Source organism: Nostoc sp. NMS7, from assembly GCF_017115085.1.
In the GTDB taxonomy this organism is placed as follows: domain Bacteria; phylum Cyanobacteriota; class Cyanobacteriia; order Cyanobacteriales; family Nostocaceae; genus Nostoc.
Genome location: NZ_JABXKJ010000184.1, coordinates 1 through 47,126 on the forward strand (window position 1 = coordinate 1; position 47,126 = coordinate 47,126).

Sequence of the window (47,126 nt, forward strand, 5' to 3'; positions counted from 1 at the left end):
AACATCTGCTTCAATGCTCCTAGATTACATCTTTTAACTTAAGTTGACACCAATGAGCATTGCTGTGCCCCTACCAACGTATTTGTATCATTTATGAAGAAAGCACTCAAGTAAAACACTGTTGATCATCAATAGAAATACAATTAAATTTATAATAAACAGTATTTCGATGGTATAAAATACTTTACTAGAATCTAATTAATGTGAGATGCTAAAAACATCCAATAAAAAAAAATTAAATTACTTAAATAGGATTTTGGCTAATATTATTACACAGTAAACTAAACAGGCGATCGCAGATATTGAAAATATCTCAAAGTCTGCCAATAGTCAGCTACTAAATTCTATATTTACACTACTTGAAAACTAAAGCTAAAACTTGCCCAATTATTCACATCTAAGATATATGAGTCGGCTGCTGTGCCATTCATCCCTGTTTTGAGGGTGCTGGCGTTATGTAAGTCTTGTAGCAAGGTTTGGGCAACGTCTAAGGAATTCAACAATGGGCTAATCGGACTTTGTTCGGCTGTGGAATACTTTTCAGTGTTCAAAGCGGCGAGAGTTTCGCTAAAAGGGGCAGTACTAAGAATCAGTTGTTGTTCGTAAAATAAAGCTAGCCCTGAAATCACCCATTCGGAAGCAGTATTAGTTTGAGGTAGGGTGAGGGTTTCGCCTGGAGGGATGACGACTTGTTTGAGGAGGGGCTTAGTGTCCGCAGTGTTTGGTTCTTGAGGGGTTTCCCAAGAGTAGAAGGCAATTGCTGTATGATTATTGTTTAATCCTAGCAAGATTAAATATACTGGGCGATCGCTCTGGTTTTCTACTCGATATTGCATTCGACTACCCATAGGCACAATCGCAGTGGAGAGTGATTTTTTAATCGAAGTTTCAGTTTTGAAAGTTCGCACTGTTTCGCGCTGCATGACGACACTCGGCAATCTTTCAGTAATTATTTCTAAGGTTACCTTGAGAGGCAAGCGGGAAGAACCTTGATTTTCTGTAAGTCGCCATAACTTGGCCGCTAGCAAGCTTGATAATTTCGGCGCTAACCTCTGCACTGTTAATTTTACTGCTTCTCCTACTTCTCCGGTGCTATTGGGAATTAGCTCGCCACCAAGAGAAAATAGACCATAACGACTAGGCGTTTGCTGTAGCTTGGCAAATAGATAATCAGCTGGTTTTTCCCCTACTACTACGGTGGACACATGCGAAAATGCAGCAAAGGCACTGATAGCGTCTACCCGCTCAATTCTTTCTAATCCAGTATCCAAAGCAATTGTTAAATTAATATTCCGGGGTAAAACTCGGACTGCTTCTTGGACAAGTTCACCGACTTGCAGAGGAGTTGTACGATCAATTTTGGAAATTTGCGCTTTTGCTGTTAACCCAGTGCGCGATCGCAATATTAACTCTTCTCCTGTTGCTAAGGTCAATCGAGAATTCACTCCGTAGTATAGCAGCACTTGTGGAGGTAATCCTGCCAACCACAGATGGACTGTTTTGCCGTCGTCTTCAATAGCATTCACCGCGCCTTCTGTACCAATGAGATTGTCTGGCACTAGAGACGTTATATGTTGATTTTTCTGATTACTTAATAAGGCTGGTTGCTGTTTACTACCCAATTTGGATAGAGAATTTTCCACCTGAGAGAGGGCGACTTGAATTGTGGTGGCTGGAGTAAATTCCCACAAATACTGCGTTAAGGCGTAGGTAAATAACCCGGCACTAAAACCAGAAAAGAGTCCTTCTCTCGCCGACTGCTTTGGATTTGAGGTAGCTGTTAAGACAACAGGAGTGCTGGGTAAGTTTTGAGTTTTAAGTTGTTTGAGCAAGTCGAGTTCATCTACTGCTAGCTTTGCTTCTACTAACTCTTCAAGGGCGCGAGTTTTTAATCCTAAGACTGTACTAGGAGCATAATAGCTAGTATCCAATACTGCTGTTACCTGGTGTGTGGGGAGCGATCGCAATAATAGCAGTAGAGTTTCTTCTAATATATAGTTGACTATTTTCTCATCTTGTGGTTTTTTTCTTACATTAGCTGGCACCAGAGCATTTGGCATTGTATCTGGCGATGTTTCCAATTTTACACGACTGCCATAGCCGCTAAAGTGGAAGACAACTAGATCACCGGGTTTAGCTTGCTTACTCAAATGATCCGAAAAAGCCGCCTCAATGAATTCCCTGCTAGCTTCTTCCTCAGTTAAGGTTAGGATATCTGACCCTTGGAAGCCAAAGCGATGAATCAAAAGTTCTCTTTGCAGTTCCACATCGGTGAGACAACCACTGAGGGCTGGAATTTTTGGGTATTGGTTAATACCTATTAGCAATGCCAACTTGCGCGGATTGGGTTGTGCTAAAGCTTGATAATAGTGATTTCCCAAAGTCAACCACTCAGCTTCAGTTACCCCCAATACCGCGAGTATTGAGCCAATTCTCTGTAAAAACGTGCGCCGTTTCATAATTAGCTATCAGCTCTCAGCTATCAGTTAGAAGCTTACAGGGCTGAACTCTGTAATGTAAAGTTACAGATGGTGTTTGCTTGATCAAAGTGTGGGGAGTGGGGAGTAGGGAGTAGGGACAAGGAAAATTAGAGACTGATTCATCCACCTTGGAACTGGATTCATCCACCTCGGAACTTCAATGCCCAATGCCCAATACTTCTCTACGAGAGGCTGCACCAACCACTTCTCTACGAGACGCTGTTCGCGTTCGCTCAGTACAAGTGCCCAATGCCCTAGACAGGTACTTGTATCCGCATTGCCCGCGCCAATTCTGCCGCCACCTCTGGACGGGAAAATTCTGGTGGAGGTAATTCACCGCGTCGCAGCATTTCTCTAACTTTTGTCCCCGATAGGTGAATGCGTTCTTCTGGCCTGCTGGGACTAGTTTTAGATGTTGCCATTTGCTTAGTACGCATGCAGTAAAAAGCGTGTTCAAATTTCATCGGCACAATGCCCAATTCACTTGGCGCAAACTCTTCAAAGATATACTGAGCATCATAAGTACCGTAATAGTCACCGACGCCAGCATGATCCCGTCCGACGATAAAGTGAGTACAGCCGTAGTTTTTGCGAACTAAAGCATGGAATATTGCCTCACGAGGGCCAGCATAACGCATTGCGGCTGGATTTATTGCCAAAGTCACCCTGTCTAAAGGGTAGTAGTGTTCCAGCAAAATTTCATAGCAGCGCATCCGCACGTCGGCGGCAATATCATCTTCTTTTGTCGCCCCGACTAATGGGTGCAAAAATAGACCATCAACGATTTCTAAAGCGCACTTTTGAATATATTCATGGGCGCGGTGGATGGGGTTGCGAGTTTGAAAGCCGACGATAGTTTTCCAACCCTTGTCTCTAAACAACTCTCGTGAGGCAGCTGGATCTATTTGATAAGTGGGAAACTGGGGATGAGGTTGGCGTTGTAACAGCCAAATATCACCCGCCAGATGTACATTACCTTGGTTATAGAGTACCTGCACGCCGGGATGATTGACATCATCAGTGCGGTAAACCTTTATTGCTTCGCGGGTTTTGTCGTAGTGATATTTTTGCGTCAGTTGCAAAACTCCGATAAATTCACCTTTGGAGTTATCCAAACGGATTAAGCTGCCTGACTGCAAGGGGGAAGCTACTTCTTCGCTGACCGATAGTGTAATCGGAATTGACCACACAAGACCGTTAGCTAGTCGCATTTCTGTAACAGTGCGATCGTAGTCTTCCTGGTTCATAAAACCCGTGAGTGGACTAAAAGCACCGATCGCAATCATTTCTACATCAGAAACGGCGCGATCGTCAAGTTGCACTCGCGGCAAAAAGTCAGCTTTTGAGAGAAACTCTGCTCTTTGTTCTGGTGTGGCGATCCGGTTAACCAACTGTCCACCGTGGGGGGCTATGGCATCTGGATTGTGACTCAATGTAATCCCCTCTTTGTATTAACTGCTATTGTTTCAGATTATGTACTAACTTATCAAATGCTGGTACGTAGATAAAAAGAGTTTCGGAATATGGGGGCTTGAAATTGGGGCTGGGACTTAAGTATTCTAAAAATTTACTCTATTTTTTAGGTTAGGCTAAAGTTAATCTACGCTTTGGTGATTGAAGAGTTCTATTATTTGGAATTGCTTATGACTGCTGTATCACCTGTTTTTAAACCTGTTAGCCAGATGCAGCTAGAACCTGGTAGTACAGTGTCTATTCAACATGTCAGCTGGGAAGAATTTGAGTCTATCTTGCAGTAACTGGGAGAAAAGCGATCGCTACGAGTTGCTTATAGTAAGTCTACGTTAGAAATTAAGGATTTAAAAAGTATCTTGTTTTTTATCTTCCTTCGGAGTTGGCTGACTTCCAGCTTGAAAAATCTGTTCAGCAGTTAAATTTAACTCTAGGAAATTTATCGAGTTTGTTTTCTCTATTATATGCAGCTTCATATTAAATTGGTATTACAACTCAATACAGTTCAGTTAAGCATTTTTTTCTTCTCTTCCTTTGCGTTCTTCTCTACGAGACGCTACGCGAATGCGTCCTTGGCGGTAGCCTGCGGCAAGCCGCTCCGCGTCTACGTAAAAAAAATTAACTTTGACAAAGAGTTAAGCCCAAGCGTATTGGGTTACAAATGACAAATGACAAACAACAAATGACTACTCAACAGCTTGATACAACTTCATCACCTGGGTAAGCGCTAACCTCGACTCAACGCCGAGTGTCATGGGGGATGTATGACCACAAGATAGATGTTCAGAGGCGGCACAGCCGATCATGGCGGCGTTATCAGTACAGAATTTCAGAGGGGGGAATAGGACGCGTAGGTTATGTTCAATGGCGGCAGCTTGGAGGTTTTTTCTCAACCCGCTATTAGCTGCTACACCGCCACCAATAGCAATTGTGTCTAGACCATAGTCTAAGGCACAGGCGATCGCTCTTTTGGTCAGCGATCGCGCTACGGTTTCCTGAAAGCTAGCTGCTACATCTGCCACTGGTACTTGTCCACCATCTTTCTCTAACTGCTGCACTAAACGTAATACAGCCGTTTTTAACCCACTAAAACTCGTATCATAACGATGAAACCCCCCGCCCGGTAGAGAAACTTTTCCTTCTGGTAGAGCAAAGGCTTGAGGATTGCCCACTTGTGCCAACTTGTCAATCATTGGGCCACCCGGATAACCCAGCTTTAATAATCGCGCCACTTTATCAAAGGCTTCACCTGCAGCATCATCACGAGTTTGTCCCAGAGTTTCGTAATTACCACAATCTTTGACATAAATCAAGCTTGTATGTCCGCCTGAAACTAGTAAGCTAAGGAAAGGGGGATTTAAAGTTGATTCGCTCAGGTAAGTTGCGTAAATGTGACCTTCGAGGTGATGAACTCCCAAAAATGGCTTGTTATGTACCATTGCCAGAGTTTTGGCAGCAGTTAACCCCACCAACAGCGCTCCTACGAGTCCAGGGGCGCAAGTTGCGGCAATTGCGTCAATTTTTCCCCAGTCTAGTTGGGCTTGCTCTAAGGCTTGAGCGATCGCATGATTGATCGTTTCCAAATGCTGGCGAGAGGCTACTTCTGGTACTACCCCACCATACTGCTGATGGACTGGAATTTGCGAGGCGACGATACTGCTGTAAACTTTACGATTGTTAACAATTGCGACGGCAGTTTCATCACAGCTTGTTTCTATTGCTAAAACGGTTGCCATTGGGAATAATTAGTGCTGAGTCTCGAGTCCTGAATAGTAAAGAGAAAATCTTACTTCTTTACTACCCTACTACAACAATTCTGATATTCGGCACGGGCTAAACGCCCCGCTAACAGGACTCAGCGCTTTATTTTGGTTGAGAAACTTTAACTTTTATTTACTTAAACTTTACTCTGTTCCCAGCCAAGAGTATGATGACTTCCTAGTTATGCAAATAAACGAACTGTACAAGCCGCTTCGTTTTGTACAAAGAACTTTTTGTTTTGTAATAAAAGGAAACAACTCTATGCGACGATTGTTTGCTTTGATTTTAGCGATTTGTCTTTGGTTCAATTTTGCCTCCCCAGCAAAAGCTTTAGGGGCTAATTTGACACCGTGCAAGGACAATCCCGCTTTTCAAGAGCTAGCAGCTAATGCCCGTAATACCACTGGTGACCCCGAATCAGGGAGAAAGCGGTTTGAGCGTTATTCTCAGGCGCTGTGTGGTCCTGAGGGTTATCCCCACTTGATTGTTGATAGTCGTCTAGATCATGCTGGTGACTTTCTGATCCCTAGCATTCTGTTTTTATATATTGCTGGTTGGATTGGTTGGGTAGGTCGTGCCTATCTGCAAGCGATCAAAAAGGAATCTGACACTGAACTAAAAGAAATCCAAATCGATCTAGGTTTGGCACTACCGATCATGCTGTCAGGTTTTACTTGGCCAGTAGCAGCAGTCCAAGAACTTCTCTCTGGAAAATTAACAGCCAAGGATTCAGAAATTCCCATTTCCCCCCGCTAAATTAGCTCAACTAATTCATTTGTTTTGGAGACTAAATTCATGGCAGACAAAGGCGATCAATCAGCCTATTTGATTAAATTCCTTTCCACAGCGCCTGTGGCAGCTACCATCTGGCTGTCGATCACAGCATTTATTTTGATTGAATTCAACCTCTTTTTCCCCGACCTACTTTTCCACCCACTGCCATAAGTGCCAACCAATTTTGGATTTTAGATCTGCAATTTTGGATTGACATTGCCCACTAGGGATCGGACATGAACCGAAATAATTATTTTAATCCAAAATCCAAGTTGCGCTAAAAGCGCACCAAAGATGCGACCCAAAATCTAAAATTGCTGTTGAATGTCTTGCTTTTTGCCTAATATTGTGTAATTGATCTATTCAGCTTAATTAGGCAGAATTATCACCAAAATAGGCGGCAAAAATAGTTTTTTGAAACTCGTGATTCTGTTTACAGATCGCGAGTTTCAGAGCTTGAAAACTAGCTAAATTAATTTTTCTAAACTTCCTAGACAAAAGACATCTTTATCCTCAATTATTATTAATATAAAAATGCCACCATTTTAAATTTAGAGGCAAACATAAAATATGGCACAAGCAGTAGATGCATCAAAGAATCTTCCTAGCGATCCTAGAAATCGGGAAGTTGTTTTTCCCGCATTCCGCGATCCACAAATAGGAAACCTAGAAACCCCGATTAATGCTTCTCCCTTGAGCAAGTGGTACATTAATAACTTACCTGCCTATCGCCCAGGTCTTTCTCCTGCTAGACGTGCGCTAGAAATAGGCATGGCTCACGGTTACTGGATATTTGGCCCCTTTGCCAAATTAGGCCCACTGCGGGACACAGCTAATGCTAACTTAGCTGGATTACTGGCAGCTATAGGCTTGGTTGTTTTTCTCACTGCTGGTTTATCTCTGTATGCGAGTAGCAATCCTCCCAAAGCACTTCCTAGTGTTACCGTACCCAATCTTCCGGCAGATGCTTTTAACTCTAAAGAAAGCTGGAACAATTTCGCCAGTTCTTTTTTGATTGGTGGTATTGGTGGTGCAGTAGTCGCTTACTTTTTGACTAGCAATTTGGCATCAATTCAAGGTCTATTTGGTTAATTACTAGGAGTTAGAAGTTAAGAGTTGAAATTCATATAGCGCTTTTCGTTTATATGCAACATACTCTGACCTCACTTCCATTCCTCTCTCCTTTTAGGAGAGAGGCTTTGAATCTGACTCCCCAACGCTAGTACGGAAGGGGCTGTTATTGTTAGGTCTGTACTAGACTCAATTGAAAAGCGCTATAACTCTTAACTCTTAACTCCTAACTTATTTAAACAAAACCGCTTCAATATCATTTAAGGCAGTTTCAAAATCGTCATTAACGATTTGAATATCAAATTCATCGGCGGCTTGAATTTCTTCTTGGGCGCGGAGTAGACGACGGGCGATCGCTTCTTCAGAGTCTTGGCCGCGATCGCATATCCGTTTTTCCAATTCATCAAAGGAAGGCGGTAAAATAAAAATGCTGAGGACACTGGGGAAGGAAGCACGAATTTGTCTTGCCCCTTCTAGTTCAATTTCCAGCACTACCAACTTACCGGAATTAATTTGGTTAAGCACAGCTTCACGGGGAGTGCCGTAATAATTACCAGCAAATTCTGCCCATTCTAAAAATTCCCCTTCTGCAAGTAATTGTTCAAACTTGCTGCGGCTAATAAAGTAATAATTTTTCCCATCGATTTCCCCTGGACGAGGAGAACGAGTTGTCACGGATACGGAATAATATAGTTCTGGATGACGTTGTAGGAGCGATCGCATTAGAGTGCCTTTACCAACCCCACTGGGGCCAGTTAAAACAATTAACCTGCCTAAATGTAAGCATTCTTCGGTAGTAGCACCACTCTGGATAGGTAAAACTGGCATTATCCCTTCAACCTGTGAATCAATCAATAAATATTATTCATTAGTCTTGTGTTCCTGGCCTAGTCCACTAATGGCTAAAGAATTTGTAGCAAGGGTGACAGAAAACTCCTTTAATTCACATAGTACTGCCGATAGGGTGCAAATAGAAGTGGAATTGTTAATCGACTGTTAGTCAATTATCTACAGTTTGATGATCGCGGGAAATCACAAAGCGATTCGCTACTGTTTCTGGCTGAATCGCCGACAGAATTACGTGGCTGGAATCGGTGATAATTACAGCTCTAGTCCGACGACCGTAAGTTGCATCAATCAGTTGACCTCTGTCCCGTGCATCGGTAATAATCCGCTTAATCGGGGCAGACTCTGGACTGACAATGGCAACTACTCGGTTGGCAGACACGATGTTACCAAAGCCGATGTTGATTAACTGAATGTCCATAAAAAAACTGACGCTAAACGCGGTTTAAGAAGCTTGAAATAAACTTATCCTCATGTTATCGCCAAAAAACGGGAGTTACAACGCTTAAATTAAAGCCAGCCTTCGTTTTTAAATAATCTCTACTTTTTTTAGCTGTTTATCAGCTATATTTCTTGAAAATCTTCCCAAAGACATAGGCTAAATCATACTGATACAGCCATACGCTTGGCTTTGTGAAAAATAGTAGGTTGGGTTGAGCAATAGCGAAACCCAACAAATGGTTGATAATGTTGGTTTACCGTGGGGATCTTGCTACCTTCCTAAACCCAACCTACACCAGTTTTAGTTTTTAGCCTTAACTGATTTTAATTATGAATTATGAATTAATAATTATGAATTAGGTTGAGATTATTCATCAAAACTTTTCTTAGTTATGGACTTTAAGCTGTTGCGTATTTATATTTGTATATGCGATGCGGGCAAGATGCCCACACTACAATAATTTTACGTTTTCGTATTATACAATTTAGCTGCACATCAGCTGATCAATAAATAAATGGTGGTAAATAATCCACATCTAAAATTTTCTCAATGTTATCAGGACAAGTTTGCGGAAAACAATTTAATCCACTTTTCTTTTTTGCTTATCGTAGCGCATCAATGTAAACTTCTTCAAGCACTGTGAGCAGATAGTTGTAGAGGTTTTTAGATTTGGTTAATTTCCTGAGTTCCACCCGGGAATTATCAATTTCCACTTCCCCATGATTTTTACATTCAGGAAGACTCCAATGTTGATACAACAGCAGATGTTTGAGAAGTTGCAGGAGATAACTTTCGAGCTTGTGTTTCTGTTCGTTACCTAATCTTTCAATCTCCTCAATCAAATGATCCCAATCAATATGCTCTAAATCTCTTTCTTGCAATTGTTTCAACGTAGTTTCTAACCACAAGTGATAATCTTGTTTGTAGATAATTTGAGTGAGTATTTTAGACATAATTTAATATTCTCCTAATTTACGAAGATTTGGAATTAGGTTTTTTTGACGTACGCTTCCTGCTTGACAATCGCGTAACCAAGTTTTAACCCCTTGGGCAACGGTACCGTTACTACTATCGCGTGGCGGGGATAGTGGCTGGGGTGTTGAATGGGAACCAACTTGAGAAAACATCATCACTAGTTGCCAACCACTTTTAGTTTTAGTCAACAACAGCCAGTGGAATTCCTGCAATTCTACGGCTTTTTTTCCGATGTACTGCCGTTCCAAGGTAGTAAAGAAAACTTGCTCAATTGCCGATGCAGCACTTTTAGACGCATCTGCACTATATTCTTCAAGATTAAGGGGCAGAGGAGTAAACTCAGGTCTTCCTGCCACTAGTATATAACTGTAAACATCACTGCTTCTACTGAGGCGGCGGGCGCGTTGACTGACGCGATTGGTATAACTAGGTAAATCTTGCAGTAGCTGTATAGTTAATATTTCTAAATTTTGCTCCGAACACAAAGACCTCGCCCCACCGTTGACATTTTCCTTTTCTGCGATCGCCGAAAGTTTAGCGGTGAAGTTTGTCGAGAACGCTGGGTAAGCAAGGCTATTTGATACTAAAACCCAGAAGCCACAAGCTAAAAGCCAACTATAATTTTTCTTCCTAAGCGAAGAGATAAAATTGTTCTCCCCTACACCCTGTCCCCTATCCCCGTGCTTGTGACTAACTCCTGCTTTCATGCCACCGTGCTTAACTCCTCAGAAATCCTCTTCCAGGCTAACTCAGGCTCAGTAGCAGTAGTAATGGGACGCCCAATCACTAGATAATCTGCACCAGCAATAATTGCTTGGGCTGGGGTCAGCGATCGCTTTTGATCACCTTTTTCTGCCCAACTTGGTCTAACCCCCGGACAAACAAGTAAAAAGTCATCTCCACAAGTTTGCCGTAGTTGTGCCACTTCTTGAGGCGAACAAACTGCCCCATCTAATCCCGCTTCTTGAGCCAGCAATGCCATTTTTAGAGCGTATTCTGGTAACTCTAGGGGAATCTTTAAATCAAACGCCAACTGCCTAGCAGAAATGCTGGTTAACAAAGTAATCGCAATTAATTTAGGCGGTTTTACACCCGCTTGGGCAGCGCCTTGCTGTGCCGCCTCTGTTGCAGCTTTCAGAGCCCCATTACCAGATGCAGCGTGAATTGTCAATAAATCCACCCCGTAACTAGCTGCACTACGACAAGCACCAGCGACTGTGTTCGGGATGTCGTGAAACTTTAAATCTAGGAAAATGCGCTTTTGCCGAGACTTTAACACTTCTAGAATTTTCGGGCCAATGCTGGTAAACAACTCTAAGCCGACTTTCCACCAAACCACTTGCGGAAGTTGATCTAAAAGAGCGATCGCACTTTGTTCATCCGGCACATCCAAAGGCACAATAATTCGTTGTTCTGCGTTCATTTGCGATTCCCCATTTCCCATTTAAGGCACTAAACGCACAAACTTATTTTTCCCAACTTGTAAAACCTTACCTTGTAACTCACAAAGATCAGTAAAAGTCGTATCAACATCGGTAATGCGATCGCCATCTAAGCGCACTCCACCCTCTTGAATTTTCCGCTTTCCTTCCCCCGTACTTTTGCACAAGCCAGTGGCATTGAGAATATAGGCTAACTTAGTCGGAAACTGCTGCACGCCAGAAGAAAGAGAAAATTCTGGAACTGCACCTTCCTTGCCGCCGCTTCGGGCTGCTTCTTTGGCTTCTTGGGCTGCGGTTTCGCCGTGGTACTGTTTGACAACTTCCGATGCTAGGAGTGTTTGGCGATCGCGGGGATTTTCTGGTAGTTTATCCAAAGGTAAATCCGTCAACAGTTCAAAATACTGTGACAGCAGATGATCGGGAACTCCTTGTAACTTCTGGTACTTTTGTCCTGGGTGTTCCGACAACCCAATATAATTATCTAAAGACTTAGACATTTTTTGCACCCCATCTGTGCCAATCAAAATCGGCAGTAGCATTCCAAATTGGGGCTTTTGACCAAAATGGCGCTGCAAATCTCTGCCCACAGCAATGTTAAATTTCTGATCAGTCCCTCCTAATTCCACATCTGCCTCAACAGCAACCGAATCAAAACCTTGCATTAACGGATAGAGGAACTCATGGATAAAAATCGGATTCTCTTTTTTATAGCGATCGGCAAATCCTTCCTTCGCCAACATCTGCCCCACCGTCATCGTCGAGAGTAACTCCAAAATTTTCTCTAAGTTTAGCCCAGATAGCCATTCGGAGTTATAGCGCACCTCTAACCTTCCTGGTGTGTCAAAATCCAAGATAGGACGTACTTGATCAAGATAAGTCTGAGCATTTTGAGCGACATCTGCTTCTGTAAGCTGACGACGCACTTCAGATTTACCAGTCGGATCGCCAATACGTGCGGTAAAATCTCCAATAATTAGAACTGCTATATGACCTGCATCTTGAAACGATCGCAGTTTCCGTACTGGTATGCTATGACCGAGATGAATATCAGTACCCGTTGGGTCAATCCCTAATTTGATCCTCAAAGGTTGGTTTGTAGTTAGCAAACGCTTTTCTAGACTTTCACTGTTAGCATCAAGTGGTTGTGGGAAAACTTCTACTACACCACGACGCAGCCAAGCAAAATCTGGGGTCATACTAGAAAATTCACTGTTAGCGATGTTTTGCACACTAGAAGTTAAGTTGGTTATATTCACTGGCAATTTATCCACTTTCTCATCTGCCAAACTACTATAATTGCAAAAAATTAACCGCCTTGCTTCGCCGAATCAATTACAGTTAAATTTACAAGTGAGGAAGTGTAATAGCCGTGTCGTCGTCTAGGACTTTTGAAGATAAGCAGCCACAACGTCGGGCTTCATCAGGTTTTGAGTTTATAAAAGGAGTCGGTCAGGTAACTGGCGGTACTCTGCTTTCAATCACCATGCTGGCAAGTTCCATTGTAGCCGGAGGACTGGTTGGTTTAGCAATTAGTTTCCGTAATTTGCCAGATGTGAGACAGCTACGTAACTTCTTTCCCTCGGAAACAACTTATATCTATGACGTAAAGGGTAAACTTTTAACGAGTATCCACGGAGAAGCCAACCGCGAAGTCGTACCGCTAGATAGAATTTCCCCGAATCTGAAACGGGCGGTATTGGCAAGTGAAGATAACCACTTTTACGATCACCACGGTATTAACCCCGTCGGCGTTGGGCGGGCTATAGTAGTTAACGCGACAGCACATGGAGTGCGAGAGGGTGGCTCTACTGTCACCATGCAATTGGTAAAAAACCTGTTTTTATCTCGCAAGCGTGTTTTTACCCGCAAGTTAGCAGAGGCAGTGCTGGCAATCCGCTTAGAACAAATTCTCAATAAAGACCAAATTTTAGAAATGTACCTCAATCAAGTTTATTGGGGTCATAACAATTATGGTGTACAAACGGCGGCACGCAGTTACTTTAATAAGTCAGCAGAATATTTAACCTTGGGTGAGTCAGCAATGATGGCGGGTTTGATTCAAGCACCAGAAGAATTCAGCCCCTTTGTGAGCATGAAGCTGGCAAAACAGAAAGAAAAAGAAGTGCTGGGACGGATGCTGGAATTAAACTGGATTACCCAGTTAGAGTATGACAATGCCCTCAAGCAAGAAATCAAACTTGGTAGAATCAAATCCTTTCAAGGTAGTGCCCTACCCTATGTAACCAATACTGTAGCGCAGGAGTTAGCTAAGAAGTTTGGGCGTGAGACACTACTCAAAGGTGGGATGCGAGTTCAAACTACAGTTGATGCCGATTTCCAAGTCATGGCAGAAGAAACTGTCAGTAAGTGGCATAAATCACTACTAGAGCAGGGATTATCTAAGAATCAAATGGCTTTGGTGGCAATTGATCCGCGCACACATTTTATCAAAGCACTGGTGGGTGGTATAGATCCTAAGACCAGTGAATTCAATCGTGCAACTCAATCTCAACGCCAGCCCGGATCTTCTTTTAAACCGTTTGTATATTATACTGCTTTTGCTACTGGTAAATATACTGCCGACTCAACGGTATTAGATGCCCCAGTTAGCTATCGAGATGGTAACGGTTGGTACTCTCCCAGAAATTATGATGCGACTTTTAGGGGAGAGATGTCAATCCGCACAGCTATATCCCAATCACGCAACATTCCCGTGATCAAGATTGGTAAGGCTGTGGGGATGAATAGAGTCATAGAAACCTGCCGTACCTTGGGGATTATGAGTCCGATGGAGCCTGTGTCTTCTTTGCCACTTGGGGCAATTGGTGTTACCCCTCTGGAAATGGCTAGTGCGTATGCTACCTTTGCAAATTATGGCTGGCAATCTCCACCAACTGTAATTGCCCGTGTCACCGATAGTAGTGGTAACGTGTTGCTAGATAACACCCCGAAACCCCAGCTAGTTCTCGATCCTTGGGCTTCGGCAGCAATTATCGATGTGATGCGATCGGTAATTTCTGATGGTACAGGTAAAGGTGCTGCGATCGGTCGTCCAGCCGCAGGGAAGACGGGAACAACATCATCAGAAAAAGATATTTGGTTTGTTGGCACTGTGCCACAGTTAACAACTGCTGTCTGGGTAGGGAGAGACGACAACAGACAATTAGCTGATCATGCCACAGGTGGTGTTTTGGTTGCTCCCATTTGGAAAGATTTTATGCAGAAGGCACTTAAGAACGTACCAGTAGAAAACTTCAAGCCCCCTTCGCAGTTTTCTCGCCCCAAGTCACAATAATTTTAGATTTTAGATTTTGGATTAATTGCCAATCCAAAATCCCAAATCCAAAATCCAAAATTGGTTGACTAGGGCTGTTTTTCTAGCTCGGCTTTCATCCGTTCTAAAGTGAGGTGCATTTGATCAAACATTTGTTGCGGGGTGACACCGAACTGACCTAATTGTGTTTTAAGTTGTTCTACTGTCATTTGTGCCATGAAATCTTCTGATAGCTCGAAGCGCTTCATAAAGATGCGATACCGATCCATCATGGCTTCCATTTGCTCGATAAACAGCTTTTTGCCATCGCGGTCAAATTTGCCGTAGCCGTTGCCAAGCTTAATCAGCGCTTGATAATCCTCAAACAGCTGTTTTGCTTCTTGCTGAATTATTTCAGAATCGAAGAATCCCATATTGCTTATATTAAACTGAGCGCCCAGACTCAGTAGCTTAATAGTTTTACTTCTATTTTTATTTTAGTCTAGGGGAGTAATCTAGTCACGAAGCTTCGGTTTTGGTACGGTTTGTTACCGAAATTTCAACACTTGACTTGAAAACGCTTCCTCTCGCTAGACCGACTCAATATAGGTCTGTGAAACTTACTGTATTTGCTTTACACCTAAAGCGTTTAGGGTTTGTTTGGGCTTGAACTTTAGTTATAGAGAGGATAAGCACCGATCCAGGCGTAGCTTTGGTTGGCAAAGGTGTACCACCAATAGTGGTAATCCGTGTAATAACCATTCACATCCGTCCAGCCGCCAGCACGAAGAATTTGAGAGGCAAGACTAAAATGAATTTATATGGACACTAGTAATTAAAAATTCCGCAATATAGCCAGGATGTTTACTACAATTACTTTTCTTCTCTAGGAGAGGCTACGCGAACATTTGAAATTTTGAATGAGTGAGTTTTGAATTGTTTCTGTGGCTTTTGGCTGTCTTATTGTAGAAACTGTAGTATTGGTATATCTGTTAGAAATATGTTGACTAAGCGTAAAAGCCGAAGTGTTGCCGCTGTTTTAGCTTTTTCTGGCACACTGACAATTTCTGGATTACATAAATTCTATCTGGGACAGCCGTTGTGGGGTGTTTTGTATCTGTTGCTTTTCTGGACGCCTATCCCGAAGATAGCTAGTGCCATTGAGGGAGTTTGGTATTTAACCCAAGACGAAGAAGCTTTCGATCGCAATTTTAATCTAGGGAAGTCAGGGCCAAGAAACTCACTCAGGGTGAGTAATCAGGTAGGAGCGATCGCTGAGGCAATGCGAGAATTAGATGCTCTGCGCCAGGATGGACTAATCTCAGAGTATGAATTTGAGCAAAAGCGCCGCCAATTGCTAGACCAGATTTCGTAAGCAACAATCATGAATAACTGGCTACCTTTGAACCCCAGGCTGCAAAAACTCCGCGCCAAGCTCCTCAACGATCCCTACTATCGCCTCCAATCTGGGGAAGAAATTCAGATAGCCGCCAAATTAGGTATTCGGATTGATGCTAATCAAGCGACTGTGGATGATTGGTTACGCCTACCGGGTTTGTCAATTCATCAAGCGCGATCGCTTGTGGAACTTTCGCGATCGGGTGTTAAATTTTACTGTATTGAAGATATCGCTGCGGCTTTGAGTATGCCAGCACCGCGACTAGAGCCATTAAAGCCTCTACTGAATTTTATTTACTATGACCACGAATCTCTAGAAAATCCTACCAATTTAGTCAACCCGAACACAGCAACAGTTGAAAAGTTAGCACAAATTCCATTTATAGATTTGTCCTTAGCGCAAGCAGTGGTTCAAAATCGGCAATCAGCCGGAACTTACCGTAATCTGGCTGATTTCCAACGGCGGTTAGAGTTAACTGGTGATGCGATCGCTCAGATGATGTATTATTTAAGGTTTTAAATTAGTATGTATGGCTTCTCGTTTGTGTGCAATACACTTTGACCTCACTTCCATTCCTCTCTCCTAAAAGGAGAGAGGAATGGAATCTTACTCCCCAACGCTAGTAGGGAAGGGGTTGGGGGTTAGGTCTCTATAACTCCTGTACAGACGCGATTAATCGCGTCTCTGCTGCAAACTATTTAAATAAACCCGATGCGATCAAGAGGCCAAAAGCGAAACGTTGCCCGACCGATAATATTTTTTCTGGGTAAAAAGCCCCAATAGCGAGAGTCATTACTATCGTTGCGGTTATCGCCCATGACAAAAAATTTGTCTTCTGGAACTTTCACTGGTGGATATGGCTGATTTGGGGGTTCAGCAATGTAGTCTTCTGCCAAGGGCTGACCGTTGAGGTAGACTTTGCCATGAGCAACACTAATTACCTCACCAGGCTTGCCAATAACCCGCTTGATGAAGGCTTGGTCTTTGGGATATCCTCGACGTTGTAGTTCTGCCGATGGCTGAAACACAATAATATCTCCAGTTATGGGAGGGTGAAAATGGTAAGAGATTTTTTCAATTACCAAGCGATCGCCTGTATGTAAGGTGGGTAACATTGAGTCAGAAGGTATATAGCGGGGTTCGGCGATAAAAGTTCGAATCAGGAATGCTAAACATAAGGCGATCGCAATTAAAATCAGATTTTCTTGCCAACTACGCCATACTTTTAAGGACGCACGGTCTTCTTTTGCATCACTTTCGTGAGGAATCATAAAAGTTTCTAGCCAGTTTCAGAAGTGGGACAAATACCTTGATTATTTTGACTCAAAAGGTATACTGATAGGCAAGCTGGTTTCTGTACGAATTCATACAGATATTAAATAATACAGTTATTCCATTTACTAAACATAAGCAAAAGTACTGTAAATAAACAATCACTTGTCTAAAGCAATATCAGCTAATGAGAGGATTCCTAGATAGATAATTAAAAATTTTAATTCTAATTGCTGCAATTATAAGGCCAGTTATGAGATAATCTTCAATTTTGCTTTTTTAGCAGAAAATTGGTCGTTGAGTGGCAAAACAGTTTACCCAATGTCTTACAATATCTGCTTGACTTTACCGAAATAAGGCAGAGGCCAGTCTTGCTAGAGGCTCAGTTGGAATAAAATACATTTTTATATATATTATTAAGTGATATTACAGAAAATTCTTCTCAATTTTAAGGTAATTTTAAATACATAACTCTTGCTTAATTTAGTGTAAGTAGTAAAAAATATGACATTGAAATGTAGAATTTAGTGCTTTAATAGATACCATACTATTGCTGCGATTTTCACCACTTGCCTATATATATGCGATTATCTTCCGTAATTACACGGTGACAACGCATATTAAATTGTACTATTAATATGATATAAATCTCCTTAATTATTGAGAAAAACATTAACAGACAGAAAGCTACTAGCAATTTAGGCTAAAGTATCAGCATCAAAAATAGAACTAAACTGCCGAGAAAATTATTTTACTAAATGGCTCAAAAGTATCTGGATTAACGAATAAGTGTCCCTTGGCAATGAGAAACTATATTGAATAAATTTTCGTCTTTCTATTTCAGAGAAAGTATAAGGCAACATTATCTTAGTTGGCAATTTAACTTTTTCTTAAAAAGAAAGTAATGGCAGCACGTAGTAAAATATATCTTATCAAGAATAAAACTAATAGTTTATTAGACTCCTTCTTGAAAGATACTCTGCCCCTTGTAACTAGTTTTGTATGTTAATCAAATAATTCACTAAGCTGTAAATTATACAACTTTCCTGTCAGAAAGTCTTGTTATAAAAACTCCAGTCCACGAAAAATGTCAATTGTAGGTTCGACAGTTTAGCTTATCTTATTTGCAAAGCTATAAAACTTGAAAGGATAATGCTGTCTTAGCGGTGAAGTGAAAGACAGTAACTAATTTAAAACTGCTATTAAGAGGATTTTGGGGTGTGGTTAATTATCTGATTGTGTTCCTTCTTAGAGCTAGCGGTAAGAATCTGGAAGCGTAGACCTGGCCTTTTATGAGTGGGTTGACATTAAACACTACCAAGTATTGTCTAAGCATTCGTCGAAATCTAGAGCATCTAGATTTCAGGTAAAGCCGTATAGTTTGTCTTGTCGATTGTGAGTTTCTATTCCAATTTTCAGGATTATCAGAAAGCAACTGGATCTAAATATCTAAAAAAATGTGCTATAACGTACCGTCATAACCGTGATTGATGGTTCGATCTTTGAAGGAGCTATCAGGTGGAAAACAATAAGTCGTTTCTGTGGCCAGAAGGAATATTAATTGCGCTACTTGCCTTAGGTGGTGTTTTTAGCCTTGCTTTCATGACGCTTCTAAGGCCAAATACTTCGGAGGCTCAGAATAGACAAAGTATAAATATCAAGGATGTCGCTGCAAACGTAGGAACTCAGCAACGCATTCAGATATTAAAAGCGGCGATGCTTACAATTTGGCAGCAAGAAGCACAAGTAAAGGGACTATCCTACCCTATACCATCAAGCTCTCAAGGGGTAATAATTAATGCTGCAAAACTTACTCAAGGTAAGAAAGTAATTGCTCTCACCTTTGATGATGGTCCTTGGCCTCAGACCACAGAGCAAGTACTAGATATTCTCAGAGCAAATAATATCAAAGGGACGTTTTTTGTCATCGGACAGAACCTGAAAAATTATCCAGAGTTAGGAAGGCAGATTGTCGTTCAAGGTCACGTCATTGCCAACCATACTTGGCATCACTGGTATCACTTTTTTAATCAACAAGCCGCTGCTTTTGAAATAGATCGCACAGCAGACCTAATTTATCAAGTTACAGGTGTTAAAACAAATCTCTTTCGACCGCCTGGTGGTATACTGCACAATGGATTAGTTGCTTATGCTAAAGGCCAAAAATATGCTGTGGTGATCTGGTCAGCTGACTCCACAGACTACAAGCTGCCAGCTGTACCAAAGTTGATTAATAACGTGATTAAAGATTCCAAACCTGGTGGGATTGTGCTAATGCATGATGGTGGGGGGAACCGTTCTAGAACTATACAAGCTTTACCAGAAATTATTAGCAACTTTAAAAAGCAAGGCTATCGCTTTGTGACTATTCCAGAACTTTTAGAAATGCAAGATGCAGACCAAAAGTTACTCGGTCAAAAAAAGTAATAATTATTAATTATGGGTAATTGGTCAATAGTATTTGCTAAAAACTAAAATTATATTTTTTGGTTAAAACGCATTATTTCTAAATCAGTTAGTTAAGATGCCCCCTTTTAGAGATTTTTAACAAATAAATTATCCAATCTTGTGGGGTGGACGTCCGCCCGTAGCCAAAGGCGGGCGCCCACCCCACAAGAAGTAGTTGAGTATTTTTTATTTGTCAGTCCCTAATGACTAGTCACTAAACTAAACTCAGTTGTTTTTTTAGGATCAGCTTCTGGACTATCAGCTTCAGAAGGCGGAACTAACTGCCAGAATTTCGGCAAGAATTCTTGCCAGTTTTGCAGAATTTTCTTCGCCTTTGGTGAACCAGTGCGTTCTGCATGAGTTTGGATTAACTCTTGCAACTGCTTTGCACCTACTTCTGTAATCACTCGCTGCATTTTGACAATTTCTGGGTTGACTAACTCACCAAATAAGTCATCTTCATCCAAGAAGTATGCTAGTCCACCAGTCATTCCGGCTGCTACGTTACGGCCTACTTTGCCGAGGACGACAATTACACCACCAGTCATATATTCGCAACAGTGATCCCCAGCACCTTCAATCACTGCTATGCCTTTGGAGTTTCTCACAGCAAAGCGTTCTCCTGCTAGTCCGTTGGCAAATAACACGCCACCAGTCGCACCATAGAGGCACGTATTGCCAACTATCACGTTTTGTGATGCGTTATAAGTAGCATCAGTTGGAGGTTTGATAATGATTTCACCACCATGCATCCCTTTACCTACGTAGTCGTTTGCCTCTCCTTCCAGGGTCAAAATGATACCAGGAAGGTTGAACGCACCAAAGCTTTGCCCAACACTGCCTGTAAAGTTGAGATTAATTTGTCCTTCAAAGCCGCTATCACCATATTGAGAAGCGATCGCCCCTGCTAATCTTGTACCTACTGTTCTGTCAGTATTGACAACAGAATAAGTCTTGGTGACACTAGATTGGTTGCGAATCGCAGCTTGAATATCGGGATCGGCAAGCAATTTGTCATCCAAAACCACGCCGTTGCTGTGGACTTCTTCATGCACCAACCAGCTACGATTTTCTCTGGTATCTGGTAGCTGAAGTAAACAGTCCAGGTTTAATGATTGCGTTTTGGTAAGTTTTACCTCTGGGCGCAGTTTCAACAAATCTGCACGTCCAATGATTTCTGATAAAGAACGGTAGCCAAGTCGGGCTAATAAACTCCGCACTTCTTCGGCGATAAAGTAGAAGAAGTTGACAACTTGTTCCGGCATTCCTGTAAACCGCTTGCGGAGTTCTTCTTTCTGAGTAGCAACACCTACAGGGCAGGTGTTCATGTGGCAAACTCGCGCCATAATACAGCCTTCAGCAATCATGGCGATGGAACCGAAACCGAATTCTTCACCGCCCATCAATGCACCTATTACCACATCCCAGCCACTCTTCAGACCGCCATCTACGCGTAAAACCACGCGATCGCGCAGGCTATTTTCCATCAAGACGCGATGCACTTCACTTAAACCCAATTCCCAGGGGGAACCAGCGTGTTTAATCGAACTTAGTGGCGATGCACCTGTACCACCATCATGACCAGAAATCTGGATGATATCAGCGTTTGCCTTCGCTACACCAGCCGCGATCGTCCCAATGCCAACTTCGGCAACGAGTTTCACCGATACCTTTGCTTTGGGGTTAATTTGGTGGAGATCAAAAATCAGTTGTGCTAGGTCTTCAATAGAATAAATATCGTGGTGCGGTGGTGGCGAAATCAGGGTGACACCTGGCTTTGAGCGCCTTAACATCGCAATGTATTCGCTCACCTTCGGTCCTGGTAGTTGTCCACCTTCCCCAGGCTTGGCACCTTGGGCAATTTTGATTTCAATTTGTTTGGCGTTGACTAGATACTCTGGCGTGACCCCAAAGCGTCCCGATGCAACTTGCTTGATGGCACTATAAGCTTGATCACCATTTCGCAATCCTTTTAAATGAGGTAGGGTTGGCGAGTGACCAGACTCGTCTACATCATCTAGAAGTACATAGCGCACTGGGTCTTCGCCACCTTCTCCAGAATTTGATTTACCGCCAATCCGGTTCATGGCGATCGCTAAAGTTTCATGGGCTTCTCTTGACAAAGCGCCTAAAGACATGCCACCGGTGCAAAAGCGTTTGACAATCTCAGATACAGATTCCACTTCTTCTAGAGGAATTGGGCCAGAATCGCCTTGGAAGTCTAGCAAATCCCGTAAAGCAGTTACTGGTCTACCTTGAAGGTGCTTTTTGTAAACTTCATAGTGGTCGTAGTTCTTACCATCTAGAGCCTTATGCAGCGCCTTGACCATTTCGGGGCTATTCATGTGGTACTCGCCGCCGGGACGGTATTGCACAAAGCCCAGGTTTTCTAACTTATTGGTCGTCAGTTCTGGGAAAGCCTTGCTGTGGAAGGAAAGTACTTCATCAGCGAGTTCAGTAACACTCAAACCCCCGATGCGGGAAGTCGTACCACGGAATCCTAGTTCGATTAAATCTCCACCGATGCCAATAGCTTCAAAGATTTGGGCTGCTTGATAGCTGGAGAGCAGAGAAATTCCCATCTTGGAGAGAATTTTTAGTAAACCTGACTCTACTGCTTTGCGATAGTTTCCTAAAGCTTCTTCTAAGGTGAGGGCTGGAATTTTTTTCACACCCATTAACTTTTGAGTTTTGGGATCAGACCACCAATCGCGCACCGTATCTAAAGCCATATACGGGCAAACTGCACCAGCACCGTAGCCAATCAGACAAGCAAAGTGATGAGTACTCCAGCATTGGGCAGTATTGACGATCAGGGATGTTTTCATTCGCAACCCTTCACGAATCAGGTGGTGATGCACAGCACCAACTGCTAACAGGGGAGGAATGTAGGTGTATTCTGTACTGATACTGTCATTGACCCCATGATCGCTTAATATTAAAATCTTTGCACCTGCGCGTACAGATTCAGCTGCTTGTGCTTGTAAAGACTCGACTGCGGCTTTCAATCCTTCTGGGCCAGTGGCGATCGCAAATAGGGTTGACAATTCGGCTGTGGCAAATCCTGACAGCTTAATTGCCTCCAACTCTACCTCTGTCAACAGTGGCGACTCAAGTTTTAATCTCCGCGCATATTCTGGTTTGGGTTCTAATAAGTTACCCCGTTCACCCAGTTCGACTTTCAGAGACATCACAAGCTTTTCCCGCAGGGGATCGATCGCTGGGTTTGTCACTTGAGCAAAGCGCTGTTTGAAATAGTCATAAAGCAGATGCGGCTTTTGTGACAGAACTGCTAAAGGAATATCATCCCCCATGCAGAAAGTCGGCTCTGAACCTGCGATCGCCATTGGATGAATCACCATTTCTACATCTTCTGTGGTGTAGCCAAAGGCAGTTTGCAGTTCAAGCAAGGTTTGTTTATCAATTTTCTCAGTTGTACTATGCCCGTTACCATTTTCAGCAGCCAGATGTCCATTTCCATTAACATCTGAGGGCTGACTACTGATAATTTGTTTGAGTTCTTGACGGTACTGTTGCAGCCATTCACCATAAGGGTGCTGCTTGGCAATGCGTTGCTTAATTTCCCAATTCTTTAGCACTTCATGATTTTCTAAATCCACGGCAATCATTTGCCCTGGTCCAAGTCTACCTTTCTCGACAATATTGGCTTCTGGAAAGTCTACTACACCAGCTTCCGAAGCTACGACAATGTAATCATCCTTGGTGATCAGGTAACGAGCTGGTCTTAAACCATTACGATCTAGTGTTGCACCAACTTTTTTGCCATCGCTGAATACTAAAAGTGCAGGACCGTCCCACGCTTCTTGCAAACCACTGTAATATTCGTAGAAATCAACAATTTCTGGGAAATCACGTAAAGAAGGCTGATTTTGATAAGCCTCTGGAACCATAATCATTAAAGCTTCCAAGGGGCTGCGTCCAGAACACACCAGCAATTCCAGTACGTTGTCTAGGGTAGCTGAGTCGCTGTTATCAATATGAACTAACGGCTTGAGTTCGTTGACGCGATCGCCCCACACAGGATGATTCAGGCTAGCTTCTCGTGCCATCATCCAGTTGATGTTACCCAATAAAGTATTGATTTCGCCGTTGTGGCCTAAAAACCGCATTGGTTGAGCTAGAGGCCACTTGGGCATCGTGTTGGTACTAAAGCGACGGTGATAGACAGCAAAGGCGCTTTTGTAAGCTGGATTTTTTAAATCGTGATAAAAGTTGCCCAAGACGGCAGAACGCACCATGCCTTTATAGACAATTGTACGATTTGACAAGGAGCAGATATAAAATTCTTCTGAGATTTTGGTTGCAACTTTACTCATTCGGCGGCGGGTAATGTACAACTGTCGTTCCAATTCATCACCGCTTTTGTCAACAGAAGCTAACAAAACTTGTTCAATCTGCGGTTGATTTTCTTTTGCTTGTACCCCCAGTAAATCAGGTTGCACTGGCACTACTCGCCAACCCAGTACAATCAATTTTTCTTCGGCAGCTATTTGCTCAACTATCATCCTCGCTTTTTGTGCTGCTTCCTGGTCTTGTGGTAGAAAGATCATCCCCACAGCTATCTTATTGGTGGATGGAAATTCCTTCCCCCTTTCGGCAAAGTCTTGTTGGAACAATTCCCAAGGGATAGCTGTCAATACTCCAGCACCATCACCAGAGTCTTGATCAGCGCTACAACCTCCTCGGTGTTCTAAGCAGGTTAAAGCAGCTAAGGCTTTTTCGACAATTTCGTGGCTGGTATGATTCTGGCGATGAGCAATAAAACCGACACCACAGGCATCTCGTTCCTCTACTAACCACTTTTGCCCCTGATAGGTATCTCTTGAGTTGATCTTGGCTGTGATATTCTGGTCTTGATTCATCGGTTTATTATTCATACCCTGTTCCTGAAGTATTGAGTTACCAATTTTGCCACTACTTATCGGAAAAAATTTCTACATTTAGCGATGGATAAATGTATAAGCACCGAAATTTAGGGAAAAAAATTTTAACTTTGGTTTTACTTTATTAGTTTACCCATGTTAAAATACTTACTTATTTCTTCAGTATTTATGCCGTGTTAGAAAAATTAAATCAGCCAAGACATTATTTTTGCCCTGACACTATCCTTTTTATATTGTGAAGCTAAGTATTTTCTCAATCCCCTTTTTCCAGATGCACGCTAGCTACTCATAGAGCCTATTTCGGCTCACCTGAAACCAAATTAAAACTGAACGCTCCACTATGTTTCAAAGCCAATATCATCCTGATCCGGCAATAAAATCAGCGTATTACAATATATACCCATTTGACAATTCCCAAATATTTTTGTTGTTGTCTAAAATTTTGCTGCTTATCAGTTGCCACCTGTCTTACTATTAACCAGACCTGACTGAAGTAGCAACAATCGGAACCGATTGAGTCAGGATTGAATATCTTAATCCAGTTTTGATAATCAAGACTACCGTATATAGTGTGCTGAGAATAAGTGCCAGTTCAAACACTTGGTTGCAGTGGAGTTAGCACCTAAATGGTTATTTATGTTTAAAAGACACAAGAATCCAATATATATAATATCATGTTTTTTCCAAAAGAAAGTCATGTTTTTTTGACATTTCCAAATAATTAGTTAGTTTATATTTTGGGCGATAGTTTTCAAAAGTACCTAATAAATTATGGTAAAAATGCCGAATTGTTGCCAATCCCTTATTGGGGTTGGCGAATTTTTCCGGGCTAGTGTGTCACCAATACTTTTGACAGCACTGTGCTTAACTACTACTTGTGCTACCAATGCCCAGGAGTCCCCGAAAACTACTAAATCAACCCCAAGGTTAACCTCACAGTTACTTGCACCTCCTTTAACAAGTGTGCCATCCTCTGGTAATCAAATTTCCCTCAATGGACGTACCTTACCAGGAACTTGGTTGCAGCGACCCAGAAAAGCTGGTCAGATTACAACTGATCTCAGTGACGGGGCATTCAGGCAATTAATTGGAGTAAATTTCTTAAACAGTAGTGATTCGGCGAGGCAACCAATACAGTGGTTTTCATCGCTGACAAAGCCAGTAGTTTTAACCACCAAGCTACTAGGAGCATATCGCTATCTGGATATTACTAATTTTGCTCAAACATCTGGATGGCAAATTCAAGCCAATGGCAACACCTTGGTAATTGTTACCCCAAAAGCACAAGTCACAAATATTATTCAGAGCCAGCAACCTTCAGATGCGAGTGTTACTCCTTTGCAACAGGCTCGGATTCTTGTCGATTTAGATCGTCCAACTCCCTGGCAAGTTACACAAGGGTCAACTGTTAAAAAAATTCCAACTCCATCTTCTGATCCAGACACACTAACCCCAAAATCCACTGTACCGCCAAATCGAGAGTGGACAATTACCTTGGATGGAATAGCCGATCCTGTTTTGATCGAACGCTATACCCCGCAGCTACCAGCAGCACCACCAACATTGCTGCCAAACCTGCTTAAACAATTATCACCAGCTACACCAACACAACCAATACCACCAGCACCGGCCTCTGAATCACTGATTCAACAAGTGGAGGTGGTGAAAAACCAAACGATTATTAGTCTGAGCGTTCCCTTTGGTCTATCGCCTCAAGTTAGTACAGTTGCTAACCCCAATCGCCTGATTATCGATATTCGACCAGATGCTTTAGAAGAGCGGGATATTACTTGGTCTCCAGGATTGCGCTGGCGACAGCATTATGTCAACTTAGGCACAGACCGCTTTCCGGTGGTCTGGTTAGAAGTTAATCCCCGTAAATTTGGGCTAACGTTGAAACCTATATGGGCTAGTCCTGATGGGGTTGCGGGTACTGCTCCTTTAATTCAAACAGCACAACGTTACTTAGCAGTAGCTGGGATTAACGGTGGTTATTTTAACCGCAATAACAGATTGCCATTGGGTGCGATTCGTCGGGATAGTCAGTGGTTATCAGGCCCGATTCTCAACCGGGGTGCGATCGCTTGGAATGATTCTGGCCAATTTTACTTTGGTCGTCTCACCTTGGGAGAAACTTTAATTACGGTAAATGACCAGCGTCTACCAATTCTATTTCTTAATAGTGGTTACATTCAGAGCGGGATTGCTCGTTACACTCCAGCTTGGGGAGCAACTTACACACCCCTGACAGATAACGAAATTATCCTAGTGGTACAAAGAGACCAAATTACTGAACAATTACCAGGCGGCAAAGTTGGTGGAACGGCAGTTCCCATTCCCCAGGATGGCTACCTATTAACCTTACGCGCCAACGCTGCTAGTGCTGCATCACAGTTACCTATTGGAAGTACAGTACACATTTCCAGCACCACTGCTCCCACTGATTTTAGTCGTTATCCCCACATAATCGGAGCAGGTCCGCTATTAGTCCAAAATCGTCAAATTGTCCTTGATGCCAAAGGCGAAAAATTCAGCAATGCCTTTATTGCCGAAAAGGCTATTCGTAGCGGTATTTGCACAACAGCAACAGGCACACTAATGATTACTGCCATACATAATCGTGTCGGTGGTTATGGTCCTACTTTGGCAGAACATGCCCAATTGATGCAACTGATGGGCTGTGTGGATGCCCTAAATTTAGACGGTGGTAGTTCTACCAGCCTTTACTTAGGAGGACAATTACTCAACCGATCGCCTAGTACAGCTGCTCGTGTTCATAACGGAATTGGTATTTTCCTAAAACCACGATAATCAGGGAATAGGGAAGTCTCTTAATCACCAATACTTCTCTACGAGAGGCTGCACTTCGGCAAGGCTCAGTGACCACGCCAACGGCTTCTCTACGAGACGCTGTTCGCGTTCGCTCAGTACAAGTGCCCAATGCCCAATCTCTCCTTTTTTAAAGTTTAGAACAAGCTGCCCTTGTGCTTGATGAAGAGTTAGTGTAGACCTCAGAGTTTTAGTAGTGATGGTTTACACCATAAGGTCTAATTTTGCTATGTTTATCAAGGTGCGACAAAATGGCTAATTTTTAATGTTGCAAGATAGCACCAGAATTTTTATCAATAGTTAAGAGTACCAACGGTTTGTTATGTCTCAAAATGAGGTAACTATGGCTCGATATCAAGAAACTACACAGACTGAAACTCTACACCTCGCTCCAGCCATCACTTCCAGAGGCGTTGCTGCAACAGAGTTGCGTCCTTGGGGTGCTTTTACAGTTTTGGAAGAAGGGCGCGGATATAAAATCAAGCGCATCGAAGTTAAGCCCGGACACCGCCTCAGTCTACAAATGCACCACCACCGCAGCGAACACTGGATTGTCGTCTCTGGTACAGCTAGGGTAACTTGTGGTGAGCTAGAAGTACTACTGAGCAATAATGAGTCAACTTATGTACCCCAATGTACATCTCATCGTTTAGAGAATCCTGGCGTGATTCCCTTGGTCTTGATTGAAGTCCAAAATGGCGAATACTTGGGAGAAGATGATATTATTCGCTACCAAGATGACTATGCCCGTACCAAGGATTAAAACTAAAATAACGCTATTAAAGCCTTTAGAGCTTTAATCTAAAAACTGAATATATTTTTGTGCAAATCCTCATTGGGAACCACTGCACACCAGAAGTCCCTACCTAGTTAAGGTGGGGACTCAAGTATGTTAGTGCTATAAATGTACTAATAGCGATCGCGCTGATGGGTTCGGTGATTTGGCACAGGGAGATCGCGATGGTCAACCCATCTGTAAAATGAAGATGGGGTACTCAATTGCAAAAAACGATTTCCATGATTCATCTGAGTCAAGCAGCCGTGAGTGAGATTGGGCGAATAAAGTCCAAGCAGCAAGCAAATGTCTTGTTTAGATTGGCAGTAAAACCAGGTGGTTGTTCTGGGTTATTTTATGATATGTCCTTCGATAAAGTAATAAAAGTTGGCGACCAGGTTTTCGACTTGGACGAGATTCAAGTCGTCATCGATGCCGCGAGCTTAAATTACCTCAACGGTACGAGGGTGGATTATTCAGAAGACTTAATGGGTGGTGGTTTTCGCTTCCACAACCCCCAGGCGATCGCTACCTGTGGCTGTGGCAATTCCTTCTCCTTGAGTGATTAGTCATTTGCCAAAAAAACAAATGGCCAATCACCAAGGAAAAATAACAATTGACATAAACCCGTAAAAAACGATATAATCAGAATTTGTTAAAACTTAGACCATAAGCAGCTTTATGCGCTGTAACTCATGCCAACAATACAGCAGCTAATACGTAATGAACGCGAACTATCGCGTCAGAAAACCAAGTCCCCGGCTCTGAAAGAATGTCCCCAACGTCGGGGCGTTTGTACCAGAGTCTACACGACCACACCGAAAAAGCCTAACTCAGCTCTACGCAAAGTAGCAAGAGTAAGACTTACCTCTGGATTTGAAGTCACCGCTTACATTCCAGGCATTGGTCACAACTTACAAGAACACTCAGTTGTGATGATTCGTGGTGGTCGGGTTAAGGATCTACCAGGCGTGAGATACCACATTATCCGTGGCACCCTAGATACAGCCGGAGTCAAAGACCGCAAGCAAGGTCGTTCCAAGTATGGAACCAAGCGTCCCAAAGAAGCGAAAAAATAGGATTAGGCGATTAATCGCATCCAACACGATTAATCGTCTACCTTAGAAGCGCCCAAGGACAAAAAACTATTTATCGCCTGTGTTCTAACGGTAGTCATCAAGGCTGCTAAAGTCTATTTCCAAAAATCGAACAAGCTACACCTTACACTAAGCGAGCAAGTGTATAGGATCTGAGGATAACGCTGTAACCGACAGCATAATTCTCATCTGGACATTCAGGTTTACAATCTTGTCGCCTTGAGTATTTAGTTGCAGGTAGCAAGTGAAGCAATTTTAGATTGACGATAGCGTAGCGTTAGCGAGTTATCAAGCATCTTTTGGATTGGTCGAACCCACAAGGGATAAGGCTTAGAGATTTTTGATTTTTTTCGCCCCGTCCGGGCGTGAACATATACCGAAAACTTTTAATCCAAAATCCCAAATCCAAAATTGGCAGTCAATAAGTCAGCCTCGCTGCAACCGTCGAAAAATTTCAGGAAGTCTGAGAGTTGGGTTCCACCGCTTTTAGTTTCCGGTGTCTGATAGCATATAATTTCGTTGCCAATTCCGAATTAAAGGTGAAGTATGTCTCGTCGTGGTGTTATTCAAAGGCGCCCAGTTCCGTCTGATTCCGTATATAACAGTCGCCTTGTGAGCATGATTATCAGGCGGATCATGCGTCACGGCAAGAAATCACTTGCCGCACGGATTGTTTATGAAGCATTGAAAACTATTGAGGAACGCACTGGTAACGCTGCCTTAGAAACCTTTGAAAGAGCAGTGCGAAATGCCACGCCTTTAGTAGAAGTAAAAGCTCGGCGAGTTGGTGGAGCAACCTACCAAGTACCAATGGAAGTGCGAACAGAACGCGGCACTACCCTAGCACTGCGTTGGTTAGTGCAATATTCCCGCTCTAGACCAGGCCGGACAATGGCAAGCAAACTGGCAAATGAATTAATGGATGCTGCCAACGAAACTGGAAATGCTATTCGCAAACGGGAAGAAACGCACCGGATGGCAGAAGCTAACAAAGCATTTGCACATTATCGTTACTAAGTAAAAAAGCGATATATCGCCCTGCCGAAGCGCTATATCGTAGATTTACAAAAAGGCGGTTTTCCCTAAAAGTATAGAATCTTAACAAAGAGTAATATACAAGATATCATGAGGCAAAAACTATAGGAGGTAGCTGTGGCACGTAAGATCCCGCTAGAGAAAGTACGCAACATTGGTATTGCGGCGCATATAGATGCGGGCAAAACAACAACAACAGAGAGAATATTGTTTTACTCTGGGATAATTCATAAAATTGGCGAAGTTCATGAAGGAACTGCCGTCACAGACTGGATGGAGCAGGAGCGGGAGCGGGGAATTACGATTACTGCTGCTGCGATCACTACCAGCTGGAAAGATCATCAAATTAACATTATCGATACTCCGGGTCACGTAGACTTCACAATTGAAGTTGAGCGTTCCATGCGCGTTTTGGATGGTGTAATCGCAGTATTTTGTTCTGTGGGCGGCGTGCAACCGCAGTCTGAGACAGTGTGGCGACAAGCAGACCGCTACAAAGTCCCTCGGATAGCCTTTATTAACAAGATGGATCGCACCGGCGCGAACTTTTATAAAGTTCACGAGCAGATGCGCGATCGCCTGCGGGCAAATGCGATCGCCATTCAATTACCCATTGGTAGTGAAACCGAATTCCAAGGCATTGTTGACTTGGTACGGCAGCGTGCGTATATTTACGCAAATGACCAAGGAACTGATATCCAGGAAACTGATATACCCGCAGAATTGCAAGCGCAGGCAGACGAATACCGCGTCAAGCTAGTGGAAGCAGTGGCAGAAACTGATGACACTTTGATGGCTAAGTACTTCGAGGGTGAAGAACTGACAAATGACGAAATCGCTCTGGGACTGCGTAAAGGCACAGTAGCTGGCACAATCGTACCAGTACTTTGTGGCTCGGCATTCAAAAACAAAGGCGTGCAATTAATGCTGGATGCCGTTGTCGATTACCTGCCAGCGCCAAGTGAAGTACCGCCAATTCAAGGCTTACTGCCGAATGGCGACACTGTTGAACGGCGGGCTGATGACAACGAACCCCTAGCGGCTCTGGCATTTAAGATTATGGCTGACCCTTACGGTCGCCTGACATTTGTCCGTGTTTATTCTGGTGTGTTGAAAAAGGGTAGCTATGTCCTCAACGCTAGTAAGAATAAAAAAGAACGGATTTCCCGCTTAGTTCTGATGAAGGCAGATGACCGACAAGATGTCGATGAACTGCGAGCGGGTGATTTGGGAGCAGCTCTGGGATTAAAAGACACCTTGACAGGTGACACGATCTGTGATGAAGGATCGCCAGTAATTCTGGAATCTCTATTCATTCCTGAGCCTGTAATCTCGGTAGCGGTTGAACCCAAAACCAAGAACGACATGGATAAACTATCCAAGGCTCTGCAATCTCTTTCGGAAGAAGATCCCACCTTCCGTGTCCGCGTCGATCCCGAAACAAACCAAACCGTGATCGCGGGGATGGGAGAGCTACACCTAGAAATTCTAGTAGACCGGATGTTACGAGAATTTAAGGTGGAAGCAAATGTTGGTGCGCCGCAAGTAGCTTACCGGGAAACGATTCGGAAAGCTGTGAACAAAGTTGAGGGCAAATTCATCCGCCAAAGTGGTGGTAAAGGTCAATACGGTCACGTTGTGATCAATTTGGAGCCTGGAGAACCCGGTAGTGGTTTTGAATTCGTCTCCAAAATTGTCGGTGGTACAGTACCTAAAGAGTACATCAACCCAGCCGAACAAGGAATGAAAGAAAGCTGCGAATCCGGTGTTGTAGCTGGATATCCGCTGATTGACGTCAAAGCGACGCTAATTGATGGCTCATATCACGATGTAGACTCTTCAGAAATGGCTTTCAAAATCGCTGGCTCAATGGCGATGAAAGAGGCTGTGCTGAAAGCTTCACCCGTGCTGTTAGAGCCGATGATGAAAGTTGAGGTTGAAGTTCCCGAAGACTATATCGGGAATGTGATTGGCGACCTGATTGCCCGACGAGGGCAGATTGAAAGCCAAAGCACTGACCAAGGACTCGCTAAGGTGACATCGAAAGTCCCACTGGCGACCATGTTTGGCTATGCTACTGATATCCGGTCGAAGACCCAAGGTCGGGGCATCTTCTCAATGGAGTTTAGCCGCTACGAAGAAGTACCTCGCAACGTGGCTGAGGCAATCATTGCTAAAGGCAAAGGGAACGCTTAATTAAAATAAGGAAATGAGGATTAATGGCACGCGCAAAGTTTGAAAGGAATAAACCCCACATCAATATCGGTACGATTGGCCACGTTGACCACGGTAAAACTACGTTAACAGCAGCTATCACTATGACCTTGGCAGCTATGGGTCAGGCGATCGCTAAGGGCTACGACCAAATCGATAACGCGCCAGAAGAAAAGGCACGGGGCATTACGATCAATACGTCTCACGTTGAGTATGAAACCGCAAATCGGCACTATGCTCACGTAGACTGTCCAGGACACGCTGACTATGTGAAGAACATGATCACCGGTGCGGCTCAGATGGATGGTGGCATCTTAGTAGTAGCTGCTACCGATGGACCGATGCCCCAAACCCGCGAACACATCCTCTTGGCAAAACAGGTGGGTGTTCCCAGTCTGGTTGTCTTCTTGAATAAGGAAGACTTGATGGATGACCCAGAACTCTTGGAACTAGTAGAACTAGAACTGAGAGAATTACTTTCCAGTTATGATTTCCCTGGTGATGATATCCCGATTATCAAAGGATCTGGTTTGCAAGCTCTGGAAGTAATGGTTAAGAATCCCAAGACCCAACGGGGTGATAATCCTTGGGTAGACAAAATCTACGAATTGATGGACGCTGTAGATTCTTTCATCCCCACCCCTGAGCGGGATGTTGATAAGCCCTTCCTGATGGCTGTAGAAGACGTATTCTCAATTACAGGTCGTGGTACTGTCGCCACCGGTCGGATTGAGCGGGGTATTGTCAAAGTTGGCGATAACGTTGAACTAGTGGGTATCAGAGATACTCGCGCCACTACCGTAACTGGTATTGAAATGTTCAAGAAGAGTCTTGACCAAGGTATGGCGGGGGACAACGCTGGCGTACTCCTGCGGGGTATCCAGAAGGCTGATATTGAACGCGGTATGGTAATCGCCAAACCAGGTTCAATTAAACCTCATATTCAATTTGAAGGTGAAGTTTACGTTTTAACAGAAAAAGAAGGTGGTCGTAAGACTCCATTTTTCTCCGGCTATCGCCCCCAGTTCTACGTGCGGACAACTGATGTAACTGGTACTATTAGAGCCTTTACCTCCGATGATGGTAGTGAAGCCGAAATGGTAATGCCAGGCGATCGCATCAAGATGACAGTAGAATTGATCAACGCGATCGCTATTGAACAAGGAATGCGCTTCGCTATCCGCGAAGGTGGTCGCACCATCGGTGCTGGTGTCGTATCCAAAATTTTGAAGTAGCACCTTTTTACTCACAAAGAAGGAGCAGAGATGGTATTTATTCTACCTCTCTGCTCCTTTCTCTTCCTTTTTAATTAAAGGGAATAGGGAATAGGAAGAAGCCAAGCAATTTTGTCTCTCTTAACCCCCACTCCCATTGGGCTACGCTCACGGCAAGCCCACTCCCTAGTAACCTAATTACGCAGAACCTGGAAAATTAAAGATGGCAACTTTACAGCAGCAGAAAATTAGAATTCGTTTACAGGCTTTTGACCGCCGCCTATTAGATACATCTTGCGAGAAGATTGTAGACACCGCTAACCGCACCAACGCTACAGCCATAGGCCCAATTCCTTTACCAACAAAACGTCGAATCTATTGTGTGCTGCGATCGCCTCACGTAGATAAAGATTCACGGGAACACTTTGAAACCCGTACTCATCGCCGGATTATTGACATTTACCAACCTTCTTCTAAAACTATTGATGCCCTAATGAAATTGGATCTACCATCGGGTGTAGATATCGAAGTCAAACTTTAATTGGTTATTAGTCATTAGTCATTGGTCATTAGCAAAGAACAAATGAATAATGACATTAGTATGAATATTTACATAGCCCTGAAGAAATATATCTCAGGGCTTTTATTTAGCTAGAAAACAAATGATACAATGTAGAGAAAGTACGGGAAAAGCAGAGAAGAATTATTTTTTAAGATTAAGTTTATACCAAGGTAACAATGACATCATCTTCTAAAATTGCAGTTCGTGAACTACCTCTGTTCCCGTTACCCGAAGTAGTTCTGTTTCCTACTAGGCCATTACCCCTGCACATCTTTGAATTTCGCTACCGAATCATGATGAACACGATTTTGGAGAGCGATCGCAGGTTCGGTGTTTTAATGTTCGATCCTGTGAAAGGCACAATTGCAAATACTGGTTGTTGTGCGGAAATCGTTCATCACCAGCGTCTGCCAGATGATCGGATCAAGATGTTGACTTTAGGGCAGCAAAGATTTCGTGTATTAGAGTATGTTCGTGAAAAACCATACCGCGTTGGCTTGGTGGAGTGGATTGAAGACCAAGCGCCAACTAAAGATTTGCGACCTTTGTCTTCTGAGGTAGAACAACTACTACGAGATGTTGTGCGTCTGTCAGCCAAATTAACCGAACAAAATATCGAGTTGCCAGAAGATTTGCCTGACCTACCAACAGAGTTATCTTATTGGGTAGCCAGTAATCTTTATGGTGTCGCCGCAGAGCAGCAGTTATTGCTAGAAATGCAAGATACTTCAACTCGTCTAGAGCGGGAAGCAGAAATTTTAACTTCCACTCGGAATCACTTGGCAGCTCGCGCTGTTCTGAAAGATACATTTAATCAAAAGTAAGGAGTTGGGAATTGGGAGTTAGAAGTTAGGAGTGAGGAGTGAGGAGTTAAGAAAAAATAACAAAAATAAAAAATTGAGAACTTATAATTTATATTCCCTAACTGATAACTCCTAAATCTTGACTGATAATTCTTAACTCTTAACCCTTCTCTACGAGACGCTCCGCGTAGCTTGCTTCCACGAAGTGGTACGGCAAGTTCAGGGCATCGCGCTGCGCGTAGCTTGCTTCCACGAAGTGGTACGGCAGGTGTTACAGGTAGCTCTGCCGAACTGCTCAGAGCATCGCTCTCAACTTCTTAAGTAACAGCGTTGATCGGCAAAACATTGTAAGCTCCAAGAATTTTTAAAATCTCTGTGTGGGTAGCTAATTCTGCTAAAGCAGATTGTATTTGTGTTTCCTTGGCATCTGCTTCTAAATCCATGAAAAACAAGTATTCGCCTAGCGATCGCTTCGTCGGACGAGATTCAATCCGGCTGAGGTTAATCCCTAACTGAGCAAATATTTGCAAAGGTTTGACTAACGCTCCGGGTGTATTAGCAGGCATACTAAAAGCCAGGGATGTGTGACTGGTAGGCACTTTTGATGTCTGGTATTCAGCGTCCACTTCACCCTGACTTACTACCCAAAAACGAGTAAAGTTTTCTGGATTGTCGTTGATGTTACTGGCAAGTATCGGCAATTTGTAGAGTTGAGCTGCTCTACTAGAAGCGATCGCTGCTGTTGTTGTCTCTTGCTCTAATCGCTGTAGTGCTTCGGTTGTGGAATTGCTGGGAATAATCTGTACAGTCGGGAGAAACCGCTCTAACCATCCCTGGCATTGTGCCAAAGCTTGGGGATGAGAGTAAACAGTTTCAATTTTATCTAAATTAGACGCGCAGGAAATTAACATGTGGGCAATGGGTAATACCAAAGCCAACTGAATTCGCAAACTGTCGAACTGCCACAGGGTATCCAGTGTTATGCTAACACTGCCTTCAATAGAATTTTCCACTGGCACCACAGCCAACTGGGCTTCACCATCAGAAACGGCGTGTAGTGATTGATAAATGGTAGGATAAGGGGATAATATAGCTTCAATTCCCGTACTTTTGTTCAACCAGTTGACATAAAAAATAGCTGCTTGTTCAGTGTAAGTGCCGGGAGGCCCTAAATGTGCGATCGATATAGTCATGCCTTTAACCTTGAGTTGCGAGTTTAATCGGTAAACAGAGGGATGATATTTTTGTCTTGGCAAATATATCCAATATCTACTCTTACTAGAGACTGTTATCTCTAAAATTTAGGCACTAAAGAATAGACCAAAATATTTATCCAGGAAAACAAGTTATGGAAATCAGTCTTCTAACAGATAGATTTGTTGGCAGTTTTTTTGCTAAATTCCTCTGAAGATTTCAGAACAATTATATTGCTCTCTCACTAAAATAATGATGCATATTATTGGTTTTCTGTCAATATTTAAATCCTAATCTATATTTCTTGAACTAAAGATAGTAATCAGCCTACCAACTTTTTGCTAATGATGTAAGTAGGTGGGTAGGAAAATTTATCAGTATGTCGTTGCGAGTGAAACGGAGTGTAGAGAAGCAATCACAAAAACTTTGACGGGTTTACATTTTGTTATATAGTTAGGTTAATTCGTGCTTACCTACTTCTAGCTGATAAGCAACAATCATTTTATAGTCAAGAAATTTTGTACTTTTCTAATAATCAGGACTAATTTGTTAAAAAATATTAAAATTAAGAGACAGATATTTTTATCCGTTCATGGCTACTAGGTTTACTGCTTCTGAATCGGTTGAAATCGCTGTTCCAGATCAGCCTATTCCCATTCAGCACTACTTGCGTCAGCCTCAACGTTTGGTTAAGGCTTTGGTTGACAACAGCCGGATTGAGCAGCTTTCGGAAGAGGTATTTCGCTTGAAAATGCGTCCGCTAGCTTTTATGTCACTAAGTATTCAACCGACTGTGGATATGAGAGTTTGGGCAGAATCAAATGGAATAATTTATTTGCGATCGCTAGGCTGTGAAATTCTGGGTTTCGAGTATATTAACCAGCGCTTTACTCTCAATTTAAAAGGGTATTTGTCTCCTAAAGACTTTAGTACTGGCACTCGCCTGCAAGGAATAGCTGATTTAGAAGTGCAGGTGGATTTTCCACCGCCATTTTCCTTTACTCCTAAGCCAATTTTAGAAGCCACTGGCAATGCTTTGCTCAAAAGCGTGCTGTTGTCGGTTAAGCAACGGTTATTAAATCAACTTTTGGCGGATTATCGCTACTGGGTGATATCACAAACCAAAGATAGAGGACTTGACAGTGAGAGTACTGAATTGCCAATCCTGAATGCTGAGTAATTATTTAATTACTCAACATTCAGACGTTTGATTTGGCAAGGACGAAAAGATTGACGATGTAGGGGCGAAATCCCGTATTCTTGCAAAGCCCGCAAATGTCGCTGGCTACCATAACCCTTGTTACACTCCAAGTTGTACATCGGGTATTTTAATGCTAAACGTAGTATCAATTCGTCACGCCAGACCTTGGCAACAATACTAGCAGAGGCAATAGCGAGCGATCGCTCATCCCCTTTGACTATTGTTTGTTGCGGCAGTCGCAAGTCTTTGATTGACTGATTGCCATCAATCAGACAGAGTGCGGGTTGTACCTTTAATTTCAGCACAGCCCGCTTCATTGCTAATAGTGTCGCTTGCAAAATATTTATCTTGTCAATTTCGGCAGTAGAAGCAAACCCAATTTTCCAGTCTATAGCCAGCGCCGAAATTTGCTGCGCTAGCTGAGTTCTACGAGAACTAGACAACTTTTTACTGTCTTTAATTTTAGCTGCCATCAGTATTGGCAAAGCATAATCTGGTAGGATCACTGCTGCCGCCACCACAGGGCCAAATAGAGCGCCTCGCCCTACTTCATCCACACCTGCAACCAATCCTGGAATCCCTGACAAGGTAGAAAACTCCAGCCAAGTGGATTGTTTTAAGGGTGCTGGCAACTTTTCTACCATAAAGCAAATTAATTATCCTCGATCGCAGAGGAACGACGGCGACGGCGACGGCTGGCAGTGGCGCTGCTATTGGCTTCACTTTCACTTTCATCTGCAACAGCCTCCGTCGGGAAGGCTGTTGCAGACAAGCGTCCCGAAGGATTCGTTGCTTGGGTTGTCTCTTCTATCAAAGATTTCTGTTCTGGTTCAATAACTTTTGGTGTCGGTATTTTGATTACGGTTATTTCAGGTGTTGCTTTTTGGGCAATAGTGGTTATTTCCGGTGTTGTTTTTGGGGCAACAGTGGTTATTTCCGGTATTGTTTTTGGGGCAATAGTTGATTCTGGGGTTGATTCAGTTGCGATCGTTGGCTGTTGCCCGGGCTGAATCACGTTAATAATCACAGACTTGGTATTTTTAACCTCTTGCTCCAACTTCACCAAGGGAGAGATTCCCATCAAGGCAAACATATCCTGTTCTTGGACGCTCATTTCTACAGTCCTAATTTCCGGTGGTTCTACCACTGGTTTTATTGGCTCTGTCTTGATAACTTTAATCCGCTCTACTCTTTCAGTCCAACCTGGTTTACCAAGGGTGGGTGAGGGAATCTCTGGTGCAACTCCGATTTCTGGTTCCACATCAAGGTCTAAGTCTGGCTCGTTGACAAATGCCAGGGGATTAGGAACAAGCCGAGCTTCATCTTTCCCATTTAACCCATTGATGCCAATTTTACTGCGGCGAGTCCGGGTACGACGCTTATTATCATTAAGTTCTTGATAACTCGGATGATTGATCAGATTTAGGTTACTCGATTCCGAGTCGCCGTCAAATGCTTCCCCAAATCCATCATAGGTTTCTCGTGGTTCCGGGATGCGGGCAGATGGCTGACGTGGTTCTCGGTGAGGCAAGGATACTAAACGCTCACGCTCTGCTGTCTCTGTTAGTATTGGCAATCGGTTTTCGATTTCTCCAGGCAGACGCACGGTATGCCCTAAACCGCCACAGGTGGGACAAGTTTCACCAAACAATTCGTAAATGTTTTGACCCTGACGCTTGCGGGTCAGTTCTACTAAACCCAGTTCGGTCAGCTGGGCAATCTGGGGACGAGCTTTGTCTGCTTTGAGTGCTTTATTAAAGTGTTCGAGAACTTGCAGTTGATCACGTCGCAATTCCATATCAATGAAATCAATCACGATCACCCCAGCAATATTCCGCAGACGCAACTGGCGAGCAATTTCTGTTGCAGATTCGCAGTTTGTCCACAAAACTGTTTCTCTAGCTGTTGCCGATCGCGTGAAGGAACCTGAGTTAACATCAATTACGGTTAATGCCTCCGTCGGCTCAATGATGATGTAGCCTCCAGAAGGTAAGTCTACTCTCGGTTTCAGGGCTTCTCGAATCGCGGCTGTAATCCGGAAGTATTCTAAAATTGGGGAGCGATCGCGATGATGGTCTATCAACAATCCCTGCGGTGTTTGACCTCCACTCCAGTTCTGCAAGTACTGTTTGACGCGCTTCAAACCAGTACTGGAATCCACGACAATCCGATTTACATCCGCGCCGTACATATCCCGCAATACGCGTTGAATAAAGTCATCATCCCGGTTGAGCAGTGCTGGAGCGCGGGTGGACTGCGCTTCTATCTGGATGGACTCCCATTGCTTTTGCAGCAACTCCAAATCTTCCATAATCGCTTCTTCGGGTTTGCCTTCGGCTTCTGTACGCACAAGCAAACCCATTCCCGCCGGTTTGACCAAAATCGCCAGCGCCCGCAAGCGGTTGCGCTCACTTTCACTTTTAATCCGTCGGGATAAATTTACGCCCCTACCATAGGGCATTAGTACTACGTAGCGTCCGGGTAAGGTGATATTACCCGTGAGCCTGGGACCTTTTGTCCCCGTTGGCTCTTTCATTACTTGCACCAAAACTTTCTGCTGTGGTACTAGTAGTTCTGTAATTGCGGCTGCGGTACGCTTTAACTTCAATGGCCCCAAATCGGTGACGTGAATAAAACCATTCCGCTCTGGGTCGCCAATATTGACAAAAGCCGCATCTATCCCAGGCAATACGTTTTCTACTACTCCTAAGTAGATATCACCTATTTGATGATGACCGGTAGCAACAACGAGTTCCTGTATTTGATCTTCAGAAAAAACCGCAGCAATTTGGTGCTGCTCCGCGATGATAATTTGTTTTGGCATTCAATTTCCTCAAAAACTGGCGGCACCAATAGGTATGGAGGTTTGTTATACCTTTGTTGTCCCTACAACCCTCTAAAGGTGCTACTGCTAATAAAAATCGTAAACCTGATCTTCTAAGTTAAATAGCTATTGGCGCTCTTAAGAGCCTTCACACGGCTGCATATTGTTCTCAGCAATTGTAAATCAACCGTCCGTGGTTGATTCGTAATGCAATACCCTCAATCAAGAGAGTTCTGAGTTGAAAGTTCTAAATCCTGAGTCAGCTTTTAACTCAGGATGCTTGATTTGAGAGTAACCTACTGAAGTCGTTAAGAAAAAGAAACTATTTCTATTTTCCATTCCCCGGATTTATCCTTAGGGTTATACTCAGCAACGCCAGCTGCTACCTGCTTTAAAGCTGCCCTAGCCTATGGCAAGTTGCCCTTTGCGCGTCTATTGAACGTCTACAATTCGGCATAACCGACGGCCGTTGCTTCAACTCTAGAAAAGTAATGCACTAGCTCTTGGGAACTACTGTAGATTAGACATTCAGCAGTTGTTTAAAAAGCATGAATTTAGAGAAGCTAACCGAGCCTGCTGTTACTTACTGATTCACAAGGTAGCTATAGAAAGAGTGTTCTTTAATCTCCCTTTTGTTTGTCTGGGATAAAATCCTAGAAATTGCACTCTAATATGTATGCTTTTGCCCCCTGAATACCAGGGTAGTGAACCAGCTAATTCAATGCAGCGCCAGAAAATTTCTCTTCAGACTATTCTAACGCAACCTTGCTAAAAATCAATTCCGACGATTTGCAATGTTAGGACAACTACGAGCAAGTTGGCCTACAGGGATTATACCCCTAAAATTAGCCGATTGCGGTGGATGTGCAGGAGTTGAAATTCTACATTAGCCACTGTCTGTAGCATAAACAGGATTTGTTCGGCACGCAACACTAAACCGTCCTGGCGATAGCTACCTAAATAACGGATCACAGATGACATAGATTCTGCTGTGCTATTGGGGGTTTCGACTAATTCCAGTTCAAATAAGCGATCGCGCAGATTTATTAACTGGCTTTTGCCTGACTTAGTTGTTTGCTCGTACCAAAGTTCCTCTTTCGCTTTGATTGTATCAATCCAGTCTTGCCATTGTATAGGTGTTGTTTCTGCAAGCGCTGCGACAGTAATTAAATACTCGGCGGCTTCCAGCAGTTGAGTAGCGGCACTAGCTTTTAAATCTATCTGCTCCACATTATATATAGGTATGTCTGTGGGCATTTCACGAGCCAACTGTTCTCGGAAAGTATCAATTTCCATTGGCACAGTCAACTCAAAATCTACTATTTCACCACTACTAGTAGCCCCTAAAGCCAAAGCAGTTGCTACAGAAATTCGTGGCATAGGATGAAACCCACCAGTGAAAGCGATTGGCAAGCTTGCTCGTCGCACAACTCGGTCAAATAGACGGATTAAATCTAGGTGGCTGATCAAAGCCATATTACCCTGTTTCCCAAACCAAACTCGCAGTCTTTGTGCCTTAGTTTTGTTGGGGACAAACTCGCCAGCGAATTTTGGGATAGCGGGTGATTCAATCACGACGTTATGGCCAAAGTCAGTGCCACAGATGCCACAATGAGAACAACCTTCAAAAGAGCAGTCGGGTACAATTGCAGCTTCTAAGGCGCGTTGCAAGTCTTCTTGGAGCCACTTTTTCTCAATCCCGGTATCAATATGATCCCAAGGGAGGGGAATATTGAGGGAGTGGGCTTGCCGTGAGCGTAGCCGAATGGGAGTCGGGAGAGACGCGATTAATCGCGTCTGTACAGAAGTGGGGAGTTGGGTATTTTCGGTATCTGCCGATCTTTTCTGCTCTTGTAGATGAAACAAATTCCATTCGCCGTTTTCTACTTGGCGGTATTTCCAATCTAGACCGACTTGAGCGATCGCAGACGCCCAAGCACTAAAAGCCTGATCTAAATTTTCATACCAGGAATCCATTCCTGCACCCAATTCCCAGGCACGCCGGACTACTTTACCCAAACTGCGATCGCCTCGTCCCACAAAATCTTCCATTGCCGAAATGCGGACATCGGTAAAATTTACCTTCAATCCCTTCATCCGGCGGAATTCTTGCCGCAACAGGTTTTGTTTACGCTTAAATTCGGTGGTAGAAACTGAGTGCCACTGGAATGGTGTATGGGGCTTGGGCGTAAAGTTAGAAATCGTCAGGTTAAAGTTTAGGGGTTTTCTACCTTTGCCCCGACATTCTCGCTGTAACCAGCTGACTGTTTCCGCAATGCCCAAAACGTCAACATCCGTCTCACCCGGCAAGCCAATCATAAAATACAACTTTATTTTATCCCAGCCTTGCTCCCAAGCCGTTTTCACCCCCCGCAACAATTCTTCATTGGTCAAACCCTTATTTACGATGTCTCGCATCCGCTGAGTTCCAGCCTCTGGAGCAAAAGTCAATCCCCCTTGGCGCGTACCTCCAAGGATGTTGGCAATATTCTCATCAAATCTGTCTACCCGTTGGCTTGGTAGAGTCAGAGAAATGTTTTCATTTTTTAGCCGATTTTTGATTTCCATCCCCACTGCTGGTAGGGACAAATAATCAGAACAACTCAGAGATAGGAGGGAAAACTCATTGTAACCAGTTGCCTGCATCCCCTCTTCAATTGCTTCTACAACCTGATCGGGTTCTACATCCCGTGCTGGTCGAGTCAGCATTCCTGGTTGACAGAAGCGACAGCCACGAGTACAACCCCGCCGAATCTCAATGGTCAAGCGGTCATGCACCGTTTCTACATAGGGAACTAACCCAATCGAATATGCTGGTATGGGAGTTGCAACCCGCCGCAAAATTCGTTTTGGCACGTCTAGGTGACGCGGATGAACTGAGCCATCCTCTGCCATGTCGTAAAATTGGGGGACATATACGCCTGGTATCTGTGCCAAATCCAGTAATAAATGTTCCCGACTAAATCCTGCTTGTTTGCCTTCTGACAATACCAAACCAATTTCTGGCAGTAGTTCTTCACCATCTCCAAGGGCGAAAAAGTCGAAGAAGTCGGCGTAAGGCTCAGGATTCGATGTTGCTGTTTGCCCACCAGCAAAAATCAACGGAAACTGGGATTGGAGATTAGTAAATTCTCTCTCTGCTTTCCCTGCTTTTTGCCTCTCTCGCCACGTCAAGGGAATTCCAGCCAAATCCAACATTTCCAGGATATTAGTTGCACCCAGTTCGTAACTGAGGCTAAAGCCTAAAATGTCGAATTCTGTGAGCGATCGCTTTGACTCTACCGCAAACAACGGCGTATTAGTTTCGCGTAGTTTGGCTGCTAGGTCTTTTCCTGGGAGGTAGGCGCGATCGCACAATTGACGCGGTTGGGCATTCAAAATGTTGTATAGGATAATGTGTCCTAAATTGGATGCACCGACTTCATAGACTTCTGGGTAGGTTAAAACCCAGCGTATTTCTGTCGTATCCCAACCTTTATGTACCGCTAAACGCTCATTACCCAGGTAACGCCCTGGTTTTAAAATATCCGATGTGATTAATTTTTCAACTGCAACAGCCACTGTGCTATCTTCTAGCTACCTTAATTACAGCTACTCAAACCCAACATTAGCATTGAATTAGGTCTTTTAACATAGTTTATCGTTGCAACTTACAACTCCTTTACACTAAGTCCACTTTTCACCCGAACCTTTGTGCTTTTACATAAAGTTATGTTGCAGCCAACTCAACTTCAGCATCCAATATTTCAAACACTCTGTCGAGTTGCGTTAGTTCAAAAATAATTCTAATTGACGGATTAACAGCGCAAAGTCGGAAACCCCGTCCTAAACTCAGAGCTAACTTGTGTGTAGATAACAATGCCATCAACCCCGCACTGTCTAACAATTCTACTGCTACTAAGTCTACTACCAAGATAGAAATACCATTTTGTACCAACGCTGTAGTCATATCTCGTTCAAATTCCAAGGCGTTTGCAGCATTCAAACACCCTTGGGGGCGAATAACTGTAATCTTGGGATAGTTAAGCACTGCCTGCATAGTTACATCCTATTGAGAATTGTTGAAGCGTCAAGCTAAGAGTTATTTGAACATAAACTCTATTTTGTTGCATCGACCGTATGTCTTAGCTCTCTTTGCTGAATCTTTATTGCTTTCCTCTCTCTGTTTAAAGATTGTCATAATTCCAGCTTGAAATGTGTTTATGTATACTTTTTTTTTATCTCAGTTCAAAAACAATCAACATAGACAGCCATAGAACAGACAAATTATCAGTAACTATCCTGATAAAACTTGCTTAGTCTAGAACTAAAGCTAATTTAAGCAAGCCTTAACGGTAAGTTAAATCTCCCACTTTAGCGTTGCTGATGGCATCCGAGAGAGTCATCGCGCATTATCTATTTAACTAATTAAGATGTGATCTGGATCACTAGGAGTTAGTATTTAGATCACTCTTTATACTTAGGCTGATCTGGGATAATTAATATCATATACAGTTAGGTTATTACTTATGAAAACTCAGTACGCTATTCGTAAATTGGTAGAAAAAGCTCTTGACATTAAAAAACTAACTCCTGAGATAGAAAATCAAATCAACTCAGAGCTGACGGAACTGGGTTACATTTCTGATGTTGATTACGAAGCCCTAGAATTATTAATGGCAGAGATGGATGCTGGTCGAATCCAGTTGGTTCCTAGCCTGGGATATTTCTAATTGCTTGGCATAGAGACTTCTTGGCTATCAAAATTTCAAGTAGGTAAAAAAGTTTTATTGACATCCTCCCACGGGTTGAATACTGTTGCCCTAATACATAGATTTATCGAGAAAAAAATCGTTAATTCTGGTTATACAAGTCGGCTTTGACTGTAGAATCAGATTACGGTTGATTAGTGCGGGATGTCAAAGCTTAGTTAGTGTGAAAACAAAACTTACACTTAACACCAACTAATCTTCAAAAAACATAATACCTAAAGTCCTTGATCTGAATTGATCATCTCTAACTGGGAATATCGCGTCAAGCTGACTATGGGTTTGGTCGTAGGATGCCTGATATAGGCAGAACATAAACCGCAATTCGTTCCCTTTGTGTAGATTTTGTTGTATTGCTAGATTTGCAGAGATTTTAGAAGCGGTAAAGCCGATGGAATTCAAAGAATGACTTCTGAGGTTTTCTCTTTTTGCAACTCGACTTACTTGGAGGGATTTCTCCACCCACGCAGAGGTCGATGTCTCCAGAGACGATTAACATTCCCATGTGCCTCACTTTACGGAGTCTGATCTCAAGTAATCTCAAGTATATTTATAGCAGCAGACTCTCAAATCGCAAAAAGATTTCAGAGTCTTGCTGGTGGGCTTTCTGCTTTAATACTTGTAAAGGCAGGGGATAACATTGTTTGTATTTTTCTGTCAGGTTGATTATTTAAATACCTAACTTGGCGTAAACTGTGCTAATGAGTTTCTACATTGTGCATTTGTATTAAATCGCCATGCAGTTCGCTAAACGCCTAGAAAAAATTCCTCCTTATCTGTTTGCTGAAATTGTCCACAAGGGGAATGAACTTGTTGCCAAGGGAGTTGATATCATCAATATGGCGATTGGCGATCCAGATAAACCTACTCCCAGTCATATCCTCCAGGTAATGCATGAGGCGATTGATGACGCTGCTAACCACAATTATCCACCTTACCAAGGGACGAAAGAATTCCGGGAAACTGCGGGGAAGTGGATGGAACGTCGGTTTGGGGTTACGGGGTTGAATCCGAATACAGAGGTTGTTTCTTCAATTGGTTCCAAGGAAGCAATTCATAATACTTTCTTAGCGTTTGTAGAAGCAGGAGACTATACACTAATACCAGATCCTGGTTATCCCGTGTACCGGACTTCGACAATCTTCGCTGGTGGTGAGTCTTTTACTATGCCTCTGAAGTCAGAAAACGGTTTTTTGCCTGATTTGAGTGCGATACCTAAAGAAGTCGCCCAAAAAGCAAAGCTGTTATGGATTAATTATCCCAATAATCCGACTGGGGCATTGGCAACACTAGAGTTTTTTGAGGAATTGGTAGCTTTCTGCAAGCAGTATGATATTTTGTTGTGTCATGACAACGCCTATGCAGAAATGGCATACGATGGCTATAAACCGCCTAGTGTGCTGCAAATTCCAGGTGCGAAAGATGTAGCGATCGAATTTCATAGTTTGTCTAAGTCGTACAATATGACAGGCTGGCGGGTTGGTTTTGTTGTTGGTAATGCTGTCGGTATTAAAGGTTTGACACAGGTAAAAACTAACGTTGATTCTGGGGTGTTTAAGGCAATTCAAGCATCTGCGATCGCAGCTTATTCTACTACTACTGAAGCAGAACTCCAAGCCATCATGTCGGTTTACCAAAATCGCCGCGATATTATCGTGAATGGATTGCAATCTCTAGGTTGGCCGATTCAGCCTCCGAAAGCTACCCTTTACGTCTGGACACCTGTTCCGCCAGGATATTCATCAGCAGAATTTGTGACGTTGCTACTTGACAAATGTGGTATTATTGTGCCTCCAGGTAGTGGTTACGGTGCATTTGGAGAAGGCTTTTTCCGAATTGCTTTAACCATCCCTGATGAACGATTGCAAGAAGGAATTCAACGCATGAAAGATGCCGGTATACGCTACGGTTGATAAGGGAAATGGGGGGACAAGGGGACAAGAAGAAGCGGAAGGTTGTTTCTGTGATTGGGTTTTGAATTCTACGCCACTTGTGAGTCATTTACAATAAATATATTATAAAATTTTAGTATCCGCTGAATAAATAGGGGATAGGAAGAAAAATAAGAGGATACAAAGGGTCACACCGGATTG

General features: G+C 43.2%; 36 protein-coding genes. 19 read left to right on the plus strand and 17 right to left on the minus strand.

Annotated elements, in window-relative coordinates:
• Positions 1-350 precede the first annotated feature (350 nt).
• From HWQ38_RS20120 to tsaD, 3 genes are all read right to left on the minus strand, one after another.
• On the minus strand, positions 351-2,459 hold the full coding sequence (locus HWQ38_RS20120; protein ID WP_292796905.1) for a caspase family protein: 2,109 nt from the start codon (positions 2,457-2,459) through the stop codon (positions 351-353).
• 275 nt (positions 2,460-2,734) lie between these two features.
• Positions 2,735-3,913, minus strand: a complete 1,179-nt coding sequence (sat, locus tag HWQ38_RS20125; RefSeq protein WP_292796906.1) for a sulfate adenylyltransferase — start codon at positions 3,911-3,913, stop codon at positions 2,735-2,737.
• A 723-nt stretch (positions 3,914-4,636) separates the two neighbouring features.
• On the minus strand, positions 4,637-5,686 hold the full coding sequence (gene tsaD, locus HWQ38_RS20130) for a tRNA (adenosine(37)-N6)-threonylcarbamoyltransferase complex transferase subunit TsaD (protein WP_292796908.1): 1,050 nt from the start codon (positions 5,684-5,686) through the stop codon (positions 4,637-4,639).
• Positions 5,687-5,972: 286 nt separating this feature from the next.
• Between tsaD and HWQ38_RS20135 the strand changes: the two genes are divergently transcribed.
• From HWQ38_RS20135 to HWQ38_RS20145, 3 genes are all read left to right on the plus strand, one after another.
• Positions 5,973-6,467 (plus strand): Photosystem I reaction center subunit III, encoded by a 495-nt coding sequence (locus HWQ38_RS20135; protein ID WP_292796910.1) that lies wholly within the window; start codon positions 5,973-5,975, stop codon positions 6,465-6,467.
• A gap of 39 nt (positions 6,468-6,506) precedes the next feature.
• Positions 6,507-6,656 (plus strand): photosystem I reaction center subunit IX, encoded by a 150-nt coding sequence (gene psaJ / locus HWQ38_RS20140; protein WP_292796913.1) that lies wholly within the window; start codon positions 6,507-6,509, stop codon positions 6,654-6,656.
• A 399-nt stretch (positions 6,657-7,055) separates the two neighbouring features.
• Positions 7,056-7,577: a photosystem I reaction center protein subunit XI gene (locus HWQ38_RS20145; RefSeq protein WP_292796915.1), complete on the plus strand. Its 522-nt coding sequence runs from the start codon at positions 7,056-7,058 to the stop codon at positions 7,575-7,577.
• Positions 7,578-7,787: 210 nt separating this feature from the next.
• On the opposite strand, the gene gmk is transcribed toward HWQ38_RS20145, so the two are convergent.
• The 6 genes from gmk to tyrS all read right to left on the minus strand — a co-directional run bounded on the left by gmk (position 7,788) and on the right by tyrS (position 12,457).
• A complete protein-coding gene (gmk, locus tag HWQ38_RS20150; RefSeq protein ID WP_292796978.1) occupies positions 7,788-8,384 on the minus strand; it encodes a guanylate kinase in 597 nt (198 codons plus the stop codon).
• Between the two features lie 172 nt (positions 8,385-8,556).
• Positions 8,557-8,823: an extracellular matrix/biofilm regulator RemA gene (gene remA / locus HWQ38_RS20155; RefSeq protein ID WP_073639751.1), complete on the minus strand. Its 267-nt coding sequence runs from the start codon at positions 8,821-8,823 to the stop codon at positions 8,557-8,559.
• Between the two features lie 623 nt (positions 8,824-9,446).
• The gene (locus tag HWQ38_RS20160) at positions 9,447-9,797 is read right to left on the minus strand and encodes a DUF29 domain-containing protein (protein ID WP_292796917.1); all 351 of its coding nucleotides are present in this window, start codon (positions 9,795-9,797) and stop codon (positions 9,447-9,449) included.
• Between the two features lie 3 nt (positions 9,798-9,800).
• A complete protein-coding gene (locus HWQ38_RS20165) occupies positions 9,801-10,526 on the minus strand; it encodes a hypothetical protein (RefSeq protein WP_292796919.1) in 726 nt (241 codons plus the stop codon).
• The gene (pyrF, locus tag HWQ38_RS20170) at positions 10,523-11,242 is read right to left on the minus strand and encodes an orotidine-5'-phosphate decarboxylase (protein WP_292796921.1); all 720 of its coding nucleotides are present in this window, start codon (positions 11,240-11,242) and stop codon (positions 10,523-10,525) included. The genes HWQ38_RS20165 and pyrF overlap by 4 nt, the downstream gene beginning before the upstream one ends.
• Positions 11,243-11,263: 21 nt before the next feature.
• A complete protein-coding gene (gene tyrS / locus HWQ38_RS20175; RefSeq protein ID WP_292796980.1) occupies positions 11,264-12,457 on the minus strand; it encodes a tyrosine--tRNA ligase in 1,194 nt (397 codons plus the stop codon).
• Positions 12,458-12,630: 173 nt separating this feature from the next.
• On the opposite strand from tyrS, the gene HWQ38_RS20180 reads away from it, so the two are divergent.
• Complete coding sequence (locus tag HWQ38_RS20180; protein WP_292796923.1) at positions 12,631-14,556, plus strand: transglycosylase domain-containing protein; 1,926 nt, start codon at positions 12,631-12,633, stop codon at positions 14,554-14,556.
• Between the two features lie 68 nt (positions 14,557-14,624).
• Here HWQ38_RS20180 and HWQ38_RS20185 read toward each other — a convergent pair whose 3' ends face one another.
• Positions 14,625-14,948: a DUF1825 family protein gene (locus HWQ38_RS20185; RefSeq protein ID WP_292796925.1), complete on the minus strand. Its 324-nt coding sequence runs from the start codon at positions 14,946-14,948 to the stop codon at positions 14,625-14,627.
• Between the two features lie 566 nt (positions 14,949-15,514).
• On the opposite strand from HWQ38_RS20185, the gene HWQ38_RS20190 reads away from it, so the two are divergent.
• Entirely contained in the window at positions 15,515-15,889 is a 375-nt protein-coding gene (locus HWQ38_RS20190; RefSeq protein WP_292796927.1) for an NINE protein, read from the plus strand.
• Between the two features lie 9 nt (positions 15,890-15,898).
• Complete coding sequence (locus tag HWQ38_RS20195) at positions 15,899-16,432, plus strand: ComEA family DNA-binding protein (protein ID WP_292796929.1); 534 nt, start codon at positions 15,899-15,901, stop codon at positions 16,430-16,432.
• A 179-nt stretch (positions 16,433-16,611) separates the two neighbouring features.
• On the opposite strand, the gene lepB is transcribed toward HWQ38_RS20195, so the two are convergent.
• Complete coding sequence (gene lepB / locus HWQ38_RS20200; protein ID WP_292796931.1) at positions 16,612-17,184, minus strand: signal peptidase I; 573 nt, start codon at positions 17,182-17,184, stop codon at positions 16,612-16,614.
• 1,519 nt (positions 17,185-18,703) lie between these two features.
• On the opposite strand from lepB, the gene HWQ38_RS20205 reads away from it, so the two are divergent.
• Positions 18,704-19,612 (plus strand): polysaccharide deacetylase family protein, encoded by a 909-nt coding sequence (locus HWQ38_RS20205; protein ID WP_292796934.1) that lies wholly within the window; start codon positions 18,704-18,706, stop codon positions 19,610-19,612.
• A 221-nt stretch (positions 19,613-19,833) separates the two neighbouring features.
• Here HWQ38_RS20205 and gltB read toward each other — a convergent pair whose 3' ends face one another.
• Positions 19,834-24,531, minus strand: a complete 4,698-nt coding sequence (gene gltB / locus HWQ38_RS20210) for a glutamate synthase large subunit (RefSeq protein WP_292796937.1) — start codon at positions 24,529-24,531, stop codon at positions 19,834-19,836.
• Between the two features lie 786 nt (positions 24,532-25,317).
• Between gltB and HWQ38_RS20215 the strand changes: the two genes are divergently transcribed.
• The 9 genes from HWQ38_RS20215 to HWQ38_RS20255 all read left to right on the plus strand — a co-directional run bounded on the left by HWQ38_RS20215 (position 25,318) and on the right by HWQ38_RS20255 (position 35,087).
• Positions 25,318-27,348 (plus strand): phosphodiester glycosidase family protein, encoded by a 2,031-nt coding sequence (locus HWQ38_RS20215; protein ID WP_292796940.1) that lies wholly within the window; start codon positions 25,318-25,320, stop codon positions 27,346-27,348.
• 361 nt (positions 27,349-27,709) lie between these two features.
• Positions 27,710-28,129 carry a cupin domain-containing protein gene (locus tag HWQ38_RS20220; protein ID WP_292796943.1) on the plus strand — a complete coding sequence of 140 codons (420 nt, stop codon included), beginning with the start codon at positions 27,710-27,712 and terminating at the stop codon, positions 28,127-28,129.
• Positions 28,130-28,383: 254 nt separating this feature from the next.
• On the plus strand, positions 28,384-28,710 hold the full coding sequence (locus tag HWQ38_RS20225; protein ID WP_292796981.1) for an iron-sulfur cluster assembly accessory protein: 327 nt from the start codon (positions 28,384-28,386) through the stop codon (positions 28,708-28,710).
• Between the two features lie 126 nt (positions 28,711-28,836).
• A complete protein-coding gene (rpsL, locus tag HWQ38_RS20230) occupies positions 28,837-29,220 on the plus strand; it encodes a 30S ribosomal protein S12 (RefSeq protein WP_292796945.1) in 384 nt (127 codons plus the stop codon).
• A 564-nt stretch (positions 29,221-29,784) separates the two neighbouring features.
• Complete coding sequence (gene rpsG, locus HWQ38_RS20235; protein ID WP_229545708.1) at positions 29,785-30,255, plus strand: 30S ribosomal protein S7; 471 nt, start codon at positions 29,785-29,787, stop codon at positions 30,253-30,255.
• A gap of 135 nt (positions 30,256-30,390) precedes the next feature.
• Positions 30,391-32,469 (plus strand): elongation factor G, encoded by a 2,079-nt coding sequence (fusA, locus tag HWQ38_RS20240; protein WP_292796949.1) that lies wholly within the window; start codon positions 30,391-30,393, stop codon positions 32,467-32,469.
• Between the two features lie 23 nt (positions 32,470-32,492).
• Positions 32,493-33,722, plus strand: coding sequence for an elongation factor Tu (gene tuf, locus HWQ38_RS20245; protein WP_292796952.1), 1,230 nt, complete (start codon positions 32,493-32,495; stop codon positions 33,720-33,722).
• Positions 33,723-33,924: 202 nt separating this feature from the next.
• Complete coding sequence (gene rpsJ, locus HWQ38_RS20250) at positions 33,925-34,242, plus strand: 30S ribosomal protein S10 (RefSeq protein WP_008232935.1); 318 nt, start codon at positions 33,925-33,927, stop codon at positions 34,240-34,242.
• Positions 34,243-34,439: 197 nt separating this feature from the next.
• Complete coding sequence (locus HWQ38_RS20255; RefSeq protein WP_292796955.1) at positions 34,440-35,087, plus strand: LON peptidase substrate-binding domain-containing protein; 648 nt, start codon at positions 34,440-34,442, stop codon at positions 35,085-35,087.
• Positions 35,088-35,383: 296 nt separating this feature from the next.
• Here the strand turns inward: HWQ38_RS20255 and pheA are convergent, their stop codons facing one another.
• Complete coding sequence (gene pheA / locus HWQ38_RS20260) at positions 35,384-36,259, minus strand: prephenate dehydratase (protein WP_292796957.1); 876 nt, start codon at positions 36,257-36,259, stop codon at positions 35,384-35,386.
• Positions 36,260-36,852: 593 nt separating this feature from the next.
• Here pheA and HWQ38_RS20265 point away from each other — a divergent pair.
• On the plus strand, positions 36,853-37,440 hold the full coding sequence (locus tag HWQ38_RS20265; protein ID WP_292796960.1) for a DUF1997 domain-containing protein: 588 nt from the start codon (positions 36,853-36,855) through the stop codon (positions 37,438-37,440).
• Between the two features lie 8 nt (positions 37,441-37,448).
• On the opposite strand, the gene HWQ38_RS20270 is transcribed toward HWQ38_RS20265, so the two are convergent.
• From HWQ38_RS20270 to HWQ38_RS20285, 4 genes are all read right to left on the minus strand, one after another.
• A complete protein-coding gene (locus HWQ38_RS20270) occupies positions 37,449-38,105 on the minus strand; it encodes a ribonuclease HII (protein ID WP_292796962.1) in 657 nt (218 codons plus the stop codon).
• 8 nt (positions 38,106-38,113) lie between these two features.
• Positions 38,114-40,285, minus strand: a complete 2,172-nt coding sequence (locus HWQ38_RS20275) for an Rne/Rng family ribonuclease (protein WP_292796965.1) — start codon at positions 40,283-40,285, stop codon at positions 38,114-38,116.
• 831 nt (positions 40,286-41,116) lie between these two features.
• On the minus strand, positions 41,117-43,846 hold the full coding sequence (locus HWQ38_RS20280) for a TIGR03960 family B12-binding radical SAM protein (protein WP_292796967.1): 2,730 nt from the start codon (positions 43,844-43,846) through the stop codon (positions 41,117-41,119).
• A gap of 148 nt (positions 43,847-43,994) precedes the next feature.
• Positions 43,995-44,324 (minus strand): STAS domain-containing protein, encoded by a 330-nt coding sequence (locus HWQ38_RS20285; RefSeq protein ID WP_292796970.1) that lies wholly within the window; start codon positions 44,322-44,324, stop codon positions 43,995-43,997.
• A gap of 469 nt (positions 44,325-44,793) precedes the next feature.
• On the opposite strand from HWQ38_RS20285, the gene HWQ38_RS20290 reads away from it, so the two are divergent.
• Positions 44,794-44,997, plus strand: a complete 204-nt coding sequence (locus tag HWQ38_RS20290; RefSeq protein ID WP_292796973.1) for a hypothetical protein — start codon at positions 44,794-44,796, stop codon at positions 44,995-44,997.
• Positions 44,998-45,770: 773 nt separating this feature from the next.
• Positions 45,771-46,946, plus strand: coding sequence for a pyridoxal phosphate-dependent aminotransferase (locus HWQ38_RS20295; protein WP_292796976.1), 1,176 nt, complete (start codon positions 45,771-45,773; stop codon positions 46,944-46,946).
• The last annotated feature ends 180 nt before the right edge of the window (positions 46,947-47,126 follow it).

Coding starts and splice junctions, on each gene's coding strand:
- tsaD (WP_292796908.1), bottom strand. CDS start 5,686: ATGGCAACCGTTTTAGCAATAGAAACAAGCTGTGATGAAACTGCCGTC.
- HWQ38_RS20255 (WP_292796955.1), top strand. CDS start 34,440: ATGACATCATCTTCTAAAATTGCAGTTCGTGAACTACCTCTGTTCCCG.
- HWQ38_RS20190 (WP_292796927.1), top strand. CDS start 15,515: ATGTTGACTAAGCGTAAAAGCCGAAGTGTTGCCGCTGTTTTAGCTTTT.
- tyrS (WP_292796980.1), bottom strand. CDS start 12,457: ATGACCCCAGATTTTGCTTGGCTGCGTCGTGGTGTAGTAGAAGTTTTC.
- HWQ38_RS20290 (WP_292796973.1), top strand. CDS start 44,794: ATGAAAACTCAGTACGCTATTCGTAAATTGGTAGAAAAAGCTCTTGAC.
- HWQ38_RS20160 (WP_292796917.1), bottom strand. CDS start 9,797: ATGTCTAAAATACTCACTCAAATTATCTACAAACAAGATTATCACTTG.
- rpsG (WP_229545708.1), top strand. CDS start 29,785: ATGTCTCGTCGTGGTGTTATTCAAAGGCGCCCAGTTCCGTCTGATTCC.
- HWQ38_RS20270 (WP_292796962.1), bottom strand. CDS start 38,105: ATGGTAGAAAAGTTGCCAGCACCCTTAAAACAATCCACTTGGCTGGAG.
- tuf (WP_292796952.1), top strand. CDS start 32,493: ATGGCACGCGCAAAGTTTGAAAGGAATAAACCCCACATCAATATCGGT.
- HWQ38_RS20145 (WP_292796915.1), top strand. CDS start 7,056: ATGGCACAAGCAGTAGATGCATCAAAGAATCTTCCTAGCGATCCTAGA.
- HWQ38_RS20135 (WP_292796910.1), top strand. CDS start 5,973: ATGCGACGATTGTTTGCTTTGATTTTAGCGATTTGTCTTTGGTTCAAT.
- rpsL (WP_292796945.1), top strand. CDS start 28,837: ATGCCAACAATACAGCAGCTAATACGTAATGAACGCGAACTATCGCGT.
- pyrF (WP_292796921.1), bottom strand. CDS start 11,242: ATGAACGCAGAACAACGAATTATTGTGCCTTTGGATGTGCCGGATGAA.
- HWQ38_RS20165 (WP_292796919.1), bottom strand. CDS start 10,526: ATGAAAGCAGGAGTTAGTCACAAGCACGGGGATAGGGGACAGGGTGTA.
- HWQ38_RS20275 (WP_292796965.1), bottom strand. CDS start 40,285: ATGCCAAAACAAATTATCATCGCGGAGCAGCACCAAATTGCTGCGGTT.
- HWQ38_RS20185 (WP_292796925.1), bottom strand. CDS start 14,948: ATGGGATTCTTCGATTCTGAAATAATTCAGCAAGAAGCAAAACAGCTG.
- gmk (WP_292796978.1), bottom strand. CDS start 8,384: ATGCCAGTTTTACCTATCCAGAGTGGTGCTACTACCGAAGAATGCTTA.
- HWQ38_RS20120 (WP_292796905.1), bottom strand. CDS start 2,459: ATGAAACGGCGCACGTTTTTACAGAGAATTGGCTCAATACTCGCGGTA.
- HWQ38_RS20225 (WP_292796981.1), top strand. CDS start 28,384: ATGATTCATCTGAGTCAAGCAGCCGTGAGTGAGATTGGGCGAATAAAG.
- rpsJ (WP_008232935.1), top strand. CDS start 33,925: ATGGCAACTTTACAGCAGCAGAAAATTAGAATTCGTTTACAGGCTTTT.
- lepB (WP_292796931.1), bottom strand. CDS start 17,184: ATGATTCCTCACGAAAGTGATGCAAAAGAAGACCGTGCGTCCTTAAAA.
- remA (WP_073639751.1), bottom strand. CDS start 8,823: ATGGACATTCAGTTAATCAACATCGGCTTTGGTAACATCGTGTCTGCC.
- HWQ38_RS20215 (WP_292796940.1), top strand. CDS start 25,318: ATGCCGAATTGTTGCCAATCCCTTATTGGGGTTGGCGAATTTTTCCGG.
- gltB (WP_292796937.1), bottom strand. CDS start 24,531: ATGAATAATAAACCGATGAATCAAGACCAGAATATCACAGCCAAGATC.
- pheA (WP_292796957.1), bottom strand. CDS start 36,259: ATGACTATATCGATCGCACATTTAGGGCCTCCCGGCACTTACACTGAA.
- HWQ38_RS20285 (WP_292796970.1), bottom strand. CDS start 44,324: ATGCAGGCAGTGCTTAACTATCCCAAGATTACAGTTATTCGCCCCCAA.
- HWQ38_RS20265 (WP_292796960.1), top strand. CDS start 36,853: ATGGCTACTAGGTTTACTGCTTCTGAATCGGTTGAAATCGCTGTTCCA.
- HWQ38_RS20195 (WP_292796929.1), top strand. CDS start 15,899: ATGAATAACTGGCTACCTTTGAACCCCAGGCTGCAAAAACTCCGCGCC.
- psaJ (WP_292796913.1), top strand. CDS start 6,507: ATGGCAGACAAAGGCGATCAATCAGCCTATTTGATTAAATTCCTTTCC.
- HWQ38_RS20220 (WP_292796943.1), top strand. CDS start 27,710: ATGGCTCGATATCAAGAAACTACACAGACTGAAACTCTACACCTCGCT.
- HWQ38_RS20295 (WP_292796976.1), top strand. CDS start 45,771: ATGCAGTTCGCTAAACGCCTAGAAAAAATTCCTCCTTATCTGTTTGCT.